The organism is Rhodococcus koreensis, assembly GCF_900105905.1.
GTDB lineage: Bacteria > Actinomycetota > Actinomycetes > Mycobacteriales > Mycobacteriaceae > Rhodococcus_F > Rhodococcus_F koreensis.
Genome location: NZ_FNSV01000005.1, coordinates 9,010,231 through 9,057,810, shown reverse-complemented (window position 1 = coordinate 9,057,810; position 47,580 = coordinate 9,010,231). Strand labels below are relative to the sequence as shown.

37 protein-coding genes and 4 pseudogenes (1 of these 41 only partly in view) are annotated in these 47,580 nt (G+C 68.0%); 24 read left to right on the top strand and 17 right to left on the bottom strand.

Annotated features, from left to right (window positions below; translation table 11 throughout):
• From BLV94_RS50110 to BLV94_RS51680, 9 genes and pseudogenes are all read left to right on the top strand, one after another.
• A partial coding sequence (locus BLV94_RS50110; RefSeq protein WP_143051481.1) for an AMP-binding protein occupies positions 1–182 on the top strand: 182 nt, incomplete at its 5' end.
• 355 nt (positions 183–537) lie between these two features.
• Positions 538–831: a hypothetical protein gene (locus BLV94_RS52270; protein WP_425272520.1), complete on the top strand. Its 294-nt coding sequence runs from the start codon at positions 538–540 to the stop codon at positions 829–831.
• Positions 759–1,451: pseudogene (locus BLV94_RS52265) on the top strand (condensation domain-containing protein); the annotation flags it as partial. The gene BLV94_RS52270 and the pseudogene BLV94_RS52265, both read left to right, overlap by 73 nt.
• 74 nt (positions 1,452–1,525) lie before the next feature.
• Positions 1,526–2,857 carry a condensation domain-containing protein gene (locus BLV94_RS51695; RefSeq protein WP_074933951.1) on the top strand — a complete coding sequence of 444 codons (1,332 nt, stop codon included), beginning with the start codon at positions 1,526–1,528 and terminating at the stop codon, positions 2,855–2,857.
• Positions 2,854–3,063, top strand: a pseudogene (locus tag BLV94_RS51690) (AMP-binding protein); the annotation flags it as partial. The gene BLV94_RS51695 and the pseudogene BLV94_RS51690, both read left to right, overlap by 4 nt.
• A 169-nt stretch (positions 3,064–3,232) precedes the next feature.
• Positions 3,233–3,448, top strand: coding sequence for an AMP-binding protein (locus BLV94_RS51685; protein WP_074933949.1), 216 nt, complete (start codon positions 3,233–3,235; stop codon positions 3,446–3,448).
• 154 nt (positions 3,449–3,602) lie between these two features.
• A complete protein-coding gene (locus tag BLV94_RS51910) occupies positions 3,603–3,803 on the top strand; it encodes a hypothetical protein (protein ID WP_341866514.1) in 201 nt (66 codons plus the stop codon).
• A pseudogene (locus BLV94_RS51305) lies at positions 3,764–4,375 on the top strand (phosphopantetheine-binding protein); the annotation flags it as partial. The gene BLV94_RS51910 and the pseudogene BLV94_RS51305, both read left to right, overlap by 40 nt.
• A 375-nt stretch (positions 4,376–4,750) precedes the next feature.
• Positions 4,751–5,035, top strand: a pseudogene (locus BLV94_RS51680) (condensation domain-containing protein); the annotation flags it as partial.
• 370 nt (positions 5,036–5,405) lie between these two features.
• On the opposite strand, the gene BLV94_RS46025 reads toward BLV94_RS51680, so the two are convergent.
• From BLV94_RS46025 to BLV94_RS46005, 5 genes are all read right to left on the bottom strand, one after another.
• Entirely contained in the window at positions 5,406–14,267 is an 8,862-nt protein-coding gene (locus BLV94_RS46025; RefSeq protein ID WP_244163822.1) for a non-ribosomal peptide synthetase, read from the bottom strand.
• 267 nt (positions 14,268–14,534) lie between these two features.
• Positions 14,535–15,317, bottom strand: coding sequence for a polyprenol monophosphomannose synthase (locus tag BLV94_RS46020; RefSeq protein WP_072946208.1), 783 nt, complete (start codon positions 15,315–15,317; stop codon positions 14,535–14,537).
• Positions 15,244–16,947: an apolipoprotein N-acyltransferase gene (lnt, locus tag BLV94_RS46015; RefSeq protein ID WP_072946207.1), complete on the bottom strand. Its 1,704-nt coding sequence runs from the start codon at positions 16,945–16,947 to the stop codon at positions 15,244–15,246. Before lnt ends, BLV94_RS46020 begins: the two co-directional genes overlap by 74 nt.
• Entirely contained in the window at positions 16,937–18,541 is a 1,605-nt protein-coding gene (locus BLV94_RS46010; protein WP_072946206.1) for an amidohydrolase, read from the bottom strand. The genes lnt and BLV94_RS46010 overlap by 11 nt, the downstream gene beginning before the upstream one ends.
• Positions 18,542–18,553: 12 nt before the next feature.
• Complete coding sequence (locus tag BLV94_RS46005; protein ID WP_072946205.1) at positions 18,554–19,060, bottom strand: FxsA family protein; 507 nt, start codon at positions 19,058–19,060, stop codon at positions 18,554–18,556.
• Positions 19,061–19,263: 203 nt separating this feature from the next.
• Here BLV94_RS46005 and BLV94_RS46000 point away from each other — a divergent pair, with 203 nt between their 5' ends.
• Positions 19,264–19,881, top strand: a complete 618-nt coding sequence (locus tag BLV94_RS46000) for a hypothetical protein (RefSeq protein WP_072946203.1) — start codon at positions 19,264–19,266, stop codon at positions 19,879–19,881.
• 27 nt (positions 19,882–19,908) lie between these two features.
• On the opposite strand, the gene BLV94_RS45995 is transcribed toward BLV94_RS46000, so the two are convergent.
• On the bottom strand, positions 19,909–20,568 hold the full coding sequence (locus BLV94_RS45995; RefSeq protein WP_072946200.1) for a response regulator: 660 nt from the start codon (positions 20,566–20,568) through the stop codon (positions 19,909–19,911).
• A 165-nt stretch (positions 20,569–20,733) separates the two neighbouring features.
• Between BLV94_RS45995 and BLV94_RS45990 the strand changes: the two genes are divergently transcribed.
• The 3 genes from BLV94_RS45990 to BLV94_RS45980 all read left to right on the top strand — a co-directional run bounded on the left by BLV94_RS45990 (position 20,734) and on the right by BLV94_RS45980 (position 23,233).
• On the top strand, positions 20,734–21,162 hold the full coding sequence (locus tag BLV94_RS45990; protein ID WP_072946198.1) for a CBS domain-containing protein: 429 nt from the start codon (positions 20,734–20,736) through the stop codon (positions 21,160–21,162).
• A gap of 10 nt (positions 21,163–21,172) precedes the next feature.
• Positions 21,173–21,457: a YciI family protein gene (locus tag BLV94_RS45985; protein ID WP_072946196.1), complete on the top strand. Its 285-nt coding sequence runs from the start codon at positions 21,173–21,175 to the stop codon at positions 21,455–21,457.
• Positions 21,458–21,667: 210 nt separating this feature from the next.
• Positions 21,668–23,233, top strand: a complete 1,566-nt coding sequence (locus BLV94_RS45980) for a glycosyltransferase family protein (RefSeq protein WP_072946193.1) — start codon at positions 21,668–21,670, stop codon at positions 23,231–23,233.
• Between the two features lie 60 nt (positions 23,234–23,293).
• On the opposite strand, the gene BLV94_RS45975 is transcribed toward BLV94_RS45980, so the two are convergent.
• Positions 23,294–24,022 carry a TetR/AcrR family transcriptional regulator gene (locus BLV94_RS45975; protein WP_072946191.1) on the bottom strand — a complete coding sequence of 243 codons (729 nt, stop codon included), beginning with the start codon at positions 24,020–24,022 and terminating at the stop codon, positions 23,294–23,296.
• A gap of 171 nt (positions 24,023–24,193) precedes the next feature.
• On the opposite strand from BLV94_RS45975, the gene BLV94_RS45970 reads away from it, so the two are divergent.
• From BLV94_RS45970 to BLV94_RS45960, 3 genes are all read left to right on the top strand, one after another.
• Positions 24,194–25,729, top strand: a complete 1,536-nt coding sequence (locus tag BLV94_RS45970; RefSeq protein WP_072946189.1) for an APC family permease — start codon at positions 24,194–24,196, stop codon at positions 25,727–25,729.
• Between the two features lie 60 nt (positions 25,730–25,789).
• A complete protein-coding gene (locus tag BLV94_RS45965) occupies positions 25,790–27,448 on the top strand; it encodes an amidohydrolase (protein WP_072946187.1) in 1,659 nt (552 codons plus the stop codon).
• Positions 27,449–27,563: 115 nt separating this feature from the next.
• Positions 27,564–27,968 carry a hypothetical protein gene (locus BLV94_RS45960; RefSeq protein ID WP_072946185.1) on the top strand — a complete coding sequence of 135 codons (405 nt, stop codon included), beginning with the start codon at positions 27,564–27,566 and terminating at the stop codon, positions 27,966–27,968.
• 82 nt (positions 27,969–28,050) lie between these two features.
• Here BLV94_RS45960 and BLV94_RS51675 read toward each other — a convergent pair whose 3' ends face one another.
• The 3 genes from BLV94_RS51675 to istA all read right to left on the bottom strand — a co-directional run bounded on the left by BLV94_RS51675 (position 28,051) and on the right by istA (position 31,055).
• Complete coding sequence (locus BLV94_RS51675; RefSeq protein WP_083395978.1) at positions 28,051–28,311, bottom strand: alkyl sulfatase C-terminal domain-containing protein; 261 nt, start codon at positions 28,309–28,311, stop codon at positions 28,051–28,053.
• Positions 28,312–28,690: 379 nt separating this feature from the next.
• Complete coding sequence (istB, locus tag BLV94_RS45950) at positions 28,691–29,455, bottom strand: IS21-like element helper ATPase IstB (RefSeq protein WP_074933444.1); 765 nt, start codon at positions 29,453–29,455, stop codon at positions 28,691–28,693.
• A 61-nt stretch (positions 29,456–29,516) separates the two neighbouring features.
• Positions 29,517–31,055: an IS21 family transposase gene (gene istA / locus BLV94_RS45945; RefSeq protein WP_074933942.1), complete on the bottom strand. Its 1,539-nt coding sequence runs from the start codon at positions 31,053–31,055 to the stop codon at positions 29,517–29,519.
• Positions 31,056–32,015: 960 nt separating this feature from the next.
• On the opposite strand from istA, the gene BLV94_RS45940 reads away from it, so the two are divergent.
• Positions 32,016–33,119: a hypothetical protein gene (locus BLV94_RS45940; RefSeq protein ID WP_244163820.1), complete on the top strand. Its 1,104-nt coding sequence runs from the start codon at positions 32,016–32,018 to the stop codon at positions 33,117–33,119.
• 99 nt (positions 33,120–33,218) lie between these two features.
• Here BLV94_RS45940 and BLV94_RS45935 read toward each other — a convergent pair whose 3' ends face one another.
• Positions 33,219–33,728 carry a hypothetical protein gene (locus BLV94_RS45935; RefSeq protein WP_072950524.1) on the bottom strand — a complete coding sequence of 170 codons (510 nt, stop codon included), beginning with the start codon at positions 33,726–33,728 and terminating at the stop codon, positions 33,219–33,221.
• 255 nt (positions 33,729–33,983) lie between these two features.
• Positions 33,984–34,970: a glycoside hydrolase family 43 protein gene (locus BLV94_RS45930; protein ID WP_072950527.1), complete on the bottom strand. Its 987-nt coding sequence runs from the start codon at positions 34,968–34,970 to the stop codon at positions 33,984–33,986.
• A 182-nt stretch (positions 34,971–35,152) separates the two neighbouring features.
• Between BLV94_RS45930 and BLV94_RS49790 the strand changes: the two genes are divergently transcribed.
• Positions 35,153–35,299: a hypothetical protein gene (locus BLV94_RS49790; RefSeq protein WP_167372229.1), complete on the top strand. Its 147-nt coding sequence runs from the start codon at positions 35,153–35,155 to the stop codon at positions 35,297–35,299.
• 13 nt (positions 35,300–35,312) lie between these two features.
• Here BLV94_RS49790 and BLV94_RS45925 read toward each other — a convergent pair whose 3' ends face one another.
• On the bottom strand, positions 35,313–36,476 hold the full coding sequence (locus tag BLV94_RS45925) for a sensor histidine kinase (protein ID WP_072950530.1): 1,164 nt from the start codon (positions 36,474–36,476) through the stop codon (positions 35,313–35,315).
• Between the two features lie 46 nt (positions 36,477–36,522).
• Between BLV94_RS45925 and BLV94_RS45920 the strand changes: the two genes are divergently transcribed.
• The 5 genes from BLV94_RS45920 (at position 36,523) to BLV94_RS45900 (ending at position 40,960) form a co-directional block, all read left to right on the top strand.
• Positions 36,523–37,290, top strand: coding sequence for a TSUP family transporter (locus BLV94_RS45920; RefSeq protein ID WP_072950533.1), 768 nt, complete (start codon positions 36,523–36,525; stop codon positions 37,288–37,290).
• 22 nt (positions 37,291–37,312) lie between these two features.
• A complete protein-coding gene (locus BLV94_RS45915; RefSeq protein WP_072950578.1) occupies positions 37,313–38,833 on the top strand; it encodes a TldD/PmbA family protein in 1,521 nt (506 codons plus the stop codon).
• Positions 38,830–40,191, top strand: coding sequence for a metallopeptidase TldD-related protein (locus tag BLV94_RS45910; RefSeq protein WP_072950536.1), 1,362 nt, complete (start codon positions 38,830–38,832; stop codon positions 40,189–40,191). Before BLV94_RS45915 ends, BLV94_RS45910 begins: the two co-directional genes overlap by 4 nt.
• 218 nt (positions 40,192–40,409) lie before the next feature.
• Entirely contained in the window at positions 40,410–40,616 is a 207-nt protein-coding gene (locus tag BLV94_RS45905; RefSeq protein WP_072950539.1) for a hypothetical protein, read from the top strand.
• A complete protein-coding gene (locus BLV94_RS45900) occupies positions 40,613–40,960 on the top strand; it encodes an ANTAR domain-containing protein (RefSeq protein WP_072950541.1) in 348 nt (115 codons plus the stop codon). The genes BLV94_RS45905 and BLV94_RS45900 overlap by 4 nt, the downstream gene beginning before the upstream one ends.
• On the opposite strand, the gene BLV94_RS45895 is transcribed toward BLV94_RS45900, so the two are convergent.
• A complete protein-coding gene (locus BLV94_RS45895) occupies positions 40,929–42,116 on the bottom strand; it encodes a DUF418 domain-containing protein (protein ID WP_072950544.1) in 1,188 nt (395 codons plus the stop codon). The two genes, BLV94_RS45900 and BLV94_RS45895, sit on opposite strands and share 32 nt — an antisense overlap.
• An 80-nt stretch (positions 42,117–42,196) precedes the next feature.
• Here BLV94_RS45895 and BLV94_RS45890 point away from each other — a divergent pair, with 80 nt between their 5' ends.
• Positions 42,197–42,781 carry a TetR/AcrR family transcriptional regulator gene (locus tag BLV94_RS45890; protein WP_072950547.1) on the top strand — a complete coding sequence of 195 codons (585 nt, stop codon included), beginning with the start codon at positions 42,197–42,199 and terminating at the stop codon, positions 42,779–42,781.
• Positions 42,782–42,803: 22 nt separating this feature from the next.
• Here BLV94_RS45890 and BLV94_RS45885 read toward each other — a convergent pair whose 3' ends face one another.
• From BLV94_RS45885 to BLV94_RS45875, 3 genes are all read right to left on the bottom strand, one after another.
• A complete protein-coding gene (locus BLV94_RS45885) occupies positions 42,804–43,241 on the bottom strand; it encodes a TIGR03618 family F420-dependent PPOX class oxidoreductase (protein ID WP_072950550.1) in 438 nt (145 codons plus the stop codon).
• A gap of 100 nt (positions 43,242–43,341) precedes the next feature.
• Entirely contained in the window at positions 43,342–46,317 is a 2,976-nt protein-coding gene (locus tag BLV94_RS45880; RefSeq protein ID WP_143051478.1) for a UPF0182 family protein, read from the bottom strand.
• A 711-nt stretch (positions 46,318–47,028) separates the two neighbouring features.
• Positions 47,029–47,580, bottom strand: partial view of a TetR/AcrR family transcriptional regulator gene (locus BLV94_RS45875; protein WP_072950553.1) — the 3' portion only. It continues 93 nt past the right edge of the window; 552 of the gene's 645 nt are visible here — the last part of the coding sequence; the start codon falls outside the window, past its right edge; it ends in the stop codon at positions 47,029–47,031.

Below are 47,580 nucleotides of genomic sequence, written 5' to 3'. Positions count from 1 at the left end.
TGGCGTCGCTCGATCACCGTGGTCTGGACCATCTGCGGACTGTGGTGGTGGCGGGTGATGTGTGTCCGCCGGAGTTGGTGGCGCGGTGGGCGCCGGGCCGGGTGATGGTCAATGCGTACGGTCCGAGTGAGACGACGATCATGTCGTCGGCGACGGGTCCGCTGGTGCCGGACAGGCGGTGAGTGTCGGGTCACCGACCGTGGGTGTCGATCTCGTCGTCCTCGATGACCGGTTGCGTCCGGTCCCGCTCGGGTGCGCGTGAGCTGTATGTCCTCGGCTCCAGCTTGGCTCGGGGGTATGTGCGCCGGCGGGGTTGACGGCGGGACGGTTTGTGGCGTCGCCGTTCGGTGCGGGTGGCCGGATGTATCGCACGGGTGATGTGGTCCGCTGGGTGGCCTCGCAGGCGGGTCTTGGGTTCTGGAGTTTCTGGGCCGCAGTGATTTTCAGGTCAAGATCCGTGGGTTCCGGATCGAATTGGGTGAGATCGACGCCGTGTTGGCGTCGCATCCGGTGGTGGAGTTCGCGCACACGGTCGCTATGACGACGGGAGCGGAAATACTCGCTTGGTGTCGTATGTGCTGCCGGCCGGCAGCGGACATCGAAACCCGGGTGTTGTCGGAGTTCGTCGGGGAGCGTCTTCCCGGGTACATGGTGCCGTCGTCGATCGTGGTGTTGGATTCGCTGCCGTTGACCCCGGCGGCAAACTGGACCGCAACGCCCTGCCTGCACCGGTATTCGCCGCACGCTCGGCCGACATCGTGCGCCCGAGAACGGTCACCGAGGAGATCCTTCTCGGAATCTTCCGCGGCGTCCTCGGTCTGCCCGAACTGAGCGTCGACACCAGCTTCTTCGACCTCGGCGGCAACTCGCTGACGGCCACCCAGGTCGTGTCCCGGGTGAACGCCGCCCTTGGTGTGCGGATCGGGGTCCGGGACCTCTTCCAGTCGCCGTCGGTGGCGCAACTGGCGGCCTCGGTGGTGGGCGCCGCGCCGCAATCCGACCCGCGGCCGGTGCTGGAGGCGCGGGAACGACCCGACCGCGTGCCCCTGTCCGTTGCGCAGCAACGAATGTGGTTCCTCAACCAGTTCGACACCTCCTCGGCCGCCTACAACCTGCCGATTTCCCTGAGGCTTACCGGCGCACTCGACCGCGACGCCCTGCGCAGGGCGCTCGACGACGTCCAGGAACGGCACGAGGCGCTCCGCACCGTCTACCCCGACAGCGCGGACGGACCCATCAGCTGATCACCCCGCCGTGAGCGTGCTACCCGCAGACGGCCCGCCGACGTCGCCACCGAGTCGCTCACCGCCGCGGTGACGGCCCTCGGCGGCGCAGGATTCGACCTCACCACCGATACGCCGATGCGCGCCGGGCTGTTCCGCGAGGCGCCGGACCGGCACGTCCTCGTCCTCGTCGTCCACCACATCGCCGCCGACGGCTGGTCGATGACACCACTGGCCGCCGACGTGATGCTCGCGTACGCTGCGCGCGTCGCCGGTCACGCGCCACCTGGGCGCCCCTGCCGGTGCAGTACGCCGACTACAGCCTGTGGCAGCGTGAGCTGCTGGGGTCGGAGGACGACCCGAACAGCCTGTCCGCCAAGCAGATCTCCTACTGGCGGTCGGCGCTCGCCGGAGTGCCGCAGGTGATCGAACTGCCCACCGACCGGACCCGGCCCGCCGACATGTCGCACCGCGGTGGCCGCGTCGAGTTCACGATCCCGCTGACGTCACCGGCGTCTCCTCGATCTGGCGCAGAGCACCGGCACCACCTCGTTCATGGTGACGCACGCCGCGCTGGCCGTGCTGCTGCGCCGCCTGGGTGCCGGGTCCGACATCGTGATCGGCACCCCCGTCGCCGGTCGCGGCGAGGAAGCGCTCGACCATCTCGTCGGCATGTTCGTCAACACCCTCGTACTCCGGACGCCGTCGAACCCGCCGACACGTTCGGGGACGTGCTGGCCCGGGTGCGCGACGCCGACCTCGCCGCGTTCCAGCACGGCGACGTCCCCTTCGAGCGCCTCGTGGAGGTGCTCAGTCCCGCCCGGTCGTCCGCGCATCATCCGCTGTTCCAGGTGATGCTCACGTTCCAGAACACCGCGAACACCCGGGTGGAACTCGACGGGCTCGAGGTCGAGGCCGCCGAGATCGACGTCCAGGTGGCGAAGTTCGACCTGCAACTCACCGTCGTCGAGCAGTTCGACTCCGCCGGCGACGCCGCAGGTCTGGCCGTGCAACTGTCCTACGCGACAGATCTGTTCGACCACACCACGGCCGAGTCGATCGGCGAACGATTCGCCCGGCTCCTCGACGCGGTCGCAGGCAACCCGCCGGTCGCCGTCGGCGACCTCGACCTCCTCGCGGCGGGGGAACGCGCCGCCCTCACCGCGGCCAACGCAACGCACCGTCCGGTGCCGGCGGACACCCTGGTGTCGCTGTTCGCAGCCCAGGCCGCCGCCACCCCGGATGCCGTGGCGCTGGTGTTCGACGATCGGCGGCTGACCTACGCCGAGTTCGACGAGCAGACCGACCGACTCGCCCGCCACCTGATCCGGAACGGGGTGGGACCGGAGTCCGTCGTCGCGGTCGGGATGCGGCGCTCGATCGACCTGCTCGTCGCCGTCTACGCGATCGTGAAGGCAGGCGCAGCGTATCTGCCGATCGATCCCGACCATCCGGTCGAGCGCACCGCGTACGTGCTCGACACCGCACAGCCGGTCTGTGTGCTGACACGCGCCGCCGACGACACGACGTTCTCCACCGCGGCACTCGTGGAGTACATCGACACCCTCGACCTCCCGAGGAGGACTCGGAACCGGTCGCCCCCGCGCTCACCGCGGCGAACACGGCGTACGTGATCTTCACGTCCGGCTCGACGGGTCGTCCGAAGGGGGTCGCGGTCACGCACGGCGCGATCGTGAACCGGCTGCTGTGGATGCAGCACGAATACGCCCTGACCAGCTCGGATATCGTTCTGCAGAAGACCCCGGTGACGTTCGACGTGTCGGTGTGGGAGCTGTTCTGGCCGCTGCAGGTCGGGGCGTCCCTGGTGATCGCCGCACCGGACGGGCACCGCGATCCCGATTACCTCGCCACCCTCATCCGCCGGCACCGCGTCACCACGCGCATTTCGTGCCGTCGATGCTGTCGGTATTCACTGCTGAACCGGCTGTGGTGCAGTGTGATTCGTTGCGGTTGGTGTTCTGTTCGGGGAGGCGCTGACGCCGGAGCAGGTGTCGCGGTTCCGGGCGGTCAGTGGTGCGGGTCTGCACAATCTGTACGGGCCGACGGAGGCTGCCGTCGACGTGACGTACTGGGAGACCGGTGCGTCGGACACATTCTCTGTCCCGATCGGTCGTCCGGTGTGGAACACCCAGTTGCATGTGCTCGATGCCCGGTTGCATCCGGTGCCGAACGGGGTGGCGGGGGAGCTGTATCTGGCGGGGTGACCAGTTGGCGCGGGGTACTTCGGCCGCGTCGATCTCACCGCGGATCGGTTCGTGGCGAACCCGTTCGCCGCGGGTGGCGGATGTATCGGACGGGGGATCTGGTGCGTCGCCGGGCCGACGGGGCGTTGGAGTATCTGGTCGTACGGATTTCCAGGTGAAGTTGCGGGGGCAGCGGATCGAGTTGGGTGAGATCGAGGCGGCCCTGGAGACGCATCCGGACGTGGTGCAGGCGGTTGTGGTGGTGCACCGGGACGAACGCGGCGAGGAACCCTCGTCGCCTACACGGTCGGTGCCGCGAACACCGAGGCGGCGGATCTCCGAGACCACGTTGCCCGGGTGCTGCCGTCGTACATGATTCCGGCGCAGGTCGTGCACCTGGACACGCTGCCGCTGTCGGTGAACGGAAAACTCGACCGCAAGGCCCTGCCCGCACCGAACCTCGACACCGCGACCGCTGAATACGTGGCACCGCGGACCCCCGCCGAGGTGGTTGTCTCCGACGTGTTCGCCGAGATCCTGGGTGTCGAGCGGGTCGGCATCCACGACCACTTCTTCGACCTCGGCGGCAACTCCCTCGTCGCCACCCGCCTGGTATCGCGACTGCGCAACGCACTCGGCGTCCCGGTGTCGCTGCGCGATGTCTTCGATGCGCCGACCGTCGGCGGGCTCGCACAGAGACTCGACGGGGCCGACCCTGCGGCGCACCTCGCGCCTCCCGCACTGACTCCGCGGAAGCGGCCCGAGCAGGTGCCGTTGTCGCCAGCCCAGCAACGCGTGTGGTTCCTCAACCAGTTCGACACCGCGAGTCCGGTCTACAATCTGCCTCTCGCCGTGCGGTTCTCGGGTGACCTCGACATCACGGCACTGAGTCGCGCGCTCCGCGACGTACTGCACCGGCACGAATCGCTGCGCACCGTGTTCCCCGCCTCGGACGCCGGCCCCTGGCAGCGCATCCGCGACGTGCACGACGCCGACCTCGACCTCACCGTCGCCGAGGTGACGGGAGGCCGACCTCCCCGCCGCGATCCGGGGATTCGCCCTCGCCGGCTTCGATGTCACCACCGAGATTCCGGTACGCGCTCAACTGCTGCGCGTGCGGAACGACGAACACGTGCTCGTCCTGATGGTGCACCACATTGCCGCCGACGGATGGTCGTTCGCGCCGCTGTCCCCGCGACCTGATGCTCGCGTACGCCGCGCACAGCGGCGGCCACGAACTGCAGTGGACGCCGCTGCCCGTGCAGTTACGCCGACTACACACTCTGGCAGCACGAACTCCTCGGCGACGAGGACGACCCGGACTCGCGGGCCGCCCGCCAACTCGCGTATTGGGAAACCGCGCTGGCCGGGCTGCGGGACAGCCTCGACCTGCCCACCGACAGGCCGCGACCCACCGTCGCGTCGAAGCACGGCGCCACCCTGTCGTGGGAGATTTCCGCCGAACTGCACGAACGCCTGCTGAACCTGGCCCGCACACAGAACGCCACCCTGTTCATGGTCGCGCACTCCCACTGTCGGTACTGCTCAGCCGGCTCAGCGCGACCACCGACATCGCCATCGGCCACGCCCGTCGCCGGCCGCCGGTGACCGCGACCTCGACGACCTGGTCGGCATGTTCGTCAACACCTCGTGCTCGCGCCACAATGACCCGGCCTCGTCGTTCACTGAACTACTGCAGCAGGTCCGAGACGTGAACCTCTCCGCGTTCGCGCAACACGGATGTGCCGTTCGAGCGTCTGGTGGAGCACCTGAACCCCACCCGCACGGCAGCAACACCACCCGCTGTTCCAGGTGGCGCTGTTCTTCCAGAACCACGCCCCACGCACCTCGAACTCCCCGGCCTGTCGGTGTCGAGCCAACCGATCCTTCCCGACGTCGCCGCGTTCGACCTGCAACTCGTCCTCACCGACACCCACGCCGCCGACGGGCGACCCGGCCCCATCGCCGCCGAATTCAACTACGCCACGACCTGTCGACGAGAGCACGGTCCGCTCGTCGGCGCGCAGTTCGTCCGGATCCTCGAGGCCGTCACAGTTGCACCGCAGACGCCGGTCGGCGACATCGCGATCGCGGACCCCGCCACACGCATCCGCGAAATGTCCGGATGGAACGCCACCGACCACGACGTCCCCCTCACCACCCTGCCGGATCTTTCACGCGCAGGTAGCGCGGACTCCCGAAGCCCGGCACTGGTTTTCGAGGGCGTCTCCTCACCTATGCGGAGTCGATGCTCGGGTGATCGGCTTGCCCGGTATCTGATCTGGTGTGGTGTGGGGCCGGAGTCGAGGGTCGCGTTGGCGATGCGGCGCTCGCTGGACCTGGTGGTGGGCAATGTACGCGGTGGTGGAAGGCGGGCGGTGCCTACGTGCCGTCGACCCCGACCATCCCGTCGACCGCATCGGGTACTGCTGGAGTCTGCCAGGCCGGTACGCGTTTCTGACCAGTACCCACGGATCACAGTTGCAGTTCCCTCCGCGTCGAAGTGCTCCACCGCATCGATGACCTGGACCTGACCCAGACCACTGCCGTGCACGCGGCACACCGGACCGCTTCGAAGGATTGCACCGTCGTTCCGGCGGCGTAATGACGTACCGGCCGTACTCATGGTCCGCGCCGGGAATCGCATTCCGAACGCGCAGTCGGTGATGCGCGTGCCGGAGTAGTCGGTCAGGTCCAGGTCATCGATCGTGATCACTTCGACGTCGGAGGGAACTGCACTGTGATCCGTGGTACTGGTCAGAACGCGTACCGGCCTGGCAGACTCCAGCACGTACCCGATGCGGTCGACGGGATGGTCGGGGTCGACGGGCACGTAGGCACCGCCCGCCTTCACCACCGCGTACATTCCCACCACCAGGTCCAGCGAGCGCCGCATCGCCAACGCGACCCTCGACTCCGGCCCCACACCACACCAGATCAGATACCGGGCAAGCCGATTCACCCGAGCATCGAACTCCGCATAGGTGAGGGAGACGCCCTCGAAAACCAGTGCCGGGGCTTCGGGAGTCCGCGCTACCTGCGCGTCGAACAGATCCGGCAGGGTGGTGAGGGGGACGTCGTGGTCGGTGGCGTTCCATCCGGACAGTTCGCGGATGCGTGTGGCGGGGTCCGCGATCGCGATGTCGCCGACCGGCGTCTGCGGTGCAACTGTGACGGCCTCGAGGATCCGGACGAACTGCGCGCCGAACGAGCGGACCGTGCTCTCGTCGAACAGGTCGGTGGCGTAGTTGAATTCGGCGGCGATGGGGCCGGGTCGCCCGTCGGCGGCGTGGGTGTCGGTGAGGACGAGTTGCAGGTCGAACGCGGCGACGTCGGGAAGGATCGGTTGGCTCGACACCGACAGGCCGGGGAGTTCGAGGTGCGTGGGGGCGTGGTTCTGGAAGAACAGCGCCACCTGGAACAGCGGGTGGTGTGCTGCCGTGCGGGTGGGGTTCAGGTGCTCCACCAGACGCTCGAACGGCACATCCGTGTGCGCGAACGCGGAGAGGTCCACGTCTCGGACCTGCTGCAGTAGTTCAGTGAACGACGAGGCCGGGTCCAGTTGTGCGCGGAGCACGAGGGTGTTGACGAACATGCCGACCAGGTCGTCGAGGTCGCGGTCACCGCGGCCGGCGACGGGCGTGCCGATGGCGATGTCGGTGGTCGCGCTGAGCCGGCTGAGCAGTACCGACAGTGCGGAGTGCGCGACCATGAACAGGGTGGCGTTCTGTGTGCGGGCCAGGTTCAGCAGGCGTTCGTGCAGTTCGGCGGAAATCTCCCACGACAGGGTGGCGCCGTGCTTCGACGCGACGGTGGGTCGCGGCCTGTCGGTGGGCAGGTCGAGGCTGTCCCGCAGCCCGGCCAGCGCGGTTCCCCAATACGCGAGTTGGCGGGCGGCCCGCGAGTCCGGGTCGTCCTCGTCGCCGAGGAGTTCGTGCTGCCAGAGTGTGTAGTCGGCGTACTGCACGGGCAGCGGCGTCCACTGCAGTTCGTGGCCGCCGCTGTGCGCGGCGTACGCGAGCATCAGGTCGCGGGACAGCGGCGCGAACGACCATCCGTCGGCGGCAATGTGGTGCACCATCAGGACGAGCACGTGTTCGTCGTTCCGCACGCGCAGCAGTTGAGCGCGTACCGGAATCTCGGTGGTGACATCGAAGCCGGCGAGGGCGAATCCCCGGATCGCGGCGGGGAGGTCGGCCTCCGTCACCTCGGCGACGGTGAGGTCGAGGTCGGCGTCGTGCACGTCGCGGATGCGCTGCCAGGGGCCGGCGTCCGAGGCGGGGAACACGGTGCGCAGCGATTCGTGCCGGTGCAGTACGTCGCGGAGCGCGCGACTCAGTGCCGTGATGTCGAGGTCACCCGAGAACCGCACGGCGAGAGGCAGATTGTAGACCGGACTCGCGGTGTCGAACTGGTTGAGGAACCACACGCGTTGCTGGGCTGGCGACAACGGCACCTGCTCGGGCCGCTTCCGCGGAGTCAGTGCGGGAGGCGCGAGGTGCGCCGCAGGGTCGGCCCCGTCGAGTCTCTGTGCGAGCCCGCCGACGGTCGGCGCATCGAAGACATCGCGCAGCGACACCGGGACGCCGAGTGCGTTGCGCAGTCGCGATACCAGGCGGGTGGCGACGAGGGAGTTGCCGCCGAGGTCGAAGAAGTGGTCGTGGATGCCGACCCGCTCGACACCCAGGATCTCGGCGAACACGTCGGAGACAACCACCTCGGCGGGGGTCCGCGGTGCCACGTATTCAGCGGTCGCGGTGTCGAGGTTCGGTGCGGGCAGGGCCTTGCGGTCGAGTTTTCCGTTCACCGACAGCGGCAGCGTGTCCAGGTGCACGACCTGCGCCGGAATCATGTACGACGGCAGCACCCGGGCAACGTGGTCTCGGAGATCCGCCGCCTCGGTGTTCGCGGCACCGACCGTGTAGGCGACGAGGGCTTCCTCGCCGCGTTCGTCCCGGTGCACCACCACAACCGCCTGCACCACGTCCGGATGCGTCTCCAGGGCCGCCTCGATCTCACCCAACTCGATCCGCTGCCCCCGCAACTTCACCTGGAAATCCGTACGACCCAGATACTCCAACGCCCCGTCGGCCCGGCGACGCACCAGATCCCCCGTCCGATACATCCGCCCACCCGCGGCGAACGGGTTCGCCACGAACCGATCCGCGGTGAGATCGACGCGGCCGAAGTACCCCCGCGCCAACTGGTCACCCGCCAGATACAGCTCCCCCGCCACCCCGTTCGGCACCGGATGCAACCGGGCATCGAGCACATGCAACTGGGTGTTCCACACCGGACGACCGATCGGGACAGAGAATGTGTCCGACGCACCGGTCTCCCAGTACGTCACGTCGACGGCAGCCTCCGTCGGCCCGTACAGATTGTGCAGACCCGCACCACTGACCGCCCGGAACCGCGACACCTGCTCCGGCGTCAGCGCCTCCCCCGAACAGAACACCAACCGCAACGAATCACACTGCACCACAGCCGGTTCAGCAGTGAATACCGACAGCATCGACGGCACGAAATGCGCGGTGGTGACGCGGTGCCGGCGGATGAGGGTGGCGAGGTAATCGGGATCGCGGTGCCCGTCCGGTGCGGCGATCACCAGGGACGCCCCGACCTGCAGCGGCCAGAACAGCTCCCACACCGACACGTCGAACGTCACCGGGGTCTTCTGCAGAACGATATCCGAGCTGGTCAGGGCGTATTCGTGCTGCATCCACAGCAGCCGGTTCACGATCGCGCCGTGCGTGACCGCGACCCCCTTCGGACGACCCGTCGAGCCGGACGTGAAGATCACGTACGCCGTGTTCGCCGCGGTGAGCGCGGGGGCGACCGGTTCCGAGTCCTCCTCGGGGAGGTCGAGGGTGTCGATGTACTCCACGAGTGCCGCGGTGGAGAACGTCGTGTCGTCGGCGGCGCGTGTCAGCACACAGACCGGCTGTGCGGTGTCGAGCACGTACGCGGTGCGCTCGACCGGATGGTCGGGATCGATCGGCAGATACGCTGCGCCTGCCTTCACGATCGCGTAGACGGCGACGAGCAGGTCGATCGAGCGCCGCATCCCGACCGCGACGACGGACTCCGGTCCCACCCCGTTCCGGATCAGGTGGCGGGCGAGTCGGTCGGTCTGCTCGTCGAACTCGGCGTAGGTCAGCCGCCGATCGTCGAACACCAGCGCCACGGCATCCGGGGTGGCGGCGGCCTGGGCTGCGAACAGCGACACCAGGGTGTCCGCCGGCACCGGACGGTGCGTTGCGTTGGCCGCGGTGAGGGCGGCGCGTTCCCCCGCCGCGAGGAGGTCGAGGTCGCCGACGGCGACCGGCGGGTTGCCTGCGACCGCGTCGAGGAGCCGGGCGAATCGTTCGCCGATCGACTCGGCCGTGGTGTGGTCGAACAGATCTGTCGCGTAGGACAGTTGCACGGCCAGACCTGCGGCGTCGCCGGCGGAGTCGAACTGCTCGACGACGGTGAGTTGCAGGTCGAACTTCGCCACCTGGACGTCGATCTCGGCGGCCTCGACCTCGAGCCCGTCGAGTTCCACCCGGGTGTTCGCGGTGTTCTGGAACGTGAGCATCACCTGGAACAGCGGATGATGCGCGGACGACCGGGCGGGACTGAGCACCTCCACGAGGCGCTCGAAGGGGACGTCGCCGTGCTGGAACGCGGCGAGGTCGGCGTCGCGCACCCGGGCCAGCACGTCCCCGAACGTGTCGGCGGGTTCGACGGCGGTCCGGAGTACGAGGGTGTTGACGAACATGCCGACGAGATGGTCGAGCGCTTCCTCGCCGCGACCGGCGACGGGGGTGCCGATCACGATGTCGGACCCGGCACCCAGGCGGCGCAGCAGCACGGCCAGCGCGGCGTGCGTCACCATGAACGAGGTGGTGCCGGTGCTCTGCGCCAGATCGAGGAGACGCCGGTGGACGTCAGCGGGGATCGTGAACTCGACGCGGCCACCGCGGTGCGACATGTCGGCGGGCCGGGTCCGGTCGGTGGGCAGTTCGATCACCTGCGGCACTCCGGCGAGCGCCGACCGCCAGTAGGAGATCTGCTTGGCGGACAGGCTGTTCGGGTCGTCCTCCGACCCCAGCAGCTCACGCTGCCACAGGCTGTAGTCGGCGTACTGCACCGGCAGGGGCGCCCAGGTGGGCGCGTGACCGGCGACGCGCGCAGCGTACGCGAGCATCACGTCGGCGGCCAGTGGTGTCATCGACCAGCCGTCGGCGGCGATGTGGTGGACGACGAGGACGAGGACGTGCCGGTCCGGCGCCTCGCGGAACAGCCCGGCGCGCATCGGCGTATCGGTGGTGAGGTCGAATCCTGCGCCGCCGAGGGCCGTCACCGCGGCGGTGAGCGACTCGGTGGCGACGTCGGCCGGGCCGTCTGCGGGTAGCACGCTCACGGCGGGGGTGATCAGCTGATGGGGTCCGTCCGCGCTGTCGGGGTAGACGGTGCGGAGCGCCTCGTGCCGTTCCTGGACGTCGTCGAGCGCCCTGCGCAGGGCGTCGCGGTCGAGTGCGCCGGTAAGCCTCAGGGAAATCGGCAGGTTGTAGGCGGCCGAGGAGGTGTCGAACTGGTTGAGGAACCACATTCGTTGCTGCGCAACGGACAGGGGCACGCGGTCGGGTCGTTCCCGCGCCTCCAGCACCGGCCGCGGGTCGGATTGCGGCGCGGCGCCCACCACCGAGGCCGCCAGTTGCGCCACCGACGGCGACTGGAAGAGGTCCCGGACCCCGATCCGCACACCAAGGGCGGCGTTCACCCGGGACACGACCTGGGTGGCCGTCAGCGAGTTGCCGCCGAGGTCGAAGAAGCTGGTGTCGACGCTCAGTTCGGGCAGACCGAGGACGCCGCGGAAGATTCCGAGAAGGATCTCCTCGGTGACCGTTCTCGGGCGCACGATGTCGGCCGAGCGTGCGGCGAATACCGGTGCAGGCAGGGCGTTGCGGTCCAGTTTGCCCGCCGGGGTCAACGGCAGCGAATCCAACACCACGATCGACGACGGCACCATGTACCCGGGAAGACGCTCCCCGACGAACTCCGACAACACCCGGGTTTCGATGTCCGCTGCCGGCGCCGGCAGCACATACGACACCAAGCGAGTATTTCCGCTCCCGTCGTCATAGCCGACCGTGTGCGCGAACTCCACCACCGGATGCGACGCCAACACGGCGTCGATCTCACCCAATTCGATCCGGAACCCACGGATCTTGACCTGAAAATCACTGCGGCCCAGAAACTCCAGAACCCAAGACCCGCCCTGCGAGGCCACCCAGCGGACCACATCACCCGTGCGATACATCCGGCCACCCGCACCGAACGGCGACGCCACAAACCGTCCCGCCGTCAACCCCGCCCGGCGCACATACCCCCGAGCCAAGCTGGAGCCGAGGACATACAGCTCACCGCGCACCCCGAGCGGGACCGGACGCAACCGGTCATCGAGGACGACGAGATCGACACCCACGGTCGGTGACCCGACACTCACCGCCTGTCCGGGCACCAGCGGACCCGTCGCCGACGACATGATCGTCGTCTCACTCGGACCGTACGCATTGACCATCACCCGGCCCGGCGCCCACCGCGCCACCAACTCCGGCGGACACACATCACCCGCCACCACCACAGTCCGCAGATGGTCCAGACCACGGTGATCGAGCGACGCCAACGCCGCCGGCGTGCAGAACGCATGCGACACCTCGTGGTCGGCCACAAACTCCGCCAACTCCGACCCACCGTAAATCGTGGTCGGCGCCACCACCAGCGTGGCCCCCGCACAGACCGCCATCACCAACTCGAACACCGACGCATCGAAACTCGGCGACGCGAAATGCAACACCCGCGAACCCACCGACACCACCAGACGGTCCCGCTCGTCCGCCGCCAGATTCACCAGACCACGATGCGTGACCGCCACACCCTTCGGCCGTCCCGTCGACCCCGAGGTGTAAATCACATATGCCGGATGATCCACCGACAACGCCCGCGTCCGATCGGCATCGGTCACCGCATCCGCCGGATATGCGGCAACGGCCGACAAAAATTCGTCGTCGTCGAGAACCAACCACAGTGTCGAATCCGGCAAACCCGCCCGCAATGCCGCCGTCGTGACACCGATCGGCGCACCACAATCCTCCAGCATGAACGCGATGCGGTCAGCCGGATAGCTCGGATCGACCGGAACGAACGCCGCTCCCGCCTTCGCCACCGCCCACACACTCGACACCGACTCCCGCGACCGCGGCAATGCCAACGCCACCACGATCTCCGGGCCGACCTGGAGGTCGATCAGGAGACGGGCGAGCCGGTTCGAGGTGTCGTCCAGGGCGCGGTAGCTGAGAGTGTCGGCGGATGGCCCGGGCCCGGGCGCGACGAGGGCGTCACCGTCCGGGTTGCCGCGGACGGCGCCGGCAAGCAGGTCCGGCAGCGTGACCGGTGCGAATCCGGCGCGTCCGGTGGCCGGAACCAGGTTGCGGCGTTCGTCGTCGTCGAGGATCTCGAGGTCGCCGATCAGCCGCGGGGCGCCGGTGTCGGAGGTGAGGAAAGCGCCGAGGAATCGGGTGAAGCGGGCGTGGTGGGCGTGGAGGGCGTCTTCGGAGTACAGGTCCGGGTTGGCCTCGAGGTCGAGGTTGAGGCTGGTGCCGGCGACGCCGTGGTAGACGTTGACGGCGAGGTCACTGATGGGGCCGGTGGACAGCAGTTCGAGGCGGCCGACGATGCTGCCGAGGGTGATCTCGGTGTGGAACAGCATGACGTTGATCAGTGGGCCGTAGAAGCCCTGATGATCGGTGGCGGCGTCGCGCCGGATGTCGATGTGCGGGTACCGCTGGTGCCGGAGCGCCGCGGTGACCTCCAATCGGACCGCTGCCACCACATCGGCGTTCGTCATGTCCGGGCGCACGTGCAGGCGAAGCGGGACGACGTTGGACACCATGCCGCCGGAGCGGCGGAGCAGCGCGGTGGTGCGGGCGGTGACGGGCAGACTGACCGCGACCTCTTCGCGTCCGGTCATTCGGGCGAGATAAGCGGCGAAGGCGGCGATGACTTCGAAGGCGGCCGACGAGTCGTGGCGGTTCGTCGCGGCGTCGAGGTGGTCGACGAGGGGGCCGGGGATCTGGCCGCCCGTCGTGCGACTGCGTGCCCGCGCGGGGGCGGTCCGGTCGACGAGGCTGTGCGGTTCGCCGAGGGTAGATGCCCGCTCGGACCAGTACTCCCGGTCGGCGAGGTAGCGCGACGACGTCCGGTAGTCGTCGTCGACGCGGGCGACGTCGGTGAGTTCGGCGGCCTTGGACGGCGCCACAGTGCGCCCCTCGACGGCCGCGGTGTACAGCTCCGCGGTCCGGTCGACGAGCGTCACCGAGCCCATGCCGTCGAGTGCGACGTGGTGCACGCGGCAGTACCAGTAGTGGTGGTTCGGCCCGATCCGCAGGACCGCCGAGGTCACCAGCCGGTCGCGGCACACGTCGAGCGGGGTGGTGTACTCCCGCCGCATCCACTCCGTGGCCGCCGCCCTCGGATCGGGCTCGTGCTGCAGGTCGACCAACCTGACCGATGCCTCCAGCGTCGGATCGATCAGCTGGTAGGGAACTCCGTCGACCTCGACGAGGCGGAGGAAGGCGGAGCCGAGTTCGCGGCCCGCGGCGATCAGCGACTCCGACAGCAGCGGGACGTCGAGGGCACCCACCAGTTCGACGCACTGCGCGATGTTGACGGGCACTGCGGGATCGAGCTGCTGGGCGAACCACATGCCCCGCTGAGCGGCGGAGAGCGGAAATGCACCGTCCGGAATGCGACCTTCCGCGGTCACGTCACCACCCGGTACAGCTTCGACCACCTTGTTCGTCCTCTTCCCACTCCGGCGGTGGGAAGAACCCACCGGCCACCCAAGAAACTCATAGTGACCCGCGAACCTGGGAATTTACCGAACATTACCCGGGAGTACGCTTCAGGTTCCTATCGGACGAGCGGTTCGGACCGTTTCAACGTGTCTCACGATGTGGACATCTCGGGCATATTCCCATGTACATCATGTTTGTCGGCGGTCTACGTAGAACTGCCCCACGCCTTCCGGAGAAGGAATGGGGCAGCGGTCGGCCGGGAGCTATCCGGCGGCCACACCCTTGATCCGGGCGATCCGGTTCCGCAGCCCCCACTGGGTGACCTTGAGGAGGGCCTCGCGGACGATCCCGCCGCTCATCTTGGATTCACCGATCTCCCGCTCCGTGAACGTGATCGGAACCTCACGGACCGTGAAGCCCTCCTGAATGGCCCGCCAAGCCAGGTCCACCTGGAAGCAGTAGCCGTGTGACTCCACCGCGGCGAGGTCGAGCTTCTCGAGCACCTCACGGCGGTATGCGCGGTACCCGCCGGTGATGTCCTTGATCTTCACGCCGAGGGCCAGCCGTGAGTAGATGTTCCCGCCGCGTGACAGCCACTCGCGGTGTTTCGGCCAGTTGACCACCGTGCCGCCCGGCACGTACCGCGACCCGAGGACGAGGTCGGCACCGGCATCGACCTGGTCGAGCAGGCGATGCAACTGTTCCGGGGCGTGGCTGCCGTCGGCGTCCATTTCGACGAGCACGGTGTAGTCGCGGTCCAGGCCCCACCGGAAGCCGGCGATGTAGGCGGCGCCGAGACCGTTCTTCTCCGTCCGGTGCATCACGTGGATGCGACCGGCGTCGTCGTTCGACGCGAGGGCATCCGCGACGTCTCCGGTGCCGTCGGGGCTGCCGTCGTCGACGACGAGAACATGCGTCCGCGGCAGCGCCGCATGCAGGCGCCGCACGATCGGGCCGAGATTCTCCCGCTCGTCATACGTCGGAATGATCACCAGAGTCCGTGCGCTCGGTGCCCCGCTCTGCCCGGAACCGGTCTCCGATGTCATGAGGATCCTCCCTGCCGGCATCTGCCGGCGCCTTCTCGGTACTGCTGTGACTCAGTGTGCGAACGGTGCGTCGTCGTTGCACCACGGCGAACGCGACGGCAGCGACGGCGCCGACACAGAGAAGAATCTCCGGAATCGGGCCGAGCCGACTAGCCAGCGTAGTACCGGTGCTCAGCGGCACCTGCGACACCAGGGCCGCGGGGACGAAGAGCGGAGTTTCCGCCACCGTGGCCCCGTCGGGTCCGATGATCGCGCTCACACCGCTGGTGGCGGCCACGACGACGGCGCGCCCGTGCTCCACGGCCCGCACCTTCGACATGGCCAGTTGCTGGTAGGTCATTTCGGTGTCGCCGAACGTGGCGTTGTTGGTGGGGACCGCGAGGAGTTCGGCGCCGCTGCGCACCGACTGCTCGAACGCCCGGTCGAAGGCGACCTCGTAGCAGGTCGCGACGCCGACCGCGATCCCGTTCGCGTGGACGACGCCGTCACCGTCGCCGGGAACGAAGTTGCCGGCGCGGTCGGCGTACGAGGAGAAGTGCCGGAAGAATCCGCGATACGGCAGGTATTCGCCGAACGGCTGGATGATCTTCTTGTCGTGCCGCTCCTGCGGTCCGGCGTCGCCGTCCCACACGATCACCGAGTTGGTGGTGGTGCGGTCGGAGTTCACGAGCACCGCGCCCACCAGGATGGGTGCGCCGATCGCCTCGGACGCGCGGGAGATGTCCGCGGCGGCGTCGGCGTTGCGCAGCGGGTCGATGTCGGATGCGTTCTCGGGCCAGACGACGAGGTCGGGTTGCGGCGCCGCGCCCGACGCCACGTCGTCGGCGAGTTCGAGGGTGCGGTTCACGTGATTGTCGAGGACGCGTTTGCGTTGGTCGTTGAAGTCGAGACCGAGTTTGGGGACGCTGCCCTGGATCGCGGCGACGGTGATCGTCCGGTCGCCCGAGTGCATTCCCGGCAGTGCCGGCCACAGCGCGAGGGAGACGACCGTCGCGGCGAGCGCGGCGACCAGACCGCCTGCGAGCGGCCGCACCCAGTTCGTGGCGCCGCCCGACCGGGCCCGCACCGTCACCGCGACGGACGCCAGTCCGGCGCCGGTCAGCGCGACGGCGAAGCTGAGCAGCGGGGAACCCCCGATGCTCGCGAGCGGCAGGAACCAGCCCTCCGACTGGCCGAACGCCAACCGCCCCCAGGGGAAGCCGCCGAACGGCACGCTCGCCCGCAGCCATTCCGTCAGCGACCAGCACGCCGCGATCCACAGCGGCGCCCAGCGCAGCCGGGAGACCAGCACGGCGAGTACGCCGAACAGTCCGATGAACAGCGACTCGACCGCTGCGAGCGCGAGCCACGGGAGGGCACCGACGAACACCCCGATCCACGGGAGCAGCGGCACGAGAAAACCGAGTCCCGCGAGGTAGCCGTACCCGAAGCCCGCGCGCAGCCGCGGCGCCGCGCCGCCGGCACCGGTGAGGACGAGCGTCAGCAGGGCGATGCCGACGGGAGCGAGAAACCACAGGGGGCGGGGCGGAAATCCGCCGAAGACGAGGAATCCTGCGGCCACCGACAGGACGGAGCGCACGAGCACGCCCCGCTTTCCGGTGGTCCAGTGTGCCGTCGTGCTACCGCTCATGGACGACGCTCCCCCGGTGAACCGAACGCAGCAGGACCGGCGTGGGCGCGTCGTCCTCGAGACGCGGCAGGGCGGGCACCCGGGACCGGGGATCGGTCGACCACCGCTGCACGGAATCCTTGGGGGCACTGACCACCAGTTCGCCCGCATCCCACACGGCGTACGACGCCGGCGCACCCGGAGCGAGCGTCCCGGCGAGCCCGTCGCGGACCCCCCCGGCACGCCACGCACCGCGGGTGGCGGCCGAGAACGCGGCGCGCGGGGAGATCCCGCTGCCGGGTGTGCGGTGGTGGACGGCCGCGCGCAGCATCGCCCAGGGTTCGACCGGGGTGACGGGTGCGTCGGAGCTCAGTGCGAGCGACACCCCGGCAGACGCGGCGGCGGCGAACGGGTTGAGGGTGACGGCACGCTCGGTTCCGAGGCGCTGCGCGTACAGGCCGTCGGTTCCGCCCCACAGGGCGTCGAATGCGGGCTGGACGCTGGCGATCACACCCCACTGCGCCAGCCGCGCCGCGTCGTCACCGGTCATCATTTCGGCGTGCTCGAGTCGGTGCCCGGCGGCCGCGACGGCGGGACCGCCCAACTCGTCGGCGACGACGGCGAACGCGTCGACCGCGGCCCGGACGGCGGCGTCGCCGATGACGTGGAACCCGGCCTGGATGCCGGCGATCGTGCAGGCGCGCACGTGCGCGGCGATCTCGTCGACTCCGAGGTAGCTCTTGCCGGTGCCACCGTCCAGGTCCGCATAGGGTTCGCTGAGCCACGCCGTGTGCGAGCCGAGGGATCCGTCGATGAACAGGTCGCCGCCCAGCGCGTGCGCGCCGGTGGCGTCGAGCAACTTCCTGGCCTCGTCGGCGTCGGTGACCGCCTCACCCCAGTAGCCGCGGACCTCGACGCAGTGCGGGGTGGCGAGGAGTTCACGGAAATCGTCGAGTCCGGCGATGTCGGGTCCGCCGCACTCGTGGACCGCGACGATGCCGCGCGAGGCGATGGCGTCGAGGGCGGCGACGCGGGCGGCGGACCGCTGCCCGGCCGTCAACAGCGAGCGGGCGACGGTGCGGGCGGCGTGGTGCGCCTCGAAGGTCAGCGGCCCCTCGGACGAGAACCCCGAGGTCTCGCTCAGATCCGGGACCGACCGGCGCAGGGCCGTCGAGCACACGGCCGAGTGGACGTCGATCCGGGACAGGTACACAGTGCGTCCGGGGGCGGCCTCGTCGAGTTGCGTCGTGGTCGGGCCAGTGCCTTCCGGCCACGCCGATTCGTCCCAGCCGTGTCCCCAGATGACCGCGTCGGAATGGGTGCGGGCGAAGGACGCGAGCCGGTCGAGGCACTCGCGGAGCGAACCGACCCCCACCAGGTCGAGTCCGACGATGTTCAGGCCGAGCGCCGTGACGTGCACGTGGGTGTCGACGAACGCCGGTGTGACGAACGCCCCGCCGAGGTCGACCACGTCGGCGCCGGGGTGCAGCGCGCGGGCCGCGCGGTCGTCGCCGACCCACGACACGACGCCGTCGGTCACTGCCATCGACGTGGCGTCTGGAGCAAAGGAACTGTAGATTCGGCCGCCGACCAGCAGTTGTGTAGTCACAGGCAACCAGTCTGCCTGTTAGGGCAGAACGCGGGGATCACGGGTCGGGGTTCGGGGGTCCTCGTCGATCACTTCGCCCTCGAAGACCTCGTCGACCACCTCTCCCTCGATCACCTCGCCGCGTCCGCGCCGGGGTGCCCGCGCGAAGGCCTCGGCCCCGGCCGCGACGGTCGCGGCGCGGCCGCCTGCCAGCAGGACCACGACGGGCCGGAGGGCCCACCGGGTGGGGGGAATGAGGAAGAGCAGTCCGAGCACCGAGGTGACCAGGCCGGGAACGAACATCAGGGCGGAGCCCAGCGCGACGAGTGCACCGTCCGCGACCGCGGCCCCCGGGGATCCGTCGCCGCCCGCCGCCCGGCGCAGGCCGTCCATCACACGACGCCACTGCGACCGCATCAGCAGCAGTCCGATCAGCGTTCCCCCGAGCAGGAGGAGCACCGTCCACAGCACGCCGATCGCGTGACCGACCAGGACGAGCGCGGCGATCTCCACCACTACGTACAACAGGAACAGTGCGGCGTACATGACGCCCCCTTTCGGACGGCCGGTTCATCGGGGGTCTGGGGTCAACCGTCTGCTCGTTCAACGTTCGACGGCGCCGATTTTCTCCCGGCCGCAGATATCGAAGCGGGCACGATGCTAAACCTCAAGTTGACATTGAGACTCTGGGCATGATGCAGTTCACTGCGATGGGGGTCTTCCGATCCCGCGCACAACGAGGAGCCGAAATGACTCGTCCCACAGTCTTCCGCCGAGCCGCAATCGTTCTCGCGTCCGCAGCCGCCTTCGGCATGCTGTCTTCGGGACCGGCGTCGGCAGCACCGGTCGCCGACTTCGCAAAGGGCGCCGCCGAACTGCAGGCGCTGGCCACCGAGGTCTCCCCCGCCGCGACCGCCGCCGTCGACGCACTTCTCGGCGCCAGCATGTTCATCCCGAAGGACGTGCTCGAAGTCGGACTCACCACGCCGCAGGACTTCATGTACCCGTCCCCCACCCTCGGGTGCGGCGTCGCCGACAAACCCGCGACCGTCACGCTGGCCAGCGCCCAGGGCGGACCGAACCTGTTCCCCCAGATCAGCGCGAACCAACTCCGCTTCCAGGCGATCCCCGCCTACGTCGCGATCCCGCAGTCGTCCGAACTCAGCGTCGCGTGGATCAACCTGACCACGTTCCAGGGCGGCATCGTCAAACTCGACGACAAACTGCCGATCTTGGGCACCCCGCTGCTGTCGAAGATCGTCGACACCGGCAAGGGCACGGTTCTCGCGACGATGTTCGGCACGGTCGGCTACGCCGACGCCATCACGTGCACGGTGGTCCCGACCGTCGGCACCTTCACCGTCTGACGGCAGTACGCTTCCCCACCCGCCGGCCTACGAGCCGGGTCGCACCAGGCCCGTCTCGTAGGCCAGCACCACTGCCTGCACCCGGTCGCGGACGTTCAACTTGGTGAGGATCCGGCCCACGTGCGATTTGATGGTCGACTCCGACAGGAACAGCTGAGCGGCGATCTCCGTGTTCGACAGCCCGGTGGCGACCAACTGCAGCACCTCCCGCTCACGTTCGGTCAGCACGTCGAGGATCTCCGGGTCGCGCAGCGGCGCCGGACCGTCGTCGAGGAACCTCGCCAGCAACCGCCGGGTCACCTTCGGCGACACCACGGCATCCCCCGCGGCCACGCTGCGAATGGCCGACACCAGGTCTTCCGACGGGGTGTCCTTGAGCAGGAACCCGCTGGCACCCGCCCGCAACGCACCCATGGCGTGCTCGTCGAGGTCGAACGTGGTCATCACCAGCACACGGCTCGCGACCCCGGACTCCAGGATCTGGGCGGTCGCGCTCACCCCGTCCACCACCGGCATGCGCACGTCCATCAACACCACGTCCGGTTCGAGTTTGCGAACCGCGGCGACGGCGGCCGCGCCGTCGCTCGCCTCACCGACGACGGTGATGTCGTCCTGGGCGTCGAGCACCATGTTGAGGCCCATCCGCATCAGTTCCTGGTCGTCGACGAGTAGCACGGTGATCGGCACAGCGCCAACCTAACACCGCGCTCCGGGTGCGCGCGCAGCCCGCGGGACGGGGCGGTCACGAGTGGATAACCAAACCAAGACCTCCATTAGCCCTGGCATACGCTCGAAGTCTGCCTATGATCGAGTCGGCGGACAGTGGGAGAGCCCAGGGATCGGGGTGTCCAGATGCGAATCGCGGATGTGTTGCGGAACAAGGGTCCCGCCGTGGTGACGGTGGATCCGGATATGCCGGTCAGTACCCTGATCGGCGAACTCGCCCGGCACAACGTCGGAGCGCTGGTGGTCACGGAGAACGACGCCGTCGTCGGGATCGTCACCGAACGCGACATCGTGCGCCGCATCCACGAACGCGGCCCCGACATCCTGAATGCGCGGGTCGTGGACATCATGACCACGTCGGTGTTCGCCTGCCTGCCGACCGACACCGTGGACAGTCTCGCCGAGACCATGACCGAACGCCGGATCCGGCACCTGCCGGTGATCGTCGACGGCCAGTTGGTCGGCATCGTCAGCATCGGCGACGTGGTGAAGAGCCGGATCGGCGAGTTGCAGACCGAACGCGACCAGCTCGAGTCCTACATCGACCACGGCTGAGCGAGGACCCATGCCCCTGTTCGTCGTGGAGTACACGTACAGCCCCGAGACGTCGGCCCTTCGCGACGATCACCGAACACAGCACCGTGCGTGGCTCTCCGAACTTCTCCGTCGCAAGATCATGCGCTCGAGCGGGCCTCTCGCGAGCGGCCACGGTGCGCTGTTCATAGTCGACGCCGAGGACGAGGACGCGGTCGCGCGCGTGTTCGCGCACGATCCGTTCGCCGAGGAGAATCTGGTGGCGAACGTGCAGATCCGCGAATGGTCGCCCGCGATGGGCGAATTCAGCGAATAGCACGCCGGGAACCATCGGCGGCGGGCGGTCCCGCGGCCTGGGGACTCAACCCGCGGAACCTGGACCGGGTGTGCCACCGGTTGCGCCTCCGACCCTGCGCCGTCGATTTCCCGTCAATCCGCGCCGCTAAACACTCACCGCGCACACGACCTCGTCACGTTCGGGTTCGGTGGCTGCGCGGCGCTCTCGCCTGCCCTCTACGATGTCGCGGTGTCTACAGGATTGCTGAACCCGCCGCTCGATCGGTCCACCCCGCCGCCGGTCGCGAACTCGTATCGGGCGCCGGCGATCCTCGCCGCATCCGGCGCCGTGGTGGCGGCCGTGCTGTTCTGGGTCGTGTCCGGCAGCCTCACCGACGATGCCTACATCAGCCTGTCGGCTGCCCGGAACCTGGCCGTCCACGGCGAGTGGGCGATCGTGCACGGCCTGACCGCGAACACGTCGACGTCCCCGCTGAACGTGCTGGTCCTCGGCGCGCTGACGTTCCTGACCCGGTTGTGGGGCCCGGGCGATCCGCTGCTCGCACTCGGAATGCTCAACGTCGCGGTCACCGCGCTACTGGGGTGGGTGCTGGCCCGGATCGGCCGGCGACTCGGACTCGGACCGTTCTGGGCTGCGCTCGCCGGTGCACTGGTGGTGTTCAACCCGTTCGTGTTGTCGGCGGTCGGGCTCGAGGTGCTGTTGATCCCTGCCGCGGTCGCGGTGATGGTGTGGTTCGCGCTCGACGGCCGGGCCGCGTGGTTCGGTGCGGCCGCGGGGATGGCGGCGCTGGTACGACTGGACCTGCTCGTGTTCGTTCTCGTCATCGCGGCCCTGTCGCCGGCGATTCGCGGCCAGGTGCGGCAGGCCCTCGGGGGCTTCGCCGCGATCGCCGCGCCGTGGTACCTCTTCAGCTGGCTCGTCCTCGGTTCGGCCCTGCCCGACACCTTCCTGATCAAACAGGGCCAGGCCTCCGACGTGGGCGGCTACAACTACCTCACGGGACCGGTCATGTACTTCGAGTCCAACCCGTGGCGGACCGTCGCCGCATTCGGGCCCGCAGCACTCGGACTCGTCCTGCTTCTCCTCGCACTCTTCTCGTACGCCCGCTACCGGACGCGACCGCTGCCGGTGCCAGTGCCGGGAGCGGTGCTCGCGCTCGGGCTGTCCGGCGCCCTCTACTACGTCGCCTACGTCGTCCTCGACACCGTGCCGTACCACTGGTACTACGTGGCGCCCGCGACGACACTGGCGATGTTCGCCGTCCTCGCCGCCGGCATCCACTGGACGGCTGCTCGCGACACGACGGACCGCGCCGCCGCCGGTGCGCTGGCCGGTGCGTTCGCCGTGCTGGGCGTCGGCGCGGTGTATTTCGACGTCGAGGGCGGTCTTCCGTGGGAGGCACCACCCATTTTCGGTAACTGGGCGAGCGCGCAGGACTACGAGCGGGTCGGCCGTGCGGTCGGGACGCTCGTCGGGGACGCACCGGTCCGGTCTCCGGGTGAGATCGGCACGCTTGCGTACTTCTGTGAATGCGTGATCGTCGACGAGTTCTCCGACCGCGGGTTGGTGGTCGAGGACCGGTTGGTGCCACGCCTCGCCGAGGCCTCCGAGCCGGCGCGAACGCTGCTGCGCGCGAACTACGCCTTCTTCGATTACCGGCTGGCGCCGGTAGATCCCGCCTTCGACCTCCGGTACGGGGAGGGTCGCGGTCCCGGCGGGCCGATGTCGTGGGAGGTGTTCTCGGCGGCCCGCGGAGTCGGCCACTTCACCCTGGTGCCGCTCGCCGCCGGCTGAGGCCCTGTGGAACGTCGTCGACGACGTTCGCGACCCTGGAGTCACCGATGAAGGTCGGGATCATGCGCCCTCCGGGCGCCGCGCCGCGTCGAGTCGCTGAAGCAGGGCGCGTGCGCCGTCGAGGAACAGTTCGAGCGCGTCGGGATACGCGCTGCGGTCGGAGAGTTCCACCAGAAGTCCCGCGGTCGCCGCGATGTTCGGGTGGGTCTCAGCAGGCAGTTGGGTGTAGGACGATCGCCACAGTTCCCGGTCGGACTCGCGGACGTCGTCGGGTAGCGCGAGTTCGGCGCCGTCGAGTGCGGCGAACGCCAGCATCTGATCCACGAACGCGCGATAGAGGCGGACGGCTGTACCGTCGGGAAAGCCCGCCTCACGCAGTATTCCGAGAATCGTGTCGACTGCGGCTTGCTCGGAGGCGCGGCCGCTGACTCTGCTGGCCGACAGGACTGCCGCCTGCGGGTGGTCCAGATACGCCGCATGCGAACGTATTCCGAGTGCGTACAGGTCCCGCCACCAGTCCCCCGTGGGTTCCCACCCGTGAAACGACCGGCCGATCAGCTCGTCGGCGATCGCCAACGTCAGGTCGTCGATGCCGCGAAAGTAGCGGTACAGGGTGCTCGGGTCGGCCCCCAGCGCAGCCCCGAGACGGCGGGCGGACAACCCTGCGCTGCCGTGATGCCGCAGCAATCGCAGCGCCGTCTCGATGATCGCCTGCTCCGAGAGAACCACACCCTGTTTCGTCGGCCTGCGCCTCCTCCTGGGCGAGTCCGAGACCATCTGCTTCGCCAATTCCGGGGCTCCTTCCCTCACACCTGCCTTATGCCAACACCGTTGACCATGTCGACACCGACAGTGTTGCATGTCACAGGCAGGGAGCGAAAGCCCAGGCACCGGGCATGACAAGTCCGGATCGGCGCGTGGCATCGCACCCATCCCACCCTTCGAGCGAAAGCGACGCAGATGGCAACAGTGAACGACGGCGCGGCCGGCGCGCCCAGGGCGACGGCCTTCCGCAAATCCCTCGGTGTCATGGACGGCATTGCGATCGCCGCCTCGAGTACCGCGGCGACGACCAGCATCGGTGTCGGATTGGGAGTCGTCGCCGCCGTGGTCGGGCTCCAGATGCCGGTGGTGCTGTTGCTGGCCTTCGTCCCCATTCTGGGAATTGCCAGCGGATATGCCCGGCTCAACCGGGTCGAACCCAATTGCGGCAACAGCTACGTCTGGGTGGGCCGCAGCCTCAGTCCGTGGCTGGGCTTCCTCACCGGCTGGATGGCCATCGTCGCCGTCGTCGTGTTCATGGCCTACACCACCGCCATCGCCGGGTCGGCGATCCTGCAGCTCGGCGGCATGGCCGGCGTGCACAGTGTCGCCGGACTCCCGATCGATCCCGATTCCACACTGCAGTCGACGCTGCTGGGACTCACCATTCTGGGAGCGGTGACGTTCACCGCCGTCCGCGGCGTCGCGGTGGCGGCACGACTGCAGAAGTACCTCCTCGTCTTCGAGTACGTCGTGTTGATCGGTTTCTGCGCGTACGGGCTGTTCGCCGGGAGCCAGCCGTTCTCACTCTCCTGGTTCAACCCCTTCGCGATTCCGTCGTTCGCCGTGCTGGCTCAGGGCATGGTGATCGCGGTCTTCTTCTACTGGGGTTTCGAAGCGGCGTTCAGCGTGAGCGAGGAGGTGCGCGATTCGCGCGACGCGTCCCGCGCCGGCGTGATCACCGTCTTCATGGTCCTCGGCTTGTTCCTGCTCGGAGCCGTGGCCTTCCAGCGCGTCCTCACCCCCGCGGAACTCGCGGACAACGGGACAGTCGGGCTCGCGTATCTCGGCGAGACGCTCGCCGATCAGCCGCTGGCAGCGCTCCCCGTGGTGGCGCTGATGTTCTCCGTCGTCGCTTCACTCCAGGCCACCGTGATCCCCAGTGCACGTGGATTGTTCGCGATGGGCAGGGACCGCACACTCGGCCCGGTGTGGACCCGGATCCATTCCCGTTACGGAACCCCCGCAGCCGGTACCGTGCTGCTCGGCGGCATCTCCGCCGTGGTCGCGCTACTGGCCACGGTCATCCCCAAGCTGAGCGATCTTCTCGGTGCAGGCATCAGTTCGATCGGACTGGTGGTCGCACTCTGGTACGGCTTGACGGCACTCGCGGCCGCTGTGCGGTTCCGCGGACTCCTGCGGGTACATCCGTGGGAAGGATTGCGCGCGGTCGTGTTTCCCGCGCTCAGCGCTCTGGTGTTACTGACGCTCGGCGGATATCTGGGCTGGATTTTCTACACCTCGGCCGATCATCTCGAAGTCAGCGCGACCAACGGATGGTTTCAGCTGCTGTTCCCGGTTCTCGTCGTGATCTCCGGACTGATGGTGGCCGCGCACGCGAAATGGGTCCGCCGCTCGCCCTATTTCGTCACCGGCCGCGGAACCGACGCCGACGACGCGAACCTGCTCGCCGGAGGTACACCCTCCGAGGTCGCCGTCACCACCCAGTCCTGATCAACGCACCACCGCGTGATCCGAATACCGACGAAAGCAATTCTCGACAGGAGATTCTCGATGTCAGCACTACCCGCAGATCTGGTCTTCACGGGCGGATCGATTGCCACCCTGGACCCGGCGCGCCGCCGAGCCACGACGGTCGCCGTTACCGGGGGCCGGATATCGGCCGTCGGCCACGACGAGGTCCGGGAGCTGATCGGCGCCCGCACCGAGGTCGTCGACCTCACCGGCAGGCTCCTGCTGCCCGGATTCCAGGACGCGCACATCCATCCGGTGGTGGCGGGCCTCGAGTACGCCCGCTGCAACCTCACCGGCACCAGCGATGCCGGTTCCACCCTCGCTGCCGTCCGCAGCTATGCCGACGCACACCCGGAACTGCCGTGGATCGTGGGCGGCGGGTGGTCGATGGAGGCGTTCGACGGAGGCACACCCACTGCGCAATACCTCGACACCGTCGTGCGGGACCGGCCGGCGTTCCTGCCCAATCGCGACCACCACGGGGCGTGGGTGAACACGAGGGCCCTGACCATCGCCGGCATCACCCGGGATACTCCCGATCCCGTCGGCGGGCGCATCGAACGCGACGCCGACGGCGAGCCGACCGGCATGCTCCAGGAGTCCGCGATGGAGCTGGTCGGCTGCCACACCCCGCAGCACACCCCCGACGATCGGCTCGACGCATTGCTCCACGCCCAGCAGCATCTGCATTCGCTCGGCATCACCGCCTGGCAGGACGCGCTGCTCGGTGACACGTCCGGTATCTCCGATGTCTCGGATGCCTACCTGACCGCGGCCAGCGACGACGGGTCCCTCACCGCTCGGGTGGCGGGTGCCTTGTGGTGGGATCGCGATCGGGGCTCCGAGCAAATCCCCGACCTGCTCCGGCGACGTGCTCGTCTCCGCGTCGGGCGGATGCGCGCCGACACCGTGAAGATCATGCTCGACGGTGTCGCCGAATCCCGCACCGCGGCGATGATCTCCCCGTATCTGGATGGATGCGGCTGCGCGACCACACATTCCGGCACCAGCTTCGTCGACCCGGAGAAACTGCGAGGCTACGTCACCGAACTCGACGCCCTCGGATTTCAGGTGCATTTCCATGCGCTCGGCGACCGGGCCGTGCGGGACGCGCTCGACGCGGTCGAGGCCGCCCGGACTGCCAACGGATTCCGCGACACCCGCCCGCACCTCGCCCACCTGCAGGTCGTGGACCCCGAGGACATCCCCCGGTTCCGCGCGCTCGGTGTCACCGCCAACATGCAACCACTGTGGGCAGCCCACGAACCGCAGATGGACGAGCTCACCATCCCCTTCCTCGGGGACGAACGCACCCGGCGGCAGTATCCGTTCGGTTCCTTGTTGCGCTCGGGTGCGACGCTGGCGGCCGGCAGCGACTGGCCGGTCAGCAGTGCCGACCCGCTCCACGGGATCCACGTCGCGGTCAATCGCACACTGCCGGGCCTGAACGGGCAGGGACGCCCCGTGTTCCTGCCGAAGCAACGGATCGACCTCACGTCCGCACTCACCGCCTACACCGCCGGGTCCGCGCACGTGAACCACCTCGACGACACGGGAAGCATCGAGGTGGGCAAGCTCGCCGATCTCGTGGTCCTCGACCGGGATCCGTTCACCGGACCCGCCGACATGATCGCGGAGACCCGGGCCGTCCTGACCTATGTGGGTGGCGACCGCGTCTACACGGCACCGGACGCCTGACGTCCCGCGGCAGGCGGCGATACCCTGTGGTCCGGATGCCGATCGGCGGCCCTCGTGGCGCCGATCGGCATCCGCGACCACACTGGAGTTGTCCCGCCGAAGTCAGGAGACAGTGATGGGCGACAACAAGCCGTTCGGCTTCGACCCCGACGATCTCGACCGCGTGATCCGTGAGGCCGGCGAGGAATTGCAGGGCGTCAAGGACCGGATCGTCAGGTTCCTGGAGCAGGCGGATTCCCAGATCCCGTGGACGGGCGTCTTCGCGGACTTCGCCCGGCCGCCGCGCGCCGCGTCGAAGCCGGAGACGACCGGGGAGACCGGCGACGGCGTGTGGGCGATCTACACCGTCGACGGCGAGGGCGTCGCCCGCGTCGAGCAGGTGTATGCCACCGAACTCGATGCCCTCCGCGCGCACAAGCACAACACCGATCCCCACCGTTCGGTGCGATTCCTTCCCTACGGCGTCACCGTCAGCGTCCTCGACCAGCAGGAGGAGCCGACGCCGCGGGAAACGGAGTGACTGCACGGACCTCGGCTTCGTTGGATCTCGGTCCGGCCCAACGCTGCCTCGGGAGGCAGGGACGAGCCGTGGAGTGGGTCGGTCAGGGTGTGACGATGGGAAAGCTCGGATCGAAGTCGTCGAGCACCGCAGCGAGCGCAGACAGAGCGCCGGCGTCGCCGTCCAGAGTCACCACTCCCGCCTGCTCGAGTTCGGTCGCGGACGACGGCTTCAGTAACACACCCGCGAGGGCCTTCTTCGGACTCGACACAGTCAGCTGGGTGCCGGCCGAATCAGTCGGGGGGTCAACCAGGTGTGGTGGTGGTCGCCGCGCAATGCCCCGGGTCAGACACGCGGATCGCATCGCCGTCGTCGGTCGTTCCCTCGGTATCAGGAGCGCGAGCAGCGCGATGATCAGGCCGGCCACGGCTGTGGCCGAGTGCGCCTACCCTGATGGAATCGATACTCCTCGACATCGACGAGTCGGGGGGTGCGCCGTGTACGGAAGGAGGAACCGGGTCCTTTCGGATGGATCTGGGTTTGATGGCGGACACCGAACTGAACGCCCCAGCATCTTCTACGATGTATGGCCTGCTGACTATCCGTCGGGTCTCAGGGCACGGTCTGGAGGGTTCATGAGCATCCGTGTCGACCGTCACGTAATTCCCCAGGGGTCTCCGTCACGTAATTCCCCATGCTCGGGCGTGCTGAGTCGAGGGTAACCCGAGCGGACGGGGTGCGGATCAAGTTGCGCTGGCGGTGCGGTGTCCGGGTCGTTTGCGGGGTCGGTAGGACGGTCCGTCCATCAGGGTTTGATGGCTGGTGTTGATCAGCCGGTCGAGGAGGGACTCGGCGACGACCGGGTTCGGGAACAGCGGATACCAGTCCTTCGGGGCGCGGTTGCTCGTCAGAATCAGAGGTTTGCCGGCGATCGCACGATCGGAAACCAGATCGTAGAGGTCATCGGACTGGGTAGTGGTGTGCTCACGCATCGCGAAATCATCGATAATCAACACCAGCGGCCGGGTGTATTCCCGCATCCGCTGACCGATGGTGCGGTCGGCATGGCCGCCGGCGAGATCGGCGAGCATGCGGGAGCACTTGACGAACCGCACGTCCCCACCACGGCGGGCGACATGATGCCCAAGAGCTTGTGCCACATGGGTTTTGCCTACTCCAACGGGTCCGTAGAGAATGACCGACTCGCCGGCGTCGAGCCAGCGCAGCGCGGCCAGATCCCGCAGCATCGCCGCCGGGAGTTTCGGATTCGCGGTGAAATCGAAGTCCTCGAACGTGGCCCGTTGCTCGAACCTCGCCCGCCGCAGCCGGCGGGCCAGCGCCGCGGTCTCACGGCGGGCGATCTCGTCCTCACACAGCACTTGGAGGAATTCGAGGTGCCCAAGCTGCCCGTCCCGGGTCTGGGCGAGCCGGGCATCGAGCGTGTCGAGCATCCCGGTCAGCTTCAACGTTTTCAGCGCAGCCCGCAGGCTGGGGTCGTGAATGGTCATGACGATTCCTAAGGTGAAAGTAATTGGTGTGCAGCATGTGTCAGTGGCAGCGTTCAACACTTCAGGCGGTGCGTTCGGTGTCGAAGGCATCGGGTCCGCGCAGGAATGCCGGCGCCGGTGCGGGGGCTGGTGCCGGCCGTCCGTCGTGTTCGGTGCCGGCGGCGAGGATGCCCTTGACGGTGCGGTAGCTGGGGTCACCGACCTCGAGGGCGCGGGCGCAGGCCGCGTCCAGGCGGGCGTCGTCGTAGCGGTCCCGCAGCCGGATGATGCCCTGGATCGCCCGCAGCCGGTGCAGCGCGTTGACCTGCGATAACTCGTCGACGATCGCGACGGCGCCGAGACCGATCTGCTCGGCCTGCGCCCGGCACCAGGACACCGTCTGCAGCGTGTAGGCGATCTTGTGCGGAGGGTAGTGCTCGGGGTTCGTCGACCGCCCCGACAGGTGCAGCACGTGGGTGGCGACCACCTGCTCGGTGTGGAAGATCTGCACCACGTCGCCGCTGGTGCGGACCAGCACTTGCTGACCGATCAACCGCCAGGGCACCGAGTACAGGGCCTTGCCGGCCTTGACGTGACAGTCCGGGGCGACCTTGCCGACCTGGTAGCGGACCGGGTCGAATGGTCGCGGTGGAAGTGGTGTGAGACGGTGCTTTTCGACAGCATCGAACACCGCTGTCGGCTGCGCTCCGTCGAGACCACGATGGTTATGGCGACCGTAGACGTCGGTGCACCAGGCCAGAGCGGCGTCCTGCATCTGCGCCAGCGAGGTGAACTCGCGGCCCTTGAAGTACGAATCGCGGATATAGGGCATCGGGCGCTCGATCCTGGGTTTATCCTTTGGTTTTCCGGCGCGAGCGGGGTCGATCAGCAGCCCGTAGTAGGCGGCGAGTTCGGCATAGGCGCGGTTGATCTTCGGGTCGTACAGATCCGGCCGGTCCACTCCGGTTTTGAGGTTGTCGCACACGATCCGGGCCGGCGTGCCGCCGAAGAACTCGAACGCGGCCACGTGCGAGGCGCACCACGAGGACTGGTCCATCCGCAGCACCGGCTGCACGAACAGCATCCGCGAACAGGTCAGGATTATCGCGAACGCCCACACCGCCACCCGGCGGTCGGTGGCCGGATCCCGCCACATCCCGAGCTTGCCGTAGTCCACCTGAGCCTCGTCGCCGGGAGGGACCGCACCCCGGAGCACCGTCACCTTCGGCTCCGCCACCTGATCGGCGAATTGCGCTGCCACATAACGTCGTACCGTCGACTCAGACACCGCGACCTCGTGGTCGTCACGTAGGCGTTGCGCGATCGTCGCGACCGTCACCGACGCCTTCAGCTGCGCGTCGATCCAGTCGTGGTGCGCGGCGATCGCCGGCCACGTCACCGCCCGCGCCGCTGGGTCGCCGACCTCCGGAAACCACCCGGCGATCAGCTCCCACCAGAGCGCCTCGTCGAACTTGCCGCCCTCGCCCGGCGTCAGCCCGGCCGCCAACGCGGGTGCCAGGTATTTCCGGATGGTCTTGCGGTCGATTCCCAGGGCCGTCGAGATCTGCACCTGAGACCTTCCGGCATCCCAATGCCGGAACAACTCCATCAGATCGATCATCGTCCACGTTCTCCTTGCCACCGTCAGGCCCCTTCCCGGGCCCGTGTCGGTGGCCCAGTCAGGAGCGAACCTGCAGCAGCACCCCAGCCCCGGCCGACACGCCCCAGGGTGGGGAATTACGTGACGGCCGGGTGGGGAATTACGTGACGGACAAACCCCTCAACCTGGGGAATTACATGACCGCTGACAACCGAATATCGTCGAACACACCGGATGACGAACCGGGGAGCACGTTGTTGCCGGTTCGCGACAGAATCGACGAAGACCTACGAACCCACCCAGCGGTGAGGCTTGCGAGCGAAGCAGTCCCCGTGATGCACCGCACCACGGCCGGAGAGCGATTCGGACCGGTCCGGCTCATCGAACGCGACTCCGATGTCGCCTTCGTATTCGCCGCAGATACCACCCGTTGGGCGGTTCTTGTTCAGCCAGGCGGCGATTCACCGAAGGCATCCCTCATCCTCGGGGTACCCAATCCCCGCGTTGGATTCGGTCGCTCGTTTCGAGCTTCGTACTTGGAGCGGTTGACCGTCCATCAATCCGGCGATCCGTCCGTCGCGAAGGAACCACCAGAGTTCGGATGGATGGCACTGGCCGGAATCACTGCCGAAGGCGTGTCTCGGTTCGAAGTGAGGTCGTCGCTCGATACAGACACCGGAGGTGTCGGAGCCGACGGAGTCGTCCTTGCGGTGCTCCGCGCGCGGTGGAGAGAGAAACTGCACGTCGCCGTAACCCCTTGCCGGCGGCGAGACAGTCTCCGTCCATCATCCAAGCCTGCGGCCCGCGCGCCCGAGCTGACGAGCCCCTGCCGGGCGAGGCGTTATCGGGTAGGCGTCGGGCAAGACGGTGGGGCCATTTGATCGACCCCTTGCGGAGCGGTACCTAACCATTTGCGTTGCGCCGCGCAGTGACATGGCGTTGCCCGAGATCTCGGCTCGGGGACTCTATGGTGGTCAGCACATGACTACCGCTGAAACCTTGTTGGCCGGCCCCCGTGGGCATCGGATGGTACTCGCGTACGCGAGGGACGCCGAACGAACTCTGCAACCCGAGTTCCGCAGTGACTTGTTCGATCACGCGGTTTCCCTGGCGGCGTATCACCTCGAGTCCGGTCGGGAAGGCGCACGCGTGTTGTACGGGCCCGGCGCTGACGAGGCTCGGCAGAACGTCCTCACTGCAGACGATGTGGCGCACCGCCTGTCCCAGGTTCCGCTTCCCGAGGTGACGGCGGTTGCACTCCGTTCGGCGCTCGCCGACGCGGTGGACGCGGCGCGCTACTGGCAGGACCCGGACGGTGAAGACATCCTCGTCGCCGCCGAGCCTGTGCGCCGTGAGCTTCGACGGGTCGCCGAGCACATCGCACGATCCCCGCATGCGCAGTGGTGGACAATGCCTGATGCGACCGATCAGTGGTTGGTGGGCTGGAGTGAGGACGGTACGGATTCCGTTGGGTCGACGACCGCAGAGCTGTTGCGTGACTATGGTGATCGGACTGCCGCGGAGGAAGTGCGAGCCGGACGCGATCGTCCGGCGGATCCGTCGGCGAACTGGTCCGGCTGGTGGTGGTCGACTCCACCTACACGGTGTTCGTCCCGGCGGCTGTTCGACGGGACCCCGGCCGGCTTGTGGGTCGTCGAGGACAGCATGGGATGGGAGCGCGCCATCGCGCGACGAGTGAACATCCCCGCCGGCGCTCGCGTGTACGAGGTCGACGGTGCACAGGCGTGGGCAGAACTCTGCAGACTGTTCCCCGTCGAGGTCACCGCGCAGAAACGCCACGATTGGTACCGCACCACCGGACGGTCAGGGCGATGGGTCATTCCTGACTGGTCGCGGCTCCCCGAACGGTACGAGGGCGTGCACCTCACCGTGGCGGGATACCTCGCCGCGGCGGGCACCGCGATCGCCGTCGATGCCGACACCGCGAGTGTCATCGCGGGATGGGCGCCCGACGACACCTACTGGCTCACCGACACCGTCAAACTCGACAGCGACGATTCCCAGACCTGGGTGTGCGACACCGTTGGGAGGCGTCCTTGCTGGGTCGAAGAAGCGCACCACTGAGGACTGCTGGGTTTTTTCAGAGCAGGCTTGTGAATTATTCATGCCCCTTGTGCCGCAAGCGGATCGATGATTGGTCATCCGCGCCGTGGTGGGTTGTCGTCATGATGAGGAAGTGGTCAGACATCGGCCGGCTTCTTCGACGGCGTTGGCGTCCTCGGGGAAGAACATCTGTATGTCCGGCCAGATAGTGCTCTGCCGGGCTGATTGATCCACACTGACGAGCGGTGCCCCGAGCACACTGTTTGCGTTTGCCGTCAGCGCTTGGCCCTCCGCTGGCGCCGGGCCGGCGCCTAATCCCCACACTCCGTGGGAGATCGAGCCGTCGCTCCTCCTGAACTCCATGGCGATCGCGTAGTAATTGTCGAACGGCACGGATCCCTTGCTGCGGGCCCAGGGGTCGTGGACAGCAACCGCGTCAATGGGCTCGATCGGGTCGGTAAGCGGCCTGCTTGCGATCAGGTCCGTCACGGTGGAGCCGACGCCAAGGCAATCCGCGTCAGGTGCTCGGCGAACGTCCGCGATAACGACGGCCGCCAGCCACGTAACCGCAGAAGCTGCGATCGCCGCGACCATCACCGCGCGCCATGACCAACCCGCCTGTCTGGCCATCTGTTCGCCTCCCCGAGCTCACGCCGTGATCTGACTGAGCGTAATCGCGTTCACCGTCCGGCCGCTTGTTCCGACACCTCACGGACTCTCTGTGGTTGTCCGCTGGCGGATCGCTCTCTGGGGCGGTTGGTAGATGACACGGAGATCGCACCGTCGCGGAATCTCGGAGATCGACTTGTCGATGGTCACTCCGAAGTGAGCCGGAACCGTCGCAGCAGTCCGTTTGCTGACGACGTGACCGTCATCGAGTCGTCGTTATGCCGGCTCTGCCATCACGCCGAAATGGCGCGCCGTCCCAGAAAGCCCCGGAAGCTCCTGCACGGGCGACCAGGTGCGCAGCCCGTCCGTGCTGTCGGAATAGAGATACTTTCCCTCGGTATAGGCGTCGAGATATATCCGCCAGGCGCCGTTCGGCAACTGAACCACAGCCGGGCCCTCCACCAGCGAGCCCCAATTTCCAGGCGGGACGAATGAGTAGGGTCCCGTCACCGACGACGCGACCGCATGCTCGACGAACTTCTTCGTCTCGTTCTTGGTAAACGCGTGATAGGTCGATCCCACCTTCACCACGGTGGTGTCGATGTGGTCCGCGCCGATCCCGGCGAGCGGAACAGGTGGGCTCCACAACCTGAGCGATGGTTCCAGCGCCGTCATCAGATACGGCACGAATCCTCCACCGGTCGACAGCGACAGGATGACGTTGACGCGGTCGCCGTCCACGAACCATTCGGGCGCCCAGGCTTTGGTGACGAATGGCGACAGCGACGGTCCGTCCTTGAACCCGGCCGACCCCGAGAAGCCCGGCGGGCTCGTAGAACCGGTGCCATCCCCCGTGCCTGGCATGAATGCGCAGCAAAACGGGACCGGATAGTTCCCCATAGGTGTCCAGTTGATGCGGTCACTACTGCGTGCGAAGCCGATACTCGCCCCGCCGCCCGTTGTATAGGTGACGTAATACAACCCGTCTGGGTTCCGGAAGATGCTCGGGTCACGCACAAGCCCTGACTGGGGCCGAAACGCCGACAGTCCGACGGGTTGGAACCCCGTGCCGTCCCCCGACTCGTATACATCCATGTCGCGGTCGCTTACGTTGCTGAACGCCACCATCGTGTATCGCCAGGCCGGCGGGGCGGCGCCGCTGTTCCCCGGGGTCGCGACCAGCAGGCCCGCGACAGCGAGCATCACCATCGATATGGCCGAAAAACAGGTCCGTTTGGTCAGCATCACCGGTGCAGTATCCATGACTGCAGGCGCACCATGCGTAACTTTGGCCGCAGGCGCAGCGGACGGTTCGGTTACGCTGATGTCGGCCGCGCGTGCCGCCGACATGGCCCAGCCACGGATCCTTCGACCTCCATCCCAAGCGACAACGTCATACGTTGAGAGGAACCGTCGTGGCCATTGCGATCGTCGTGTGATCGCAGGTGTACGGCTCGACGGGGTGGGAGCTGCTGATGCTGCCGGCGTCGTTGATGGTCGGACTGATCGTGGTCGCGGCGGGCCTGCTCATGGCGGCGGCGAGTCGCCGGAAAGACGCTCGCTCCGAACCGGGAGAACAGCAAGTCGCCTGAGTGATCGGGCCGCTCAGTCCTCCAACTCGAGCGGCAGCTCCGCGGTGACCCGCCAACTCCCGTCGGTCTGCCGTCCCGCCTCGAGCGTGCCGTGCAAGACGGCGACGCGCTCCCGCATCCCGAGCAGTCCGTTGCCCGATCCGAGCGAGAACTGCCCGGACGAGTTGCCGTTGTCGGTGATCTCGACGAGGACGTCCGTCTCGCGGCGCCGCACCCGAACCTTGGCGCGGGGGCGTTCTCCGGCGTGCCGGAGGACGTTGGTCAGCGATTCCTGAACCAGCCGGTGGACGCCGAGGCTGACCGCCGGGCTGATGTCGTCCAACTCCCCCGTCAGTTCGAGTTCCACGGGCAGGCCGGCGCTGCGCATCATGTCGACCACCCGGGCGAGACCGGCCGTGCCGTGCTGGGGCATGTCGTCGGTCGCCGGTTCGGTGCGGAGCAGCGACACGGTGCGCCGCAGTTCCGCCAGCGCCTCCCGCCCGGTGCTCGCGATGTTGGTCAGTGCCTGCTTCGCGATGTCGGGGTTGCTCTTCAGGGCGTAGGACGCACCGTCGGCCTGCACGATCATCACGCTCACCGCGTGTGCGACCACGTCGTGCAGTTCCCGGGCGATCCGGGTGCGCTCGGCGGCCACCGCGTCCTCGGCGCGTCGATCCCGGTCATAGTCGGCGACAACGAGGCGAGCCGCGACCTCTTCGTCGTAGGCGCGACGGGCGCCGAGGAATTCCGCGGTGATCCAGGACAGCGCGAACACAAGCACCGAGTACAGTCCGGCTGCCAGCAGTTCCTGCTCCAGCAACCAGATCGACAGTACGGAGTCGACGACCAGGCCCACCGCGTAGACCGCTGCGGTGCGGCGGTCTACGTAGGCGACGAGCGTGTAGAGGGCGACGGCGAGCGCCAGCAGGCCGGGGTGCTCGGCGTCGAGGTCGCCGATGGAATAGCTGATGAAGGTGATCGTGATCGACATCACCAGCACGGCGCCTGCCGCCGCCCGCGGATACCTGCGGCGCCATGCGATCGGCAGGCACAGCAGGAAACCCATGACCAGCTGCACCCATGGCGACCGGTCGCCCGACGCGGTGAACACGAACACCTCGAGGGTGAACAGGATCGCCGCCAACATCGAGTCCGCGACCGTCGGCTTGCCCCGCAGCCACAGACTGAACCTCCTCATGTGCTCAGCGTAAGTACCTCTCGGCGCGTGTGGTTGAGTCGGCACCATGAATGTGGGTGACTGGGCGCTTCTTCTCACCGCCGCGACGGCCGCCGGGTGGGTGGACGCCGTCGTCGGCGGTGGCGGGCTGATCCTCATTCCCGCCCTGTTTCTCGTCGCACCCCAGCTGACGCCGCAGGCGGCATTGGCCACCAACAAGCTGACCGCGTTCACCGGCACGTCCGCCGCCGTCGTCACGTTCGCGCGCCGCATCCCCATGAACTGGCGGCTGCTGGTTCCCGCCGGTCTGCTCGCGGCGGTGACGTCCGCGCTCGGCGCCGCGACGGTGTCGCGTATCGACAAGGACGTCTTCATCCCGCTCATCATGGCGGTGCTCGTCGGGGTCGCCGTGTTCGTGACCATCCGTCCGCAACTCGGGACCACGCTGGCGAAGGATCCGCCGACCCGGCGGAAGGTCGTCGCCGTCGTCCTGCTCTCCGCCGGGCTCCTCGGTTTCTACGACGGCCTGTTCGGGCCGGGCACCGGAACCTTCCTCATCATCAGCTTCGCCACGTTCCTCGGCACGGAATTCGTGCGCAGCGCAGCGATGGCGAAGGTGATCAATCTCGGATCGAATCTCGGAGCGCTGGTGTTCTTCGCCGCCACCGGCCACGTGCTGTGGGCGCTCGGCCTGAGCATGGCGGTCTGCAACGTGATCGGCGCGATCATCGGTTCGCGGATGGCGCTGAGCAAGGGTGCCGGTTTCGTCCGGATCACGCTGCTGATCGTGGTGATCGCAATGGTGATCCGGTTGGGTTGGCAGCAATTCGGGTGATCGACCGACTACGGTGGTCCAGGTGACGGCTCCACGACAGGTTGATCCGGAATTCCTTGCCCTTCCGCTGCGTTCGCTGGCGGACGCAGCGCTCGCTGCCGCCCGTGCGGCGGGTGCGTCGCACGCCGACCTTCGGGTACACCGACTGACCAGCCAGTCCCTGCGGCTCCGCGACGGCGAGGTGCAGTCGGCGGTGGACACGGACGAACTCGGGTTCGCGGTACGGGTCGTCGTCGACGGCACGTGGGGTTTCGCCTCGCATGCCGAGCTGACCCCCGCGACCGCCGCCGCCACCGCGCAACAGGCCGTCGCCGTCGCCCGGGCGCTGCGCGGGCTGAACCGGGAACACGTCGAACTCGCGGACGAGCCGGTGTACTCGGACGTGCACTGGGTGTCCGACTACGACGTCGATCCGTTCGAAATCCCCGCGTCGGAGAAGATCTCGCTGCTGGGCGAATACTCCCGCCGACTGCTCGCCTCCGACGGGATCGACCACGTCACCGCGGGATGCCTGCAGGTGAAGGAGCAGACGTTCTACGCCGATCTCGCCGGGTCCTCCATCGTGCAGCAGCGGGTGCGGTTGCATCCGCAACTCGAAGCGACCACCGTCGACCAGTCGGCCGGCGTGTTCGAGACGATGCGCACCCTCGCTCCCCCCGTCGGCCGCGGATGGGAATACGTCGCCGGAGACGGAGTGTGGAACTGGACCGACGAACTCGCCCGCATCCCGGACCTGCTCGCCGAGAAGGTGAAGGCCCCCAGCGTGGTGGCCGGCCCCACCGATCTGGTGATCGACCCGACCAACCTGTGGTTGACGATCCACGAGTCCATCGGGCACGCCACCGAGTACGACCGGGCCATCGGCTACGAGGCCGCCTACGCGGGCACGTCGTTCGCCACGCCCGACAAGCTCGGCACGCTGCGCTACGGGACACCGATCATGCGGGTGACCGCAGACCGGACCGAGCGGCACGGCCTCGCCACGGTCGGGTACGACGACGACGGCGTCGAGACGCAGTCGTGGGACCTGGTCGCCGCCGGGGTTCTCGTCGGCTACCAACTCGACCGGGCGTTCGCGCCCCGGCTCGGGCTGGAGCGGTCGAACGGCTGCTCGTACGCCGACTCGCCGCACCACGTCCCGATCCAGCGGATGGCGAACGTGTCGTTGCAGCCCGATCCCGACACCGACCGCAGCACCGAGGACCTGATCTCCGGGGTGGAGGACGGCATCTACGTCGTCGGCGACAAGTCCTGGTCGATCGACATGCAGCGCTACAACTTCCAGTTCACCGGCCAGCGGTTCTACCGCATCCGCGGCGGGAAGCTCGACGGGCAACTCCGCGACGTCGCCTATCAGGCGACCACCACCGACTTCTGGGGTTCGATGGACGCCGTCGGCGGCCGGTCCACCTGGCAGCTGGGCGGCGCATTCAACTGCGGCAAGGCGCAGCCCGGTCAGGTCGCGGCCGTCAGCCACGGCTGCCCGTCGGCACTGTTCCGCGGCGTCAACGTACTGAACACCCGGACGGAAGGCGGCCGATGATCGCACCGCAGCAACTCGTCGAGCAGGTCCTCGCCCGGGCCACCGTGGACGAAACCATCGTGATCGTCACCGATGCCAGCGAGGCGTCGCTGCGGTGGGCGGGCAACTCGATGACCACCAACGGCGTGTCCACCTCGCGTAGATGGACGGTCATTTCCATCGTCCGCTCCGGGCAGGACGCCAGGGTCGGGATCGTCACCTCCGCGTCCGTCGACGTCGCCGACATCGACGGAGTGGTCCGATCCGCCGAAATCTCTGCCCGCGCAGCCACACCCGCGTCCGACGCGATGCCGCTGCTCACCGGAACCGGCACCGACGAGCGCTGGGAGGATTCGGCGCAGCGCACCGAGATCGGCGCGTTCGAACAACTCGCCCAGGACCTGAGCATGGGCTTCGACGGCGACGATCAGCTCTACGGTTTCGCGCATCATCAGCTGCACACCACGTGGCTGGGCACGTCGACGGGAATCCGGCGCCGATTCGTCCAGCCGACCGGGTCGGTCGAGATCAACGGCAAGCGCGGCGACGCCAGCGCCTGGGTGGGCACCAGCACCAAGGACTTCACCGACGTGGCCGGAGTGAAGTTGCTCGAGGACCTGTCGACGCGCCTGGACTGGGCCGGCAACCGCGTGGAGTTGCCCGCGGGCCGGTACGAGACGATCCTGCCGCCGTCCGCGGTCGCGGACCTCATGATCTACCTCATGTGGACCATGGAGGGCAGGGCGGCCGAAGAGGGGCATTCGGCCCTGTCGGCGCCCGGGGGCACCCGCATCGGGGAGAAACTCAGTGCACTCCCCCTCACCCTCTATTCCGATCCCGTCGCGCTCGGCCTGGAGTACGCGCCGTTCGTGATCGCCGGGTCGTCGTCCGAGTCGGTGTCCGTCTTCGACAACGGGATGGACGCGGGCCGCGTCGACTGGATCCGCGACGGCACCATCGGTGCGCTCGCGTACCCGCGGTCGGCGGCGAAGGAGTTCGGCGCCGAGGCGACCGTGCCCGGCGACAACCTGATCCTCGACGCCGGCGGTTCGGTGTCGCTCGACCAGATGGTGGCCGAGACCGAACGCGGACTGCTGCTGACCACCCTCTGGTACATCCGGGAGGTCGACCCCGCCACGCTGCTGCTCACGGGATTGACGCGGGACGGCGTCTACCTCGTCGAGAACGGAAAGGTCACGGGCGCCGTGAACAACTTCCGGTTCAACGAGAGCCCCCTCGACCTGCTGCGGAGGGTCACGCAGGCCGGCGCCACCGAGCGGACCCTGCCCCGCGAGTGGAAGGACTGGTTCACCCGGACCGCGATGCCGTCGGTGCGGGTGCCGGACTTCCACATGTCTTCGGTCAGCAAGGCGCTCTGAGGGCGCGATTTCTATGCGGACGCTCGTCTAGGTGACAGGCCGTGAGCTTTCCGTTATAAATGCTGCAGACATCACGCATATGAGATTTCTCACTCCAGAGACGTTTCGCCGCGGATGTCATATTCAGGTCTCCAGAGAACGGGACCGAAACTCCCGCATCGCCGCGTGGCCGACGCATGCGCCGAGTCCGTCCCTTGCACGCCCGACAAGGAGGTTTCATGCACTCCGATACCCGCATCCGCGAAGCACTCCACGGCCACACCAAGGTCACGGGACGGTTCGCGCTCGCCGACGTGGCACTGACGACGTTCGTCTGCCTCGCCTGCGCCACCGGCATAGGCATCATCACCGGTTCAGTTCTCGCCGCCGCGACGGGGGGACTGATCGTCGTCCTCGCCACGGCGCTGATGGTGGCGGCGGTATGACCGCGCCGAGCATTCAGCGACGTACCACAATCCAGGAGATCCCCGTGTCGAACGACGTCCTCGAGGCTGCACCGCCTGCACATTCGATTCCGCACCGCCACCCCGACGGGCGCGAGGTCCTCGCCACCGCGAAGGGCATCCTCATCGCCACCCGCGGATACGGCGACGCCGAGGCGTTCGAGGAATTGCTCGACGTCTCCCGCCATCACCACGTCAGCGTGCTGCGAGCGGCGAAGTCGCTGGTGGAATTGGCGACTCGGCGACAGCCGTGCCCGTCCGTGACGACGCCGGCACCGCTGTACGCACTCGAGTTCACGGAATGGACGACGCTGCTGGCGCGATGACGTCGCCCCGGTCCGCCCGGGTGAGACGCTGGTGGCCCCGATGTGTGAGCCATTCGAGCGGCCCACGATCGAATCGCCGCAACCACAGGCGCGACACGACGATCAGGGTCGCCGAGACGGCGCCGAACAGTGCGAGCGTCGCCGGAACCACGGTGGTGCCGTCCAATCTGGCCGCGAGGCCGAGTCCCCAGCCGTAGCAGACGATCGAGCACAGAATATTCTGCAGCACATAGCAACTGAGCGCGGTGTGGCCGACGCCCGAGAGTGCCTGGCCGGGCGCGCCGGGTGCGCGACCGTCGGCGTAGCGGTGCGCGATCGCCGCGAGTAACCCCAACGCCACGATCGGCGCGGTCCCGTACCTGCCGAGGATCAGACCCGCGTCGCCACCGAACAGTCCGAGCGCGAGGTCGAGCGGAAGGGCGATCGCCAGGCCGGCGATCATGAGGCCGCGCCGCAGCGCGCCACGGTCCGGGTCGAGGACGCGCGCACCGTAGAGGTGCGCGCCGACGAGGAACAACGCGATCGACAGCGGCAGGATGAACAGCACCTCGAGCCGGAACAGCAACAGATTGTCGGCGCGGAAGACGACGAGGTCCCAGAAACTGCCGTCCGCATAGGGATTCGGCGACAGCGACTGCGGATCCCGCGCGGGCGCCGAGGACAGGGCCGCGACGACGAGGGCGAGCATCGCCGCGTGGACGGCCACCGCGCACACTATCCACGTTCGCTGCGCGCGGATGCCCGTGGTCAGGATGAATGCGACGATCAGTCCGGTGAGGGCATACCCGGTCAGGACGTCGAATTCGGTGAACAGCAGGAAGTGCAGTGCTCCGTCGAGCATCAGCAGCGCTGCGCGCCAAGGGTATCCGCCCGGCCACCGTTGACCGCGCCGCTGGGCGGACCGCTGCTGGATGACCAGTCCGATGCCGAACATGACGGTGAGCAGGCCGAGGAACTTGCCCTGCGCGAATTGCTGCAGCACCGCCTGCACCGGAGCCCATCCGCCGGTGGCCTTTCCGGTGCCGTTGATGTATCCGACGAGTCCCTCGACGTTGGTGAAGATCCAGATGTTGGTGGCGAGCGTGCCCAGGATCGCCGCGCCGCGCATGACGTCGAGCGCAGCGTAGCGGTGGGAACTCGATGGTTGCGATGTCATCCGTTCAGCCCCTCCAGTACTTGTTAGTACGGTCGTGCCAACAAATTCTGATGCTAACACGACCGTGCTAACATGACCGGGTGCCGAAGCTCATCGACCACGACCGACGGCAGCAGGACATCGCCGAGGCTCTGTGGCGGGTGATCCAACGCGACGGCATCGGCGCCGTGTCCGTCCGCGACGTGGCCGCCGAGGCCGGCATATCCAGCGGATCGCTGCGGCACGTGTTCGCCAGCAAGGCCGAACTTCTCGCCTATTCGATGCGTCTGGTAGCCACGCGGGTCCGCGAACGGGCACAGGCCCACACCTCGATCGCCGACCCGTGGCAGCGTGCCCTCGCCGTGTTGGACGAGGTGCTCCCCCTCGACGATCGCCGGCGCTGCGAGATGGAAGTGAATCTGGCACTCGTCGCCGAGAGCCCCGCCCATCCCCTGCTGAAGGACATCGCCCTCGGCGCCCAGCGACAACTACGGGATGCGTGCGCCGCGATCCTGACCGGTCTCGCACGGCACGGTCTCGTCGCGCCGGACATCGACGTCGACGCCGAGGCGATGCGTCTGCACGCACTCGTCGACGGCGCCGCGATGCACGTCCTGCTCGGCGACACCGACACCCCCGACTCGGCGCACCGCATGATCGACGAGCACCTCCGCACCCTCGCCTGAGCGGTTCGTGCCTCGCGGGTTGTCAGTTGCTGTAGACCCGATCGACCCGGACGAATACGACCGCCCGGCCCTGCTCGGCCATCACCCGGTCGTATTCGTCCCAGTCCTCGTGCGTGCCTCCGGCAGAGACGAATACCTCCCGACGCAGAAGCCGCAATCTCTCGTCGTCGAGCCACGGCTGGGGGTCGTCGGGACCGGCTATCTCGGCGGTTCCCTCGACGGTCGCCCACTGCCACCCATCCCGGAAGGTGGTGGCGACCTGAGGGCGAGACCTCAGGTTGTTCAGCTTCACCCTTCCGTAGGTCACGAATCCCAGAACCGGTTCGCCTGTGGCCGGGTGCTCGAGCAGGCCGACGTTGACCATCGAGGCCTGAATGGTTCCGTTCGCGCGAAGAGTGGCGACCACCGCCAGGCCGTTGTCATCCCGTGCCAGAGCAACAGCGTCCTCGAGAGTCGTCATCCACCGAGACTACTGCGGTGCCGGCCTTGATCGATCGTCATTGCCTGCAGTTCGCATCTACGGCACGACGTCATTGTGTGGAACGCGCCGAGGAGACGGGTCAGTGTGGGGTTCCGCCCGCGGCCAGGTAGGTGTCGATGGCCTGTTGCAGGCGGTCCAGGGCCGCGCCGTAGGCGGTGAAGTCGCCGGTGCGTTGTGCCTCGCGCAGGTTGGCCAGGGCGGCGTTGAGTTCGAGGACCGCCGCGGTCAGCTGGTCCGATGACGCCGGCGGCGGGGCGGTCGGGGCGCCCGGTGGAGGCGGCGCCGGCGGTTGCCCATCGATAGGTGGAGGTGTGGTGGCGTCGCCGCCGGGTGCGGTGGCGACGGCGCCGGTGCCGGTGCCGAAGACCTGGTCGAGGGCCTCGGCGAGAGTGGGGGCATATCCGATACGCACCCCGCCGGTGCCGGGTTCGCGGTAGCTGACCAGGACTCGGGCCAGCTGCGGGAACGTGGAACCGTTGGGCGTGCTGGTCAAGCGTTCGGTGAACACCGGTTCGACGTAGAGGATGCCGCCGTCGGCGATCGGCAGGGTCAGCAGGTTGGCATAGTAGATCCGGTTCGACCGCTCGAGCAGGGTGCGCTCGGAGGCGACGCGGGTGTCGGAGATCATCGAGTTCTGGGTCTGCCGCGGGCCCTGGGTCTGGGTGTCCGTCGGCAACCGCAGAATGTCGATCTTGCCGTAGTTTTCGGGGTCGGAGTGCACCGAGAGGTAGGCGGAGAGAAATTCCCGGTTGAAGCCGACCATGGCGCTGGTGAGCCGGAATGACGGGGCCGCGGTGCCGGCGTCGCCGACCAGGACGTAGTACGGCGGTTGCTCGCCACCGGTGTCGGCGGTCGGATCGCTGGGCACCGACCAGAATGCATTGGTGGTGAAGAACTCCCGCGGATCATCGACGTGGTACTTCGCCAGCAGGTCCCGCTGCAGGCGGAACAGATCCTCGGGGTAGCGGAAGTGCGTGCGCAGCTCGGTCGGGATCGCATTCGGCGGCTGCACGGTGCCGGGGAACACGCTCATCCACGCCCGCAGGACCGGGTCGTTCTCGTCGACCTGGTAGAGGGTGACGGTGCCGTCGTAGGCGTCGACGGTGGCCTTCACCGAGTTCCGCACATAGGACACCTGCTCGGGGGACAGGGTGCGGCCGGTGTCGGTGACCACCGGCTCGGCGAGTGAGCCAACCTGCGAGTACGGGTAGTGTGCGGCAGTGGTGTAGCCGTCGACGATCCACACGATCCGGCCGCCGACCACCGCTGGATACGGGTTGGTGTCGGTGGTCAGCCACGGGGCGACGTGCTCGACTCGGGTGGCCGGGTCCCGGTTGAAGATGATCTTCGACTCGGGCCCGATGGCGCCGGAGAACAGGATGTTGCGTTCGGCGTACCGGGCGGCGAACGCCAACCGGTTGACCCAGCTTCCCACCGGCACCCCACCGGTGCCGGTGTAGGTGTACTGGGCGGTGTCGGTGTCGTACTCGCGCGGCGGCGCGCCCTCGGGTCCGCCGACGATGGCGTAGTCCGGGTCCGCCTGCGCGATCACCTCACCGAAGTAGATGCGCGGTTGCTCGACCGGGATCACCTGCCCGCCGCCGGCCTGCGAGGCGATGTCGCTGACCGCGTAGATCGGGTACCCGCTGTCACTGCTCGCGCTCTGCCCGGCAGCGTCGCGGACGGCGGCGTTGACCCTGTTGGCGGGGGCGGCGACGAACCCGTTGCCGTGGGTGTAGACGGTGTGCCGGTTGATCCACTGGGTCTGGTTGCCGCTGAGACTGTTCGGGGAGAGCTCGCGGGCGGCGACGATGTAGTCGGCGAGTCGCCCGTCGATGATGTAGCGGTCGATGTCGAGGTGCTCGGGGAAGCCGTAGAAGTTCTTCAGCTGTTGCTGCTGGGTGAAGGTGCGCGAGAGCACGGTCGGGTCGAGCAGGCGGGCGTTGGCGATGGTGGTGACGTCGGCGGGAATCTCCCGGGGCGGCCGGGTGCCGACCCCGGGATAGTCGAGGTAGTCGACTCGGTCCGGGCCGATTCCATAGGCCTGCCGGGTCGCGGCGATGTTGCGTTCGATGTAGGGGCTCTCCCGATCGGCGGCGTTCGGTCGGACCGAGAACTGCTCGATCAGCGCCGGATAGATTCCGCCGACCACGATCGCCGAGAGCACCAGCAGTACCGTGGCCATCGCCGGGATCCGCAGGTCCCGCACCGCGATCGCGGCGAAGAACGCCGCCGCGCACAGTACTGCGATCGCGACCATGATCAGCCGCGCCGGCAGCACCGCGTTGATGTCGGTGTATCCGGCCCCGGTGAAGGTGGGCTCCTTCCGGCCGCTCCACAACAAGGAGTACCGGTCGAGCCAGTAGGAGGCCGCCTTCAACGCGATGAACGTGCCCGCGAGCACCGCGAGCTGGATGCGCGCCGGCCGGGACACCTCGATGAGGTGGTCCTTGCTCGGTGCCAGCCGGATGCCGCCGAACAGGTAGTGGGTTCCCAGTCCGATCAGCAACGCCAGGAACACCGCGATGAACAGCCACGTCAGGATCAGCCGGTAGAACGGCAGGTCGAAGATGTAGAAGCCGATGTCGTACCCGAACTCCGCGTCCACAGTGCCGAAGCCGCCGCCGTGCAAGAACAGTTGCACCGTCCCCCAACTCGCCTGCGCGTGCAGCCCGAACGGCAGCGCCAGCAGCATCGCGATCCCCACCGTGAACGACCGCGGGCGGCGCAGTACCACCGTCCGGTACCGCTCGAGCGGATCCTTCGCCGCGTCTGCGGCAGTGGCCGCGAACAGTGGGCGGGATCGGTACGCCCACACCGTGGACGCGAAGATCACCGCACCCACCAGCAGCGTCACTGCCGTGAACAGGATCAGCCGCGTGACCAGGACCGTCCCCCAGACGCGGCGGTAGCCGACCTCACCGAACCACAGCCAATCGGTATACCCCACGACCAGACGCGGCCCGATCACCAGCAAAGCAACGAGCGCCACCGTCACCATGATCGTGACCCGGGCCCGACGCGGCAGCGCCCACATCCGGTCGGACGGTTGCATGGCCACCTCCCACGGGTCGGCTCACGAGCAGCCCCGCCGGACCACCCCGCCCGATGCAGCGAAGGCGTCCGTATCACCCCATTCTAGGCGGTGCCGGATCGGGCGCAGTGGACCCGCGAGTGGAACGAGTGCTGCCGGGTGGGGTGGCGTGGCGCGTCGCCGGTGCCTCCGCGGCAAGGTGCCCAAGGAGCTCGTCCGCAAACTCCTCGAGGTCCTGTCGACGACCGCATCGCGACACGACATGACGGACCGCTTTCACAATCTGGAACGAACGATCTGGAACGACCACGAACGCCGCTGCCACCTGAAGGATGAACGCGGGAAGTCTATTCACACCCACCGATCCGGGCAACGACATCGCAGCCCGAATCATCAAGACACACAATTAACTTGACGATGACCCCGTCGGTGACAGGCCGAGCCGATGCTGTGATGAACACCGATCGCAGCATGTCAGCGCACCCCGCTTGAGTCGTGGCGTACGGGGTACCCAGCCGGCACGGGGACATCCGCCCGCAACCGCTGTGCCCCTGACGAGGAGGTGCGCACAATGATCAACTTGTACTACCTACTGACCGTGGCGCTCTACATCATTTCGGCGATCTGGCAGGGCAATCTCGGACACTGGTGACCGAGATACCGGGGCAGGCCGGGCATTGATCGCGTCTGCCCCCGTCTGCGGGTGCCCGACACAGGAGTACATGCCGTCGGTCAGCCATCGTCCAGTGCCTTCGAGGTGACGACCTGGACCAGGTCGTCGAGAGCGGCGAGCGCGGCGTCGCCGTCGCGGTCGACGAGCCACCGCAGCACCAGCCCGTCGAGCGCCGCCAACGCGAAGCGCGCGACCTGCTCGACGGGCGTGCCCCAGGCGACACCGGCCCGGTGAGCGCACAGATCGAGGAACGCGATAGCTTCGGCATCCATGGTGCGGTACTGGTGGCTCGCGACCGCCCCGGCGGAGTCGTGGCCGGCGCCGCGGCGCAGCAGGGCCCTCGCGGTGATCTCGTAGGTCAGCAACTGGTGGTCGGGGGTGGCCTCGATAACCGGCCACAGGCCGCCGATCCCGGCAGAGAGGAGTTCCCGAAGACCGGGAATGCCCGGCAGTTCGGCGGCCCCCGTCAGCCGGCCGAATGCCGCCCGCATCGACTCGCTGACCTGCAGGATCAGGTTCTCCCCCATCTCGATCAGGAGTTCTTCCTTGTCCTCGAAGTGGTAGTGCGCCACCCCGAGCGACACACCGGCCGCGTCGGCCAGGCGGCGGAT

Bases quoted from the DNA above. Each gene is read 5' to 3' on its own strand.
- BLV94_RS52270 (WP_425272520.1), top strand. From the start codon at position 538: ATGACGACGGGAGCGGAAATACTCGCTTGGTGTCGTATGTGCTGCCGG.
- BLV94_RS46020 (WP_072946208.1), bottom strand. From the start codon at position 15,317: ATGACATCGGAGACCGGTTCCGGGCAGAGCGGGGCACCGAGCGCACGG.
- lnt (WP_072946207.1), bottom strand. From the start codon at position 16,947: ATGAGCGGTAGCACGACGGCACACTGGACCACCGGAAAGCGGGGCGTG.
- BLV94_RS46005 (WP_072946205.1), bottom strand. From the start codon at position 19,060: ATGTACGCCGCACTGTTCCTGTTGTACGTAGTGGTGGAGATCGCCGCG.
- BLV94_RS46000 (WP_072946203.1), top strand. From the start codon at position 19,264: ATGACTCGTCCCACAGTCTTCCGCCGAGCCGCAATCGTTCTCGCGTCC.
- BLV94_RS45990 (WP_072946198.1), top strand. From the start codon at position 20,734: ATGCGAATCGCGGATGTGTTGCGGAACAAGGGTCCCGCCGTGGTGACG.
- BLV94_RS45985 (WP_072946196.1), top strand. From the start codon at position 21,173: ATGCCCCTGTTCGTCGTGGAGTACACGTACAGCCCCGAGACGTCGGCC.
- BLV94_RS45970 (WP_072946189.1), top strand. From the start codon at position 24,194: ATGGCAACAGTGAACGACGGCGCGGCCGGCGCGCCCAGGGCGACGGCC.
- BLV94_RS45965 (WP_072946187.1), top strand. From the start codon at position 25,790: ATGTCAGCACTACCCGCAGATCTGGTCTTCACGGGCGGATCGATTGCC.
- BLV94_RS45960 (WP_072946185.1), top strand. From the start codon at position 27,564: ATGGGCGACAACAAGCCGTTCGGCTTCGACCCCGACGATCTCGACCGC.
- BLV94_RS51675 (WP_083395978.1), bottom strand. From the start codon at position 28,311: ATGCGATCCGCGTGTCTGACCCGGGGCATTGCGCGGCGACCACCACCA.
- istB (WP_074933444.1), bottom strand. From the start codon at position 29,455: ATGACCATTCACGACCCCAGCCTGCGGGCTGCGCTGAAAACGTTGAAG.
- istA (WP_074933942.1), bottom strand. From the start codon at position 31,055: ATGATCGATCTGATGGAGTTGTTCCGGCATTGGGATGCCGGAAGGTCT.
- BLV94_RS45940 (WP_244163820.1), top strand. From the start codon at position 32,016: ATGACTACCGCTGAAACCTTGTTGGCCGGCCCCCGTGGGCATCGGATG.
- BLV94_RS45935 (WP_072950524.1), bottom strand. From the start codon at position 33,728: ATGGCCAGACAGGCGGGTTGGTCATGGCGCGCGGTGATGGTCGCGGCG.
- BLV94_RS45930 (WP_072950527.1), bottom strand. From the start codon at position 34,970: ATGGATACTGCACCGGTGATGCTGACCAAACGGACCTGTTTTTCGGCC.
- BLV94_RS45925 (WP_072950530.1), bottom strand. From the start codon at position 36,476: ATGAGGAGGTTCAGTCTGTGGCTGCGGGGCAAGCCGACGGTCGCGGAC.
- BLV94_RS45920 (WP_072950533.1), top strand. From the start codon at position 36,523: ATGAATGTGGGTGACTGGGCGCTTCTTCTCACCGCCGCGACGGCCGCC.
- BLV94_RS45910 (WP_072950536.1), top strand. From the start codon at position 38,830: ATGATCGCACCGCAGCAACTCGTCGAGCAGGTCCTCGCCCGGGCCACC.
- BLV94_RS45905 (WP_072950539.1), top strand. From the start codon at position 40,410: ATGCACTCCGATACCCGCATCCGCGAAGCACTCCACGGCCACACCAAG.
- BLV94_RS45900 (WP_072950541.1), top strand. From the start codon at position 40,613: ATGACCGCGCCGAGCATTCAGCGACGTACCACAATCCAGGAGATCCCC.
- BLV94_RS45895 (WP_072950544.1), bottom strand. From the start codon at position 42,116: ATGACATCGCAACCATCGAGTTCCCACCGCTACGCTGCGCTCGACGTC.
- BLV94_RS45885 (WP_072950550.1), bottom strand. From the start codon at position 43,241: ATGACGACTCTCGAGGACGCTGTTGCTCTGGCACGGGATGACAACGGC.
- BLV94_RS45880 (WP_143051478.1), bottom strand. From the start codon at position 46,317: ATGCAACCGTCCGACCGGATGTGGGCGCTGCCGCGTCGGGCCCGGGTC.